Genomic DNA, 57,671 nt, shown 5'->3' with positions numbered 1-57,671 from the left:
AATCTTGAACGTCTCGAGCAGCGGCGTCCGCCGATCAATCGTCTGCAGTAGTCGATCGTTCGGGATGGTGATCAAGGTATCAACCTGGCGACCCAGATGAGTAATTGCCCAGTCTGCATTCACCCGACGCTTCTCGCCTTCAAAACTAAACGGCCGCGTCGCCACGCCAACCACCAGGATGTCCATCTCGCGAGCAATCTCCGCCACGATATGCCCAGCGCCCGATCCAGTGCCGCCACCAGCACCAATCGTCACAAACACCATGTCCGCACCCTCAAGTGCCTGGCGAATCTCCTCGCGCGACTCATTAGCCGCCGCCTCACCCACCATCGGATCAGCACCGGCGCCCAGCCCATTGGTCGTAGTGTGCCCGAGATGAATCTTGACATCTGCCTTGGAATTGTGCAGCGCCTGAGCATCAGTGTTCATGGCGATAAACTGCACGCCAGCGAGCCCCGCATCTTTCATCCGATTGATGGCCGAACCACCAGCTCCACCGACACCGACAACTTTGATACTGGCAAACGTTTGAACTTCACTTGGTGTAATCTGCGGCATTTTCCTCTCCCTATCTTTCTCTTATCAAGTATACCATCTTTGTCTACTAGCTCCTACTTAAACCTCGCTAGCAATCGACTAATCATTCCGCCGGCTTTCTTTGTCACCGAACCCACTTTGCTCTGCGCGTGCTCGGCCCGCTCGGCCCCTGCCCCGTCAATGAGCATCAGACCAATTGCCGCTGCAAACTCCGGCCCATTAGCCTCGTCGCTCACGCCCGCATATCCTGCCGGCACGCCTAGTTTAGCCGCCACGCCGAGGCTATTTTTCGCAAATTCGACCAGATCCTTAACCTTGGCGCCACCACCAACCAGCACCACACCACTTGGCAGCCGTCCGATACCGCCGGCCCGCTTCAATTCTTTGGCGACTAGCTCGAAAATCTCCTCGTAGCGCGCCTCGACAATCTCGTCAATCTCGCTTTGTTCAAACGTATACACCTGTTTGTCGTGCTTGGTATCAACGCGACCAGCCTTACCGCCGCCCAGCCGGGCGTGCGCCAATTTGACCGCCTCAGCGATCTCCGGGTCGGTCTTTAGTCCAATCGCCACATCATTTGTCACATTCTGCGCTCCCATCGGGATCACCGCTACGTGCTGTAAATCACCCTCTTCAAACACGGCCACACCGGTCGTGCTACCGCCAATGTCGATAACTGCCACGCCGTTCTCAATCTGCGACTCACTGAGCACCGCTCGCGCCGCTGCCAACACGCTCGGTGTCAGGCTCGAGGCAGTGACATTCGCCATCTCGGCCGACCGGCGTAAATTCGCCACATACGGCGTCAAGCCCGAGACCACATTTGCTCGCAGCTCCAGACGCGTGCCACTCATCCCCACCGGATCCTTGATGTTGTCCTGTCCATCCAACCGATAGGCATGCGGCACAATCTCCAAAATCTCTCGATTCGCCGGCACCTTCCCGGTCGTCGCCACTTCCTCAATCCGCAGCACATCCTCGTCCGTCACTTCACCGCCACTCATCCCCACCGCGATCATACCATCAGCCTTGGTGCTCAAGATATGCGACCCATTCACACTCAATGCTGCTGCATTGATATGATGGCCGCTCATGCGTTCAGCCGCCTCGAGCGCCTTGTCAATTGCTGCCGCCGGCCCCGTCAAGTTCGATACCGCACCTTTACGCATGCCGCTATTCTCACTAACGCCGACACCAACAATGTTTGGCAGCCCCGACTCCCCGATATGTCCAACCACGCAGCGCACGGTCTTCGTACCAACATCAATTCCTACCACATATCGAGATTGTTCTTGCATATGCTTAGTATACCAGATAGCCTAGAGCGTCGTCAAAATCTCCGCGCCCGTCTCAGTAATCAACACAGTATGTTCAAAATGCGCGCCCAAGCTGCCGTCTTTCAGGCTAATCGTCCAGCCGTCGTCCTCGGTCACAATTTTCTCACTGCCGAGGCTAGCCATCGGCTCAATAGCAATCGTGTCGCCCGCGTGCAATACTGGACCGGTACCACGACGGCCATAGTTTGGAATCTCTGGACTCATGTGCATCTGTAGCCCCACGCCGTGACCAACCAGTTCGCGAATGATACCTAGTTTGGCTTTTTTCAGCACCGCTTCCACGGCTGCCGAGATATCGCCAACGCGCGTCCCGCCACCGGAAATCGCATCAATTCCCGCATACAAACTCTGTTCCGTCGCGTGCAGTAAATGCTTCTTAGCGCCGCGCGGCTCTTCGTCAATCACCATCGTAAAGGCGCTATCGGTTTTCATACCACGGTAGCCGATCACCAGATCAAAGCTCACCACGTCGCCCTTCTCGAACACATATTCTGTCGGAAATGAGTGCACCAATTGCTCATTGGTCGACACGCAAATCACCCCTGGAAATTTCACCTCATCCGTCAAATACGTCGCTTCCGCGCCGAAATCCTTAATTCGCCCAGCCACAAACTCATTAACATCCAGCTCGCTCATTCCAGCCGTCACCTGCTGGCGCAATTCATCATAAATTGTCGCCAACATCCGCCCGCATTCGCGCATATCCTTCATCTGCTGCGGCGTTTTTTCGCCAGTAATTAAAGTTGGCATGCGTACGCCGCCTCTTCATAAATCCGGTCATGCACTTCGCCAGCCGTACCGACGCCATCCAAATGGACAATCCTAACCCCTGCCTCGGCAAAAATACCTAACACCGGATACATTTTTTGCCGATAAATCGTCATCCGCCGGGCAATTGCCTCTGGCGTATCCTCCAACCGGCCACGCTTTTCTAGTCGCCGCATAATCTCCGCCTCCGGCACTTCCAACGAAATCACCGTATCAATCTTCTCATTCATCTGCGCCATATACTCATCCAGCCACGCCGCCTGCTCCTTCGTCCGCGGAAAGCCGTCGACAATAATATTTGGATAGTTTCTATCGCGCGCATCCTGCACCGCCTGCTCAAACACTTGGTAAATCAATTCATCGCTTACCAACTCCCCCGAGCGTAAAATATCGATCACCGCCGGATCATTACTTCGGCGCAACATCTCGCCGGTCGATAGCCATTTCCAACCCTGACGCGCCGCCAACATCTGCCCCTGCATACTTTTACCGGCCCCTGGCGGCCCAAATAATAAGATCATTCTTTACTCCTTTTTCTGTGTTGTTATTGTTTTGCTAACGTTTCTTTGGTAATTTTCGCAATCAAGGCGCCATCAGCCGCATTGCCGGCTTTAGTCTTCACCGCGCCAATCACCTGACCCATTTGTTGCATCGTCGCATCCAAATCAGCAACCGCTGCCTCGACCATTGCCCGAATCTCGTCTTCGCTCAGCTGTTTAGGCAAAAATTCCTGTAAAATTGCCGCCTCCTTCTCCTCTGGTTCAGCTAGTTCCGCTCGGCCATTCGCCCAGTATAACGCGGCACTTTCTTTGCGTTTTTTAACTTCACGGGCAATAACCTTCTCCACTTCTGCATCGTTTAGGCCCTCGTCGCGCCTACCGAGCGACACCTCCTCATTAAGAATTGCCGCCTTCAAACTACGCAGGACATCACCCCGAAAACGATGCCGCCCTAGAAGAGCGGCTTTCATTTCATCAGCAATACGCGCTTTTAGCGCCGACATTAACGCGTTGCCCCCATACGCATTCTGGCTGTTTTCTCGGCTCGGCGCTCGCGGCGAATAATCGCTTTCTTACGGCGCTCAACCTTGGAAATCGGCTTGGCAAATCGCATCACCGACTTTGCCCGCGCAAGGACACCGCTCTGCAGCACCCTGCGATTAAAGCGACGAATCACATTCTCGTTCGCTTCCTTCTGATCTTTACGTGTAACTTGAACCATACTTTTTGCATTATAACAGATGAGAAATATTTTTGCAAAATAAAACTTTCGCTCTGATTAGCCTCAGAGCGAGAGTTTTGTATGATGTCATTATCTCGGAGGGACATAGCCCGAGTATCTAGACACCGATCTCTTCAGGATTCTGCTGAGCTTCAAGCCAACCCTGCAGCACCCGCATCTGGTCAATATCCTTCTGCTGTTCATCGGCAGGAAGATCCGCATATGACTGTGCTAGCACAGAATTACCGTATTCTGGATCAAGAACCCACTGGTTGCGCTCCAACCAGTTAGCATGAATTAACGTACCATATTTTTCTTGCACCTCTGAGTCAGACAGATCCAAAGCACGGATATTATCGGCGCCCACCTCATCCACCAAGCTAATGAGGAATTCTGCGCCGCCACGGTTCTGCTTTTTCCAGTGATCTGGGAACTGATCATACGGCGTATTGGCAATGTCAACCACCATTGACTGCGCTAAAGCAAGCGCCGCCTCTGGAGAATATCCTTCACTTTCTAACTGCGCCGCCACATCTTCGGGAGACTTTCCTCGCAAATCTTTTTCGCCATTTGCCCCGCGCCATGCTGGTTCAAACGTACCATCTTCACGTTTTGGATAATTTTTTTCAGCATAATCCCGCGCCAATGGTATCGCTAGCGACTCAACACGTGGGTCTAGCCCTTGTTCTTTTTCAATTTTTTCATAATTTTGTGTCATGTTTGTTTCCTTCTTGTGTTTAGCAAGCTTTATATTATGGGCTCATATTACTCTCTCTCTCGCGATTTGTCAAGTCACCAACATTCCCTCAAAAACCACAAGCCCGCACAACATAACATCGTTGCGAATTTCACAACGAAAAAACCACTACACCCAAATAACTAGTGATCACCTTCAAACAAAAGTTGTAATTACCACATCAATCTAACAAAGCCACGTGAACGAGCCGCCCTTCAACCGTCCGCGCCCCCTGCCATTCGTTGATGGTCGGCTGAAACCACGCTACCACCTCGTCGCCTGGCTCGCGGAAAAATTCCTCTGGCGCGTTGAACGCCAGCATCTGCAACACTTTACTGTTTTTATCACGCAGCGCTAATTTAACGTGCTGCCCGTCCGCGCCCATCCGCCGCACGCTCAGTACGCTCGCTGTGGTAATTTTTAATACTGGCTCTGGATTACCATTGCCAAATGGCTCCATTTTCGCCAGATTTGCCACCAATTCCTCATCAATTTCCGAAAAATCATCGATTTCCACATCAGCTCGCGGCAGCAAATATCGCTCTTGGTTTGTGAGTTGCAGCGAATCATAAAACTCATTCACGCGACGACGAAAATCACCAATTTTTTCAGTCTCCAGCGTCACGCCAGCCGCCGCTCCATGCCCGCCGCCTTTGATGATAATGTCATCCGCCGCCCGCACTGCATCGGCCGCTGAAAAATCACCAAAACTGCGTGCCGAACCCGTTGCTTCCTCGCCGCGCTCGCCAATGATAAACACCGGCCTTTTATATTTCTCCACCAGTTTCGACGCCACGATACCGATGACACCGTGATTCCAACCGCCACTACTGACCACCAACACCCGGTCATCAGCCAACTCCTCAGCTTGCACGCACGCTTCCTCAAAAATCGCGTCCTGAATACCGCGCCGCCTACCATTCAATTCCTCCAGCTTTTCGCTCGCCTCTAGCGCCGCCAGCCCATCACGCGCCACCAGCATATCCAACGCGTGCTGCGCTGTTTCCAGCCGACCTGCTGCGTTCATGCGCGGCCCCAGACCGAACCCCAGATGCCTAGCATTAACCCGCTCTGGTTCAATACCCGCCACCGCCATCAAGGCTTTCAATCCTGGGCGTTGTTGTTTTTTCAACACCTCCAAACCCCAATACACATTTGCCCGATTTTCATCTGCCAGCGTCACGATGTCGCACACCGTCCCCAATGCCACCAAATCCAGCAGCCATTTTTCATAGCCATCAGGCAGTCCGTCCAGTTCAGTTTGCAGCGCCTGCACCAACTTGAACGCCACGCCCGCACCACACAAATCACGAAACGGATAAGTATGCCCTGGAAATTTCGGATTCACCGCTGCCACACTCGGCGGCGGCGTCTCGGCCACGTTATGATGATCTGTCACCACCGTATCAATCCCCAGGCTAGCGGCATACGCAATCTCTGCATGGCACAAACTGCCGGTATCCACTGTCACGATCAAATCCGCTCCCATATCGCGCACCTTGTCTACCGCGCCCATAGTCATGCCATAACCCTCAACAAACCGGTTTGGAATGAAAGCGTCGACACCCTCAAAACCAAACTTACCAAAGGCATCCAGCAGCAGCGCCGTAGCGCTCAGTCCGTCAATGTCATAATCGCCGTAAATAACAATTTTTTCGCCCTGCTCCCGCGCCTGTTTCAACCGCGCCACTGCCTTCTTCATGTCCGGCAGCAAAAACGGATCATATTTCACCGCCATATAATCTGGCTGCAAAAAAGCCTGGCGCACTGCCCGCGTCGTCAGACCGCGCGCCGTCAAAATCTGCTCGAATAAGGTCATCAATCTCTATCAACCGAGCCGCGCTTCGGCCGGGCCGCATGTTGCTGCGACTTAATCACCATACTCTGTAATTCCTTGAAAATCGGGAACTGCTTGTTCGTAAAGTATGCCCGCGAATTGCCTTGCTTCTCACTCCTCAGAAAACCAACTTTCTCTAGCCGCTTGAGCTCGCGCTGAATATTACCCGGATCTTCCTTGATCAGCTTGGCTAGCCCCCGAACATGCGTATGAAAATCAGGATACTTGGCATACACAACTACGATTTTGCGTCTCACTCGTGATGTAATAAAAATGTCAAGCATTCTCTCCCCATATTCCCTTTCGCTATCACTCAGTGTATCACAATTTTACAACACCCGACAAGCTTTTTTCGACAATTATACGCCCTACCCTTCAGCATACGTGCTTACACCCTAAAACGCTCATGATTATATTCAACCAGCCAGCGCGGTATAATAAAGCAAGAATGTACTACTATTTGGTATCACCGATCAAGATAATTCGTGCCGATGCGCATTCGTTTACCTATTCACACCCCGAGCGGCTGCCAGTCGGAGCGCTGGTCGTTATAGAAGTTGGCTCGGCTCATTGCGTTGGTATCATCATGTCAGCAGTCGTTAAGCCTGAGTTTACGGTTAAAGAAATTGTCCAGATTTTAGATGACGCTCCCGTGCCGCTACCGCTCATCCAAACGGCTCTGTGGATGAGCAGTTATTATCATACGCATCTCGCGACCGTCTGGCAAACCATTCTGCCACGCGGTTTGACGAAAAAGCGCCGCCACACGTCCTCACGCGCCACCAGTCCGCAGGCCTCACAGCCACCGACGACAGCGCTCACGCCCGACCAAAGAGCCGCCATCACCGCCATTGACGACATGCTCCCTGGTAGCGCCCTGCTACATGGCGTGACCGGATCTGGCAAGACGCGTGTCTATATCGAGCTCGCCCGGCGGTTGATGGACGAGGGCTTATCGTCAATTATTCTGGTGCCAGAAATTGCCCTCACCTCACAACTCGTTAGCGAATTTGCGAGGTATTTCGACAATATTATCCTCACCCACTCGCGTCAGACCGAAGCCGAGCGGCACGTGACTTGGCAACATGTTATCAATTCACGCGACCCGCTCATCGTCATCGGCCCTCGATCGGCCCTATTCATGCCCGTCCAGCAGCTGGGCCTCGTCGTCATTGATGAATGTCACGAACCCAGCTTCAAACAAGAACAATCGCCCCGCTACTCAGCGCCGCGCACTGCGGCCATTCTCGCTCGCCAGCATGAAGCCAAGCTCGTTCTCGGCAGTGCCACCCCTACGATCAGCGATTATTTTCTGGCGAAAACCGCTGGCCGGCCTATCATCGCTATGCCCACGCCCGCCCGTTCAGACGCCGTCAAGCCGCGCATCTCGCTGGTTGATATGACCAAGCGCACGAACTTTACTCAGCATTTCTTTCTCTCTGATCAACTACTCTCGGCTATCACCGGCTCGCTGAATGACGGTCGTCAAGCCCTCATCTTTCATAATCGCCGCGGCACTGCCGCTATCACCCTATGTGAACAATGCGGCTGGAATGCTGGCTGTCCGCGCTGCTTCGTGCCGCTCACACTACACGCCGACCAGCACCAGCTCCTCTGTCATATTTGTGGGTTTGCTGCACCCGTACCCACCAGCTGCCCCGAGTGTCGTCATGCCGATATCATTCATAAAGGCCTCGGCACCAAGCGCATCGAGGCAGAATTACGCAAGCTCTTTCCCGCAAGCACCATCGCCCGCTTCGATGCCGATACAAGTACCCACGACGCGGCCGATAAGCGCTACAACGAGCTCAAAAACGGCTCAATTGACATCATCATCGGCACCCAAGTGATCGCCAAGGGCCTCGATCTACCGCACCTACGCACTGTTGGTGTCGTCCAAGCCGACGCCGGGTTGACACTGCCTGACTTTTCCTCGAGCGAGCGCACCTTTCAGCTGCTGGCCCAAGTCGTTGGCCGCGTTGGCCGCTCCCATCACGCCACCGACGTCATCGTCCAGACCTTTCAGCCGGATCATCCCGCCATCCGAGATGGGCTTGCCCAAAACTATACTGATTTCTACGCCCGCACTATCGCCCAGCGACGCGCCACTGACTTTCCACCGTTCGTCTATCTACTTAAATTAACCTGCGTCTACAAAACCGAAGCTGCCGCCATCCGCAACGCCAAAAAGCTCGCCCAGACACTGCGGGCAGCTGCCCCGGCCGACGTACGCATCCTCGGCCCAACACCAGCATTTTATGAGCGAGTCCGCGACACGTACCGCTGGCAGCTCATTCTCAAAAGCCCCCGCCGCGGCGACCTCGTCAGTCTCCTTGACCTCGTGCCACCGACTCATTGGCAGGCTGAGCTCGATCCGACCAGCCTCCTCTAGCCACATATGCTATAATGATCACAATGACTAAAGACGATATCATTGCTCTACCAAATCCGCATCTCCGCCAAAAATCAGCTAAAATTCACGTCATCACCGACGAGGTGCGTCAGTTATCAGCCGATATGATCGCGGCCGCTCTTGACTGGGAAGATTCTCGCCCTCATGAAATCAGCGCTGCCCTAGCTGCCATCCAGGTTGATCGCCTCGAGCGCGTCATCATCGTCCGCAGCGACTTTGACGACAAAGCAACTCGCGAATTCACCACCTTGATCAATCCTGAAATTGTCAAATACGAGGGAGAAATTGTCGCCGATTTCGAAGGCTGCCTCAGCGTTAAGCAAGTCTACGGCAAAGTCCCCCGCCATTCTAAAATCCGTGTCAAGGCTCTTGACCTTGATGGCAACGAGATTCGCCTTAAGGCCGAAGGTTTCCTCGCCCGTGTCATCCAGCACGAGATCGATCACACCAACGGCGTCGTCTTTATCGACCATATCCGTGACCAGCACGATGCTTTTTACACGCTTGATGATTCTGGTGAATTGCAGCCGCTTGATTACGAAGCCGACATCAAAGATAATGCTCAGCTGTGGGACTAACATGCCGCCAATCATCTTTTTCGGCACCGAAGCGTACAGTCTGATTACCCTTAAAGCACTCTACGAGGCAGGATTTCCCATTTGCGCCGTCATCACCAAACCCGATATGCGTAGCGGCCGCGGCCATAAGCTTACCGAACCACCAGTCAAGACCTTTGCCCGCCAACATGGCATCCTCGTCTGGCAGCCCAACAAGCTCCGCGACATTATCCCCGATATCACCGCCCTTCAGCCCGTCGCCGGCGTCCTCGTCGCTTATGGCAAAATTATCCCCCAGTCAATCATTGACCTCTTCACTCCTGGTATTATTAATCTCCATCCCTCGCTACTGCCAACATGGCGCGGCCCTTCACCAATCGAGGCCGCTATTGCACACCAAGACTCAGAAACCGGCATCTCCATTATGCAACTTGACGCCCAGATGGACGCTGGCCCAATTTACACCCAACACCGTCACCCGCTCACTGGCACTGAAACCAAACCGCAGCTATATGATGAACTGTTTGCTGCCGGCAGCGACCTGCTCGTGCGCACGCTGCCAAGTATCCTCGCCGGTACGCTCCAGCCGACCCCACAAAACGACACCGATGCCACGTATTGCCAGCTGCTTTCCAAGGATATGTCACTCATTGACCCGACGGCAATGACCGCAGCCGCCGCCGATGCCCATGTGCGGGCGTATCTCGGCTTTCCACGTAGTCGTCTGCGCATTCATGACCGTGAACTCATTATCACCAAAACTCGCGCCTCAAACGCCCCAGAATCGCCGCTGAGCGTTAAGTGCTGTGATGGACGATATCTTGCCGTCCTCGAGCTGATTGCCCCGAGCGGCAAACAAATGACCGCAGAGGCGTTTCTCCGCGGCCATCAAGGCTAAGTTCATGAGCTAAGGCAGCTAAAGGCTCGCTCTAAGCTTGTCCCGGCGCCGAGGATGCACCCATACCGCCTAAAATAGCCTCGCGGTTAGTTATAATCTCCTTCTTCAGCTCGTCCATTGTTGCCGCCACCACGTCGCGATAATCAGGCCGATTTACCTCCAGCCACTTCGTCGCCGCAAACTCATCTTTTAGACCCGGATTATTCGGATCAGCCTTGGTCGCCTGCACCAGCCGCTGAAACATTGGCTCCTGCTGGTAATTTGGTGCGTGTTTGGCGAGAAACTCATCTACCGCGCCCGGCGCCTTGTCGATAATGTTCGCAAACTCATCCAGCTGCGCGTCGCTCATCCCCTGACTCAGCCGCTCGCCGACCCGTAGCTCCAACTCGCTATAAATATGCTGCAAAAACGGCTTCTTCTGCTCATCTGGCAGTTGGTCTAGTCCTAATTCTTTCAAAAAATTATCATCTAGTTGGAACATATCGTCTCCTCGTTTATGGTTCCCGTTCTCTCTATACTAGTATAGCAGCATCCTGATCAGAATGCTACTATACCTTCATGAGAGCTATTCGACGACCTATGTGTCCAACCGACTTTTTAGACGAACAATCTCATCCTCCAGTATTGCCTGGTATAGCTGTCCAGCCTCTGGTATATGAGTTTTTAGCCACTCACCGACAACGCTAGGATCACCATCATGTGCGTCAACGAGCTTATTTAATTCCTCATCTTGTTCTTCCGTTAATAGCTCATCACTAACGCTAGCAAATTGGACCTCAACCGCACCAACGAGGTTGTGGAGAGTGCTCTGCTTAACCTCATCACTCGCACCAGTAATGCCTAACTGCTCAAATATTTGTTCATGTGTCATTGTTTGTGTTCTCCTATTGTTTTAATTTCTAAACCTTAGTAACATCTTTCATAGCCTCAATGGCTCGCACCGCTTCATCACTAAAGCGCACACTCGTGTTAACATTCCAAGCCCCAAACTGCTGGTCGCCAGCTTTTCCCGTAAACATATCTACTGGGTTATTGTTAGCGTCGGCAAAAACCTTATCTTGACCAACGTTGTCTGCAAGCTTCTTCAGAAACTCCGTCGAGTCGCCCTCAAGCTTATAGCCAAGATGCTGCAACTGATCGCCAACCACGCTCTCTGGCGCACCGTTCGTGTTAACCTCGGTAAGGTGAGGCTGAGCGGGCGGGGTCTCTGATGAAACTGTTGGTGGAACATTTCCAGCACTATCACCGCCTCCAGTTTCTGACTTTGGATTTTCAACGTTGCCACTCCCGCCGGCACTTCCTGATCCCATCAAATCCGTAGAAAATTTAATGGCTGCAGCTAGCGCCACCGCACCCAACACTGGCCTGGTAAGACGCTCGGTACTCTTGCCAGCCTCAATTGATGTCTCATATAGATGCGTACCGACGATATCACGAGCACCCGGCTCCCAATCAGAACCCTCTTTTTGCGCCTCCTCAGTCCGAGCCTGCATAGACTCCAAGAACTGTTGATGATATACGTCTGCCACAGCTTCGGCTTTATATTCTTTATTCAACGGATTTTTATCTTCTGGACTAACTTTCATGTTGGCATTTCGCTTGTTGGCCAAGCCGCGAAATACACCGGCACCAGCCCCAGCAACGGCAATACCAAGCGGTATATTAAACATCGCCGTTACGCCACCAATCGCACCAGCAGTCAGATAGCCCAGACGTCGCAACCACTTGCTCATTGGACGACGACGGTTGCCGTCCTCATCTTTGCCGCGATCCATCTGCAGACGCGCAATTTCTTGGACATTACCGTAATGCTCTGCTGTAAAGAACTGGCTACGCAAACCGCGTACTTCCTCTTTTGTTAGATTACCATGATCAATCTCCTGACCGAGGAAGTTGTGCCGGTCAACGTCAACCTGCGTCAAGGCTGCTTCGTAGGCTGCCGCTGCCTCCTGCTCTTCTTTAGACGGGCGTGTTAGACGATCAGCGAGCTTAGCGCCCAATCGACCACAACCTAGCAAGCGTTCCATAAGCTTACCGTTTGGATTGATGCGTAGTCCACAGCTCTTTTGTTTAAGAGCCATAACTTCTTGGAAACGCTCACGTGCAGCTTCATAGCGCCTAATATGCTCAAGATATGTGTATCGTTTCTCACCAGTAGCAGGGTCTACCTCATACGTATTCTCAAAGAAATCGCTCATGCGAGTCATAGCATCGCTGATTCTCTCCTCGGCTGGGCGTGGATCATCCTCACCACTACCATCAATCTTCTCTATGATTGCCTGAATAGCTTTGCGTGCCTTTGCCTTATCCTCAGCAGAGGCGTCTGGATCACTGAGAACTCGCGAAGCCTCGCCCATTAGCTTAACGGCTTCATTTATGAGATCTTTTTTACCACCCTCACCGCTACTACCTTGGCCTTCTGGCCCCTTGTTGCCTGCTGAGCCCCCTTCCGGACTTTTCTTGGCTGGCGGCAAAGCAAGAGGGGACTTATTATTCTGATCTCCCTTTTGCTTATCAGCCTTATAATCCTCATAATTCTTAGCAAAAGCGTCCTGTGCCTGACGTAGTGCCCGCTCGGTAATCACGGCTTCTGCCGACCAGGTACCACGGGCCCTGCCACCGGTGCGGTCTTGCAGTTCTTGTTTAAGGCTATCAATCTTATCACCACCAAGCTCGCCATACAACTCAGTAAGCGCACGATACTCATTCTGTAAACCAGCAATTTGCTGATTGTATCCGACAACCTTGTCACGGTAGACGTCATGACCGCCATATTTCTCGACGAGCTGAGGAGAAAGTTGCTTGTTGGCTTTATATTCTTTCGTGGTTGCCCGCTTTGAGGCAACGACCTCATTCATTTGCTCAGAGATAGAAGAAAACTTGCCAGCAAACTCCTGCATTGCTGCATTAGGGGCTGGAATCTGTTCTGGCGAGTTGGCGACCCGTTCCGTAGATGGCATAGTGTTGCCGCGGTGAGGGATATTTCTTTCTGACATGTGGTGGTTTCCTTTCAGAGATAAGTGACTAATTTAAATTTAAACAGTTCGACTATCTCATAAAATATATGTTTATAGCTTAGACTTTAGCAGATTTATAGAAAAAAGTCAATAGAAAACCCTCCGGTATACTAAAATTACCCACAGTGACAAGTTGTTACAACGTCTTCTTCACCAGCTCCCGTGTAAAGAACTCCAGTGTGTCGCCCTCCTCGACAACGACTTTTCGCGTAGTTTTGAGGCTGAGACCACACATTTCACCCTCAAACACTTCTTTGGCTTCCTGATGTTGACGCTGAACAGACGACACTTCAACCTCGGCGATGTACTCATCGCCACGCTTCAGACGCGCTAGCAAACCCTTATAAACCTTACCCTTCATCATCTCACCGCCAGCGATCACCTCTTCGCGCACCGTTCGGAACACGCCCTTAACGCTCAGCTGGCCGACCTCGGTCTCGACGACCTCTGGGGCCAGTAACGCTTCCATGGATTGCTTGGCGTTATCAAGTAGTTCATAAATCACTCGATACAGCCGCACCTCAACATGCTCACGTGCTGCCAGGCGCTTCACTGCTGGCGGCAGATCAACATTAAAACCATAAATGACCGTGTTCTCGCCAACTGCCAGATGAATGTCATTTTCTGAAATATTACCAACCCCACTACCGATGACATGTAGATCCACCAAGCCACCTGTATCAATCAATTTCAGGCTATCAATCACCGACGTGAGCGACCCCTGAACATCAGCCTTGACGAGAACATTGAACGACTCAGCGTCATGCTGCTGACTCATCATTTTCAAAATATCCGAGCTGGTGACATTGGTGCTGGCAGCCATTTTTTCCTGCTCTAGGCGCGCTGCCTGCGCCAAATGCCGCGCCTCTTTCTCATTTTTAGCCAACCGAAAGCTATCACCAAACTGCGGCAGCTCCTTAAATCCAGTTACGTTAACAGGTGTACTCGGGCCGGCCATTTTCATTGTCTGACCACGAAAGTCCGACATTGTTCGTACTCGACCGTACGCCGTGCCGGCCACCAGATAATGCGCTGGTTTTAGCTGACCGTGCTCGACGAGTAGCCCAACCACCGCGCCGCGCCCAGTTTCCATATGTGCCTCAATCACCAAGCCTTCCGCCGGCACGTCCTCATCCGCCCGCAAATCTTCCATATCTGCTACGAGTAGCACCATGTCCAGCAGCTTATCCAAATTCTGACCAGTCTTGGCGCTGACTTCCACCATCACCGTATCGCCACCCCACTCCTCAGGATTAAGGCCATGCTCAGATGCCAGTTGCGTTTTTACCAGCTGTGGGTTGGCGGTATCTTTGTCAATTTTATTGATCGCCACCACGATTTTCGCGTTAGCCGAACGGGCAAATCGAATCGCCTCGACCGTCTGCGGCTTGACGCCATCGTCAGCCGCTACCACAATAATCACCACATCAGTCAGCACCGCACCATGTTGCCGCAGCGCTGCAAATGCCTCATGCCCTGGAGTGTCGAGCAGTGTAATCATCCGCCCATTACGCCTCGTTTGGTAGGCACTAATGTGTTGCGTAATACCACCGGCCTCGCCTGCAGCAGTCTTGTTACCCAAAATCGCATCCAGCAAGCTCGTCTTGCCGTGATCAACATGCCCCATCACCGCCACAATCGGTGGGCGCGGTACTGCCCTTTCCGACAGTGTATGTTCCACGCGGGCGCGGCCAACAGCCGCCTCCTTTTTCTTAAGCGTTACCTCAAGGCCCAGCTCTTCAACGATGATCGACGCCGTCTCAAAGTCCAGTCGCTGATTAATCGTCGCCGCGATACCATTCTTAAACAGCTCGCCAATGAGCGTCGTGACCGGTAGATTCAAGGTGGTAGCGAGCTCTCCGACGGTTACTGAATCTGCGATTGCGACAATCTTTTCTGTCATCTGCTCGTGCTCCTTTCATCGCCCGTGTGACACTCCCGGCGAACTGTTTACGTTACTCTTTTTCTATAGGCTATTTTTTCTTGCCGCCAGCCAGCGACAGCGAAATTTTGCGATTATCTTTATCAATTTCGAGCACCGTAAAGGTCTTGCGCTCATTTAATGTAAAGACTTTCTCCGGGTCAGTCCCATCGCCACCCAGCTCCGAAACGTGAACGAGAGCCTCGACGGCCGGACTCAACTGCACAAACGCACCAAACGGTGTAATCCGTGTGACTGTGCCTTCGACGTCCTCGCCTGACTTGAACTGCTCCACTTCATCCAGCCATGGGTCCTTCGTCAGTTGCTTCATGCTCAAGCTGAGGCGCTCCTTATCAATAGCGATAATCTTTGCCTCCACAGTCTGGCCAACCTTGACGTAATCACTCGGATTGTTGACCCGCTCCCAGCTAATTTCTGAGATGTGAATCAGTCCCTCAATTCCCTCAACGTTCACAAATACGCCAAAGTCTACCACGCCAGTCACGATACCCTTGACGGTATCGCCGACTGACAATTTCTCAAACCGCTCCGCCAGGCCCTCTTTGATGGCTTCTTTTTCAGAAAAGATGAGCTTGTTCGCCTTGCGATCAGCATCCAAAATCCGAACGCGAATCTCTTTGTTGACCAGTACGTTAAGCCGCTGCAAGATCTCGTCCTTGTCATTTGAACCAACTCGCGGATAATGCTCAGCCGATAGCTGCGATACCGGCAAGAAACCGCGCACCCCTTCATATTCAGCCAACAGACCACCACGATTGGCGTCGTACGGTGTCACCGTTACAATTTCACCGCTCTCCAATTTGGCGGCGACCTCGTCCCAGCCACGATCGCGCGCCGCTTTACGCATGCTCAAAAGTGAATAACCGTTGTCCAGCTCAACCTCGACAACACTCGCAGTTACCTCGTCACCTTCTGCGTAATTGTTCGACATACTCACCTCACGGCGCGGCACCAAGCCAACGCCCAAAGGCCCCAGATCAATCAGAACTTCGTGTTTCTTTATTGATAAAATAGTTCCGTGCACAACCTCGCCCGCGGTCAGCTGTTTCACGGAGTCGCTCGCCTGAGCAAGCAGATCGTCCATGGTCAATGGATTTGCCATACGTCCAAATAGACTCCCATATTACGTTAATATTCTTATCCAAGCGGCCTGCCAAAACAGTCACCTCTTGGAGGTCTCGTTTTATTATATCGTAGATAACGCCTCGAGTAAAGAGAAGGAAGCTAAACTACCAACATTGACCGGCGATAAGCAAAGCCCGCGGCTACAATCAGCCCCAACACGAAGCCAACTGCCAACGAGTCAGCCGGCCCAGTTGCTGGTAAGCGGGATGACCCTCGGCTATTGCTTTGAGCTGGCGGCGTTGGTTGATTCTGCGAGGGTTGTTGAGGCTGCTGCTGCACGGACTTATTTGACTCAGCCGAAGAAGTGTCTTTTTTCTCATCGCTCTTCTCGTTCTTCTTTTTGTCGGCCAATTTATCGTCAGGCTTCGTGTTGTTCGTCTCTTTTTGCTGCTCACTCGTCGCAGCATTTTCCGTCGATGAGGCGGTCTGGTTCTGTGCTGATAATTGTCGCAACCCGTATAACGTTGCCAAAGCGATCGCCGCCAAAATAACCCCTACAATCACGTAGATTACAACATATCCTCGCTGGCGGTTCTGCTTCATACTATTATCTCCCTGATGTTACTAATACTTACTGTACCATATTGTCGGCGCTCTCGTAAAGGGGTATACTAGCTTCATGATTATTGCGATTGATACTGGAGGCACAAAAACATTAGTCGGACGATTTACCGACAACGGCACACTAGAGACAACAACTCGGTTTGCCACCCCAACAGACATTACGGCGTATATCAAACAGGTCGTTGACACTATCACCGTGATCGCCGAGGGCACACCTGTTACAGATATCTCGATCGGTCTACCCGGCACCGTCACTGACGGTGTCGCTACATATTGCATTAACCTCGGCTGGTGCGAGGTGCCCATCCGCGACCTCCTAGCCGAGCACTTTCCCGACGCCCAAATCATCCTCGAAAATGACGCCAACCTCGCCGGCCTCGCCAGCATACGTCGCCTTGAACCACAACCAGCCTGCGGCCTCTACGTCACTATCGGCACAGGCATCGGCACCAGTATTATCCTCAACGGCACCCTCCACCCCAGCCTACGTAGCAGTGAAGCCGGTCATATGCAAGTTGCGTATCAGTCAACCATCGATTCGTGGGAAAACCTCGCTTCCGGACGAGCGCTCAGTCAACAGTTTGGTGAATTATCGGACGCAACACCGCCCGAAGCTTGGTTTGAGGCTGCCAAGAGACTCAGCTTAGGACTGCAGGCACTGATCGCTACTATTCAGCCAAACGTTATCGTTATCGGCGGCGGTGTCGGCCGCTACACCGACAAATTCTCTGCATCACTAGCTGGACTTATCACCGAGAAGCTGCCATCATTTATCACCTACCCGCACATCGTTGGTGCAGCACATCCCGAGGAGTCTGTACTCTATGGTTGCTACGATAACGCTATCGCCCATCGTTAAGCAGCTGACCAGCGATTACCCAGAGTATCAGTTCCAGGCTGGCGATGTTTTTTCGTGGTCACACCATTCACGGACTATCACTTATATTAACGAGGCGTCACCAGCTGCTACCGCCCAGCTGCTCCACGAAACCGCCCACGCCATCCTGGGTCATCATCACTATACTCGTGACATCGACCTCATCGCCATGGAACGCCAAGCCTGGGAATTAGCCGTCCGTCAATTAGCCCCGCGATATCACATTACTCTGGCCATGAGTGACGACGTCGTTCAGGATGCGCTTGATAGCTACCGCAAGTGGCTACACGCCCGCAGCACGTGCCCGACATGCAGCGCTGTCGGTATAGAAATCGCCAAGCACCACTATCGCTGTCTCCACTGCGCTAGCAACTGGCGCGTCAACGAAGCTCGATCCTGCGAACTCCGCCGCTACCGCAAATAGCCCTCTATGGAAAGAGGGCTTACCGCATCATTTTAAGCAGTGTGGCTACGCGGCCAGTGTCACGTCGTCTTGAGCCGTTGCCTGCACTGTTGATACTGTCGTTGTCGGATTAACGGTTGTCGTGGCCGTCGTCGTTACCTTACGCCGACGAGAAATGCGACCACCTTTAGCACCAGCGATCCGTGCCAGAGCTGGGTTTGCCGCAAAGCCACCGGTCCGTCCGTTCCGACCGCCCTTCGCGCCGATCTTGGCATAAAAGTCTGGGTCACGCGCTAAGTTTTTCGCTGCCGCTTTCATACCGCCAATTTTTGTACCTGCCATGTGAGTTTTCCTCCCTAATTAAAAAGATTTCCACATCATCTACTATGGAAACCCTCGCCTTTATATATCACACATGATATGTGTTATATATACATCTTATCATACTGCTCATACTTTGTCAACATTTACATAAGCTACTTTTATTGTGAATAAAATATTGCAATCAGCGGTTTACTTCGCTATAATGAGACCTGTCACACCGTGTGACGGCACCTGTTGGAGCTTAGAAATGATGAGTTCCACCACTCAAAAACCACCCTTTCTGCGAGATGGGTGGTTTTTGATTGTGAAAGGAATTTCACTAATAGCTAAAATTGCCTAAATCGAAAATTACCCCGACGACGAGAAAAATACGTATACTCATCTTCAACTTTCCGACTACAAAGCCCGCGTCCATAGAGCTAGCTCAATAACAAAGACGCGGGGCCCCTGACTATACCGTCCTCACTTCAGTACCGATTAATGCACCGCCAACAGCTGCGCCGCCGGTCCAGCACCAGCTGTCATCGCCACAAACTGCGCTCTCGTCCAATAGAGTCGTCCTGCAATCGGGTCATTAACATAGAACCCGAGCGGATCGTGCGGCTCACCGCGAACCCCAACAATGAGGCGTACATGCATCGGTATTGGCCCGCTGACCGTCCGACCTGACGGCGTCCTCCAACTATCAATTTTTGCGCCAATCCGCCATACGCCCCACGCAATGACTGGATTACCGTTATGAATTTGCTGTGCTACGAAATTCGCATTGGCACCATATGCCACTGACGTCCTGCGACCATACTGCCCAGCCGCCCGTGCCACCGGACCAGCATATACACCCCAGCCCGTTCCCGTACCTTGGTTGCCGTTTACGTCGCCCACAAACTGCGCATTCGGATCGTCCCACTCATTTGTCGCCTTGTCTCGTGGTCGTGGACGGTACCCAAAACGCTGCAAAATGTTCCAATCATTATCATGTACACCACGATATGCCAAGGCCATACGCAGCGAGGCCGCTTCGCAGCTTTGGGCGTACGCCTGACGATAGAATGGTACGTTATTGAGTTTGACGACCCGTGAATTAGTTGTGAACGATGTCGCAATTCGCTCTATACTCGGCAGTCCAAATACTGGCTGCACGCCTGGCTCTACCCAAACCTGGACTTGCCGCTGAAAGCCCATATTGACCACCCGAGCAACCATCGTATTACCACGCCAGGAAATACTCTGAACTGTACCAGATGAAACCCTAAGGCGATCCTGGGCGCTCTTGTGGTCAACTGCCTGATCAAAGGTTATCCATACATCCTGCGCCGCTTGATCAACAGTGGTTCGCCACGGGGACGCCCCCACACCACGCACATGCCCATTAGTGGTAAATATCTTTTTTACTTCCTCGACGAGAACACCTCCACGAGCTGTCCGTAGGCCTTTAGGAATGGTGTATGTGTATGTCTTGCCCGGCTCCAATTTATCTGCCTTGAATACGTACTCGGTATCGCTCCGCCACGAACCATTACCAGCCGTGTCAACCGCTATATTTGGCCGATCCTTTGCATCAATTGCTTCCTGAAACGTCAACTTCAATTCATCTGATGGCGTTACTGAATGCTCTTTAATCGGTGACCTAATCGCCGGTAGTGGCGCACTCTTCACCGTAAAACGTTTTAACTCTTCCTTCTGGGCTTTATCGTATAACTTGAAGGTGTACTGCGTGTCAGGTGCTAGTAGGCCAGCATATTTCCATGAAAATGTTTGATCATCAGACGACTCACGCTTCAGCCCAAGCGCTGGCTCAGTCGTCAATTCTAGATCGCGCAATTTACTCGCCCGCGACCCCAAACGCACCGTCAACGCCTGGTCCATCGCGATCACCTCTTTGCCGTCCAGCGATGTCGTATCCACTCGTGGTGCTTTTTGCGTCTTGAACGATACATCATGGATTGTCGCATTACCAAACAGCGAACGTCTCGCCCCCGGGAACGCCACGGTGTAATTTGTATCAGCTGCCAGTGGCTGGTCGGGCGTAAACTCCATCTCAAAAACGCCGAACAACTGTCGCTTTTCGCGCCACGTACCACGCACTTCTGGCTTAATCTCTGGCCTCACCTCGCCAAGCTGTTGATTAAACTTCAGGCGAATCGGCCGGTCAATCGCCTGCAAATCCTCGTCGGACACGCGCTCAGCGCCGACATTGCCACGCGTTGTGATAACAAACAGCACTCCAACTACTACCACCGTCAATGCAACAATACCGCCACCAATAATAACCCACGATTTTGGCCGCCTTAACCAAGACGCGCACATCACCACAAACCCCCCACGCTCCGACCTCAGGGACTCTGGCTGTTCTGTTTGTTTTTTATCCATTTCCTCATCATTATATCATACTTATGCTACTCGCAAGCGCCTCTGGCAAAAACGAAAAAAGACTCCCTATTCGGAAGTCTTTTTTATAATTCGGCACCGTGCTAGTTTCCCACTTTCGCAGTATAATCGCCGCTGAGGAGCTTAACTTCTGTGTTCGGGATGAGAACAGGTGTTTCCTCCTCGCCATGGGCACCGAAGGAGGGGGTTTAAAGCGCTTGGTTCCACATATACTCGCGTGGTGGGCCAAACCCCTTTCTTCGATGTCCAATCAAATCAGCACGAAATTGAATTGTTAATTGGCTGGTACTTGTTGAAAAGCACCAATTACTAGTCAAGTCTACCTTATCCGCGAGCGTTATGCAAGCATAAACGCTAGCAGACAAGGACATAAAAAGGCAATGGGACTATTAGTACGCTTTAGCTCCATGCATTGCTGCACTTCCACCTTGCGCCTATCAAACAGATAGTCTTTCTGTGTCCTCATAGGGAAACCTTATCTTGAGGTTAGTTTCGCGCTTAATATGCTTTCAGCGCTTATCTAGTCCGCACATAGCTACTCGACAATGCAGCAGGTGGCCACAATCGATACACCAGAGGTGCGTCCGCCCCGGTCCTCTCGTACTAGGGGTAGATCCTCTCAAGTTTCCTATCGTCCATACCGGATATAAACCGAACTGTCTCACGACGTTCTGAACCCAGCTCGCGTACCACTTTAATCGGCGAACAGCCGAACCCTTGGAAGGTGCTCCCCCTCCAGGATGTGATGAGCCGACATCGAGGTGCCAAACAGCGCCGTCTATGTGAACTATTGGGCGCTATAAGCCTGTTATCCCCAGGGTAACTTTTATCCGTTTGCGCTGTCGATCCCACATTCATGTACAAATGTACGTACAGCGGATCACTTGCTCCGACTTTCGTCTCTGATTGGAATGTACTCCTCACAGTCAAGCTGGCTTATGCGCATACACTATCACTTCGATTTCCATCCGAAGTTAGCCAACCTTTGAACGCCTCCGCTACTCTTTAGGAGGCAACCGCCCCAGTTAAACTACCCACCATACACGGTCCGCTAACCGGATAACGGTCAGCGTGAGAACACAATCACAACAAGGGTGGTATTTCACTTGGTGACTCCACAAATACTGGCGTATCTGCTTCAACGTCTCCCACCTATGCTACACATGTTGAAACCGTATTCAATGTAAAGCTGTAGTAAAGCTCCATGGGGTCTTTTCGTCCTGGTACGGACAGACGGCATCTTTACCGCCAATGCACTTTCACCGAGTCCTTCGCTGAGACAGTGCCCACATGATTACTCCATTCGTGCGGGTCAGAACTTACCTGACAAGGAATTTCGCTACCTTAGGACGGTTATAGTTACCGCCGCCATTGACTAGGGCTTCAGTTCGCACCGTGAAGCGCTCCCCTTAACCTTCCAGCATTGGGCAGGAGTCAGCCCCTATACATCCACTTTCGTGTTAGCAGAGACCTGTGTTTTTGATAAACAGTTCCGTGGGCTCTTTTGCTGCGACCCCCACATCGTTAGATGTCAGAGATTCGCGTTCAAAAGAACAATTCATTGCTCTATCTCAGAAAATTCGTTTTGTGATTAAAAATGTACTCTTTAACCTATTATTCACTGAGTGAACGCGGCTGATATCCACCGAAGTGGGGGCAGACCTTATCCCGAAGTTACGGTCGCTGTGTTGCCGAGTTCCTTAGCGAAGGTTCGCTCGTAAGCCTGAGTCTACTCGACTCGAGCACCTGTGTTGGTTTGCGGTACGGGCGGCTAAGTCCACTAGGTACACCTGCTTTTCTAGCCAGGGCTTTCACCAAAATCGCGACTCCGAAGAGTCACTTTCACTCCCTTTGCGTTCCCGCTCGGTTGGACGGATAAACCATGAATCCGCTTCGATTACTTCCCCGTGAACAGTGTACAAAACTTAACCGGTTCAGGAATATTAACCTGATGTCCATCGCCTACGCTCTGCGCCTCGGCTTAGGCCCGACTAACCCTGAGATGATTACCATGGCTCAGGAAACCTTGCTCTTACGGCCGAGAGGATTCTCACCTCTCTTATGGTTACTCATTCCAGCATTCTCACTTCCTACCGCTCCACCGAACCTTCCGATTCGACTTCACTGCTGATAGGAACGCTCCTCTACCGCCCATACTAATGTATAGACCCATATCTTCGGTATAACGTTTTAGCCCCGTTACATTTTCCACGCAAGATCTCTTGACTAGTGAGCTGTTACGCACTCTTTAAATGAATGGCTGCTTCTAAGCCAACATCCTAGCTGTTTAAGAAATCTCACCTTGTTTCCCACTGAACGTTAATTTAGGGACCTTAGATGATGGTCTGGGCTGTTTCCCTTTCGAGCGACGAACTTAGCTCCGCCGTTCTAACTGCCGTGATTCCGCATACGGTATTCGTAGTTTGTTAAGGGTGGGTACAGTTGCCCGCCCCAGTCCTTTACAGAGCTCTACCCCCGTATGTTACGACACGACGCCAGTCCTAAAACTGTTTCGAGGAGAACCAGCTATCTCCGAGTTCGATTGGCATTTCACCGCTAACCACAAGTCATCCAAACACTTTGCTGCGTATCCTGGTTCGGTCCTCCACCACCTGTTACAGTGGCTTCAACCTGCTCATGGTTAGGTCACCCGGTTTCGGGTCTAATCCTTACAACTAAACGCCCTATTCAGGCTCGCTTTCACTGTGGCTCCGTCAATTGACTTAACCTCGCTGTAAAAATTAACTCGCTGGATCGTTCTACAAAAAGCACGCCGTCACCGGACAAGCCGGCTCCGACTCCTTGTAGGCACTAAATTTCAGGATCTATTTCACTCCCCTCCCGGGGTTCTTTTCACCTTTCCATCACTGTACTAGTTCACTATCGATCGTATATTATATTTAGCCTTGGCTGGTGGTCCAGCCAGATTCAAACAGGGTTTCTCGTGCCCCGTCCTACTCGATAAAACATACATAAGGTCAGCGTCGTTTTCGCGTACACGGCTTTCACGTTCTTTGGCTAGTCATTCAAACTATTCTGCTAACCACGCAATTTTCTTACCTTACTACCAGTTGATAGCCTGGCATCGCAAATCAGATACCTTCAAATTGCTCTGAAGTTCTCTGACTTGGTCATATGTAATATCACAACCCCTTATTAAGTATTCGTCTATCAACTTATTTGCCTAAATAAATAGGCAAAAACTTAAAAGGTTTGGGCTGTTGCGATTTCGCTCGCCACTACTTTCGCAATCGTTATTTACTTTCTCTTCCTCATCCTACTAAGATGTTTCAGTTCAGATGGTTCCCGCTCGCTTGCCTATGTGTTCAGCAAGTGGCAACATGACATGACTCATGCTGGGTTTCCCCATTCGGAAATCCCCGGATCAAAGCTTGTTGACAGCTTCCCGAGGCTTATCGCAGTCTTCCACGTCCTTCATCGGTAATATACGTCTAGGCATCCATTTAGCGCCCTTGAGTACCTTTTTATGCATTGACTTAACTAGTAATTGCTACTTTGCAATCACTATTACCGTCAATTAAAAACTCAATTTCTTTTACTCTCAAATTGTTAATGATCATGCCTCGCATTTTGAGTGCACAATAGATTTGTTAAAAACTTAACACATCTGTCTGCATTCAACTAATCATGCTTCACTGCCCTCGCACGTTTTTGCAGTGTGTTGCCAGAGGTTCTCCTGAACATTCGCGTAACTAGTAATCAACTATACAGCAGCTGTAGTTGTTTTGCAAGAGTTTTTTCAAAGTTTTTTCGCCTTTTTTGGCTCGCTGCGAAAATCCGCGCCAACTGCCTCGGAGATATGAGAAAAACCGTCCTTTTTCAATAGCTCCACTAACCCGCGATTGATTTGTCCAATTAGCTGCGGCCCTTCAAAAAACAGCCCAGTAATCAAACCAACCAGACTAGCACCAGCCTTAATTTTGGCATACGCATCCTCAGCCGAAAACACTCCGCCGACGCCAATAATCGTCAATCTATCGCCGTATTTCTTATATGTATGGCGAATTAGATCTAGGCTATGCTCGCGCGTTGGCGCACCACTCAGCCCACCGCGAATTTCATCAGTCAGTGGATCTTTGATGTCAATTTTACTACGGTCTTTTACCAAATTAGCCACCGTCACACCCTGGACGTTATGCTGAACGATAACTTTTAGTAGCGAATCGAATTGTTCTACATCGTACAAATGCGGCATTTTCACCCAAAACGGCACGTCACGCGGTACACTATCAAGTGTTGTCAACAATGCATCAAGCGGCTCTGCCTCAATAAACGGCTCTTTGCCAGCATTAGGACAGGAGATATTAATTTCTACAACACTCGCCAATTTGTTATTATTAATATATTCTGTTGCTTTTTTTACATCATTAATAATTGCCTGCTTGGCTGGACGACCGCCAGCCCGTTCAATCGTTGTTTTATTTGCCACAACTGCTACTGACATAACCGTCGGCATGTCATTTAGCCGCCACCGATTACGGCGGACATAGCGGCTAATCTTTTTTAGACCATAATTTGGCATACCAGCATACACCACCACCGACTTTGTCTTCGGCAAACGATGAAACCATGGCCGCCGATTCCCTTTCCTCGGCTCTAGCGTCACCGACCCACCCGAAGCAAACCCAAAACCAACGTCCTCCATGAGCGGTGACAGCTGGACATTTTTATCAAACCCTGCCGATAAGCCAATTGGATTAGAAAAAGTGACACTATTAATCTCCTGTCGGAGCGACTTATCCTGAAAACTCCATGACTTACGAATAGCCCACCGAACAGGCGGCAATACCTGTGTCACACGACCGCAAAAAACAATCAGCTTATGCGTAAAGTCTGGCGTTAATAAAAATAAAACCGGTTTAACAAAGCGTTTATACATACTTTTATTGTACTAAACCGCACTAAAAAATAAAAAACCTGCCCACAGACCATACGGATCCGACTATTAATCATATACAGTCCACTAGCCACACGCCGACTCTTATGACTAGACATTAAAGGCTATATTATCTGGATTGATGTGGTTGTCTCGCAAATACCGCCTCAGCTCTTGATCAGACAAGCCTACTGGCATTTTCTCAAAAACGTTTTTCCGATGAGTTGTTAGAGACTCTTTCAGGCCCATATCATCATAGGATGTGACATTATCACCCACAGCTAAACCTGGAGCCAGCGGCACAGGTATTGAACCAGTTTCACGCCCCTTAAAGCTATTGATGTGTTTGCTATAGACGTCCTCAACAATGGCCAACATTTCATCTTCGCTCTCTTTAAAGGGATAAAATACGATCGGGTCCCTTCTGACAGATTTTGTCGGCTGAACATCTTCGACCGTTTGTCCAATATTTCTATAGCCATACCAACTTGGGTCCACAATCTTCGCCTGAAACCTCAAGCCCCGTCGATTTGCTTCTAAAAATATCTCTTGATAAATAGAAAAGCTATCCTGCAATTTAGGATTAAGATATATTCTTGTCGAAGCTTCATCGGATATTACTTTCTGCCGCGCTAACGCAAGTGACCAATGCTCCACCCACAACCCACTGTTGTTTCTAGCTGCAAGTCTCCTTTCCATCACAGAATTTCCCCGAGCATATTGCCTGTACTTATTGGATAAATTATGCAATCGCTCCATATGCTCCCGTAGCGCCGCGCCTGATTGATAGAATGCCATATCATCGAGATTACCTTCCGAATAGTCTGATCTACGCTTCGCGTCATCATACGTGTGCTTCAAGGTGCGCGCAGATTCGAATGTTCTTGGAATATCTGAAACCTTCTCTATAGAAGCATCAGGGACCCCAACAGCACGATTAACCGCCAAATTGCCTATTTCCTTTTTTCGCCCAGAGGCTTCGGCAAGCTCATCGGCCGCCACCTGGTTGAAATCAAGCCAGCTTAAATTCTTATCATAAGCAAGATGGCCAATGAGTGCCTGCGATGCCTCATTAAGTCCAGCATAACCGGGAAGTCCCTTGATAGCGTCAAGTCGAGCTTGATACTTATTTATTTTTATTGGGTCACGCGATTCTTCGCTCATTTTTCATCCTATTTTACCATCTAGACTAGCACGTTTTATATACTTTGTCAACAAAATGCCTTTGCACCTTACCATATCTCGTATTTATACAAAATAATGACGTCACCCCCCTCCACCTCATTACACTACCTCCAAAAAATATCTCAAACTCCTATGGGGCTGTAAATAAAAAACACCCCAAACGGGATGACTGTTTATTTGGTGGGCGACAAGGGACTCGAACCCCTGACCCTCTCGGTGTAAACGAGATGCTCTAGCCAACTGAGCTAGTCGCCCTTGTCAAAAAGTACGATAGGAAGGACTACCTTCTAGACGATCATTATATCTCACGCTGCTCAATATAATGACGTTATGGTGGGCGATGAGGGACTTGAACCTCCGACCTCGTCATTATCAGTGACGCGCTCTAACCAGCTGAGCTAATCGCCCTCATTGCAGTCTTGGTGGAGTGTCGTAGACGTAAGCCTACTTCACCCCATATGGTGGAGGCACAGGGACTCGAACCCTGGACCCCCTGCTTGCAAAGCAGGTGCTCTAGCCAACTGAGCTATGCCCCCATCTCGCCAAGACTTTATTCATTGTACCGTATCTTTTTTATTCTGGCAAGTGTATAATGGAGATATGTATTATAAATTTACCTTTGGATCTTTTTTTGTCGGCCTCATCGTTCTGATTATCGGAGCCGTCATGACCATATATCACCAAAAGCTAGCAGATAACCTCGCGAGCGGTATCAGCAGCTACGAGCGCTTTAAGTTCTGGGGTCTGGTCGTCTGTGGAGTTGGCTTTGGAATTATGCTCTGTCTCCACACTATTCCGCTGGGCTGGCTGGCAGAATCGCTATTCGGTCGCCGATAGTTCCGCAGCCATCGCCATATCGCGTTCTGCCTATGCTCAGCCACACTGAAAGGAAAGGCCCCGTCATTAGTCATAGACGACAAAACGCCCTCCAAACAGGAGGGCGTTTTTATATTAACAACTTGATTGTGCAATTCATCAATCGGCTCATCGTAGAGAAGGTTTTGAACTTTGTCTCGTCCTCGAGAGGACTATTGTAAATATGTAAGCTCAGCATATTTACGAGACCGACCTAGCTCAACTTGTGATTGCTCGACAAGCTGGCATCTATTCTCCCTAGAAAGGAGGTAATCCATCCGCACCTTCCGGTACGGATACCTTGTTACGACTTAACCCCAATCATGCCCCCCACCTTAGGCCGACGAATCGGACTTCGGGTGTTGGTCACTTTCATGGTTTGACGGGCGGTGTGTACAAGACCCGGGAACGTATTCACCGCAACTTGCTGATTTGCGATTACTAGCGATTCCGACTTCATGGAGGCGAGTTTCAGCCTCCAATCCGAACTGGGACTAGCTTTGATGCGATTTGCTTCACCTCGCGGCTTCGCTGCGCATTGTACTAGCCATTGTATTACGTTTCTAGCCCAGGACGTAAGGGAAATACTGACCTGACATCATCCCCTCCTTCCTCCCCGTTACCGGGGCAGTCCAAGTAGAAAAATACAACTACTTGCAAGGGTTGCGCTCGTTGAAGGACTTAACCTAACATCTCACGACACGAGCTGACGACGGCCATGCATCACCTGTCACAGGGTTCCAAAAGGCACAGTCTACTTTCATAGACCTTCCCTGGATGTCAAGCCCTGGTAAGGTTCTTCGGTTATCATCGAATTAAAGAACATAATCCACCGCTTGTGCGGGTCCCCGTCAATTCCTTTATGTTTTAGCCTTGCGGCCGTACTCCACAGGCGGGATACTTAACGCGTTAGCTTCGCTACTGAAGGGGTCGATACCTCCAACAGCTAGTATCCATCGTTTACGGCGTGGACTACCCGGGTATCTAATCCGGTTCGCTCCCCACGCTTTCGTGCCTTAGCGTCAGAAATGGTCCAGTCACCTGCCTACGCCATCGGTGTTCCTTCTTATATCTACGGATTTCACTCCTACACAAGAAATTCCAGTGACCTCTACCACTCTCGAGTAAGCCAGTTTGAATAATAGTCTGTATGGTTGAGCCACCAGGTTTCACTATTCACTTGACTTACCGCCTACGCAACTCTTTACGCCCAGTCACTCCGGATAATGCTTGCACCCTACGTATGACCGCGGCTGCTGGCACGTAGTTAGCCGGTGCTTATTCATGAGTTACCGTCATATTCTTCACTCATAAAAGAAGTTTACAACCCGAAGGCCTTCATCCTTCACGCGGCGTTGCTCCATCAGGCTTTCGCCCATTGTGGAAGATTCCTCACTGCTGCCTCCCGTAGGAGTCTGGACCGTGTCTCAGTTCCAGTCTGGCTGATCATCCTCTCAGACCAGCTATGGATCGTCGGCTTGGTAGGCCATTACCCTACCAACAACCTAATCCAACGCAGGCTTCTCCCAAAGCGGATAAATCCTTTAATCCGAAGACCATATGCGGTATTAGCTACCCTTTCGGGCAGTTATTCCTCACTTTGGGGCAAATTCCTACGCGTTACTCAGCCGTTCGCCGCTCGCCGACATTCTGCACCATCAATTCGAAATCACCCTAGACACTCACTACTTTCGGAATGATACGGCTGATCTCCTTCGGAAATCCCCGCGTCCAGGCTTCAAGTTGATAGTGCAGAACTCGCTGCCGCTCGACTTGCATGTGTTAGGCACGCCGCCAGCATTCATCCTGAGCCAGGATCAAACTCTCCGTTAAAAATCTACTTTGTATCAAAGTATTAAGGCTCTACAAAAATATAAACTGACGATGATATTGCACAATCAAATTGTTAAAGACCATAGTCGGGTTTGCGTACCGCTTTCGCTTCACCTAACAAATTAGCGTGATTGTCGCTTGGCTCGCACTCCAGCAACCAGACTGATATTCATCTTACCTGATATTAGTGGTCAGGTCAAGGGTTATTAGCAATTATCTTGTAGCGAAAATTACAACAAAGGTTACAACCGTGCCCACGGCCGCCCCGACAAGCATTTCTGGCAGTGTATGACCATGCGCCACCCTAATCGTTGACAGTTTTGGATAATCTTTTTGCACCACTCTATTGAGCAAGTCACCTTGCTGTCCAGAGGAGAACCGCACCATCACCGCATCATACAATACGATCGCCGCGAACCACGCAGCCAGGCCAAACAGCGGACTCTCCCATCCCTGGTAGTAGCCGATAGTCAGCGCAAGCGACACCACCGTTGCACTGTGAGCGCTCGGCATACCACCCGAAAATAATACCGGCGAACGGGGGTTCGACTGTGTAACTCGACGATTACGGCCAAACAGCCGGGCCAGATGCTTTGATGACTGCGCTACAAACCACGCGATGCCCGGTATCAGGATGTATTGCATCGGCACTTGGCTAATCCTCCTCGTCTGGACGCTTCTCCATTAGGCCAATCGACGACACCGCGTCACCATCACTCAACCGCATAATCGTTACGCCCTGGGTTGTTCGACCGAGCAACTTGATGTCACTCAAGCCCAGACGAATTGTTTGACCATTTTGCGATACCAACAGTGCTTCGTTCATCGTCGGATCAATCGTCTGTACTGAAATGATTGGGCCAGTCTTTGCTGTCACGATTGCCGCCTTTATCCCGACACCACCGCGCTTATGACTTGGGAAGTTAGTCACTTTCGTGCGCTTACCAAAGCCCTTTTCGCTAATGACCAGTAGTGTCTGCTCATCGCTGGTAACGATATCCATGCCAACAACGCAATCGTTCGGACGTAGACGCACCCCGCGTACGCCACGAGCCGCTCGACCCATCGGCCGAGCATCCTGCTCGTTGAAACGAATCGCTTGACCAGCTGATGTTGAAATAATTACATCACTTTTGCCATCTGTTTTCTTGATCCAACGTAGCTCGTCACCCTCGTCTAACTTAATAGCAATGAGCCCGTTCGTCCGGATATTGGCATAGTCGCCAAGCGGAGTCTTCTTCACCGTACCATGCTTAGTTGCCATAAATAGGTAGCCCTGGTCACCAGCGTTCTTCTCGTGTTTAATGATAGCGGTGATCTTCTCTTCTGGCTGTAGCTGGAGCAGGTTCACCGCCGCCACACCTTTAGCACTGAGACTGGCAGCTGGTACTTCATACGCTTTCAGACGGAAAATCCGACCTCGATTCGTAAAGAACAACAAATAGTCATGGGTATTTGCTGGCACCACCTGGTCAATGATATCCTCCTCTTTGGTGGTCATGCCGCGCTTGCCCTTGCCGCCACGGTTTTGCTTGCGATAGTCACTGAGCAGGGTCCGCTTGATGTAATTCTCGCCGGTTAGCAAAATGACCGCTTCCTCATCTGGAATTAGCTCCTCATCAGAGAACTTACCCAGCTCATGGTTGATAATTTTACTACGCCGCTCGTCGCCATACTTTTCCTTCATCTCTAGAAGCTCGGTCTTGATGATGTTCAAAATCTCTTGCTCGTCGGCCAAGATAGCCTCTAACCTTGCGATCAGCTTCAGAAGTTCGCGAAGTTCATTCTCGACCGCTTCACGCTCAAGTCCAGTCAGGCGTCGCAACTGCATTGCCAAAATAGCCTTGGCCTGGATCTCGCTGAGTCCAAACTTAGCGCGCAGATTCTTTTCCGCTTCATCCTGGGTTTTTGAGGCACGAATCGTCTTGATCACCTCGTCAATATGATCCAGCGCAATCTTATAGCCCTCCAGAATATGTGCTCTTGCCTTGGCTTTTTTCAGCTCAAACTCAGTACGACGGCGCACCACAGTCTGGCGGTGTTTCACAAATTCGCTCAAAATATCGTGCAAGCCTAAAATCCGTGGCTGCATGGTATTAACCAATGCCAACATGTTGTAATTAAAACTCGTCTGGAGCGCTGTCAGCTTGTATAGCTGGTTCAATACTTTCTTTGGATACGCATCCTTTTTCAACTCAATGACAATGCGGACCTTACCTCGAGAACTTTCATCGCGCAAGTCAGCCAGCTGCACTCTCTTTTCCTTGTGAAGTTCACCAATTTTTTCGATTAGTGTTGCTTTATTTACACCATATGGGATTTCCGTGACAACGATCTGATGCCGCCCCTTCTTGGTCTCCTGAATCTCCGCCACTGCCCGCATCATTACACTACCGCGACCGGTCGCATATGCCTGACGCATCGGCGCGCCCCCATAGACAATCGCCCCCGTCGGAAAATCCGGACCCTTAACGTGCTTCAGTAAATCATCAACCGTCGCTTCAGGATTATTGATCAGCTCAACCGTCGCATCCACCAACTCGCCCAGGTTATGCGTCGGGATACTCGTCGCCATACCAACAGCAATACCAATCTGACCGTTCAGTAGCAGGTTTGGTAATTTTGCCGGCAGCACGATTGGCTCACGCTCTGAACCATCAAAGTTATCCTTGAAATCAACCGTTTCTTTCTCGATGTCAGTTAGTAGTTCTTCAGCTGGCTTGTCGAGTCGCGCCTCAGTATAACGGTGAGCGGCTGGTGGATCTCCGTCCATTGAGCCAAAATTTCCTTGGCCCTGCACCAAGGTATAGCGCATCGCCCAATCTTGCGCCAGACGCACCATCGAATCATAAATCGCTGAGTCACCGTGCGGGTGATATTTACCCATTACATCACCAATGATGCGCGCTGACTTGACGAATTTTGCAGTACTACGGTTACCGTTTTGGTTCATTGAATACAAAATACGGCGATGCACCGGCTTCAGACCGTCACGCACATCTGGCAGTGCACGATCAACGATAACGCTCATTGAATAGCGGAAGAAATTATCCTGCATCACATGTTCGAGTCGACGTCGCTCTAAGCCTGCTGATGCCTCGGCTATCATGTCTGGTGTTGCCTCAATTGACTCGTGGTCACTGGTTGATTGTATCTGTTTGTCCTGATCACTCATGATTAAATATCCAAATCCTCCAAGTTAGCATTTTTTGCCCAGCTTTGAATAAAGTTTTTGCGCAAACTCACGTCATCGCCCATCAACCGCGTAAAGATCGCATCCGCCTCTTCGGCGTCTTCCACACTGACCTGAATCAATACACGATTTTCTGGATTCATCGTTGTCTCCCACAGCTGGTCGGCATCCATCTCACCAAGACCCTTAAATCGTGAAATTGTCACGCCAGCCTGCTTGGTGACATCCTGCTCATCGTCAATGACCGTACCGCGTTCCTTCTTTTCAGCGATAAGACCTGCCAATACTTTGTCTTTCTCCGCCTCGTCATATGCGTAGATTTTCTTCTGCCCACGGTTGATGGAGTACAACGGCGGCTTGGCGAGGTACACATAGCCACCCTCAACCACCTCTTTCATATAGCGAAACAGGAATGTCAAAAGCAACGTCGCGATATGACTACCGTCAACATCAGCATCGGTCATGATGATAATTTTGTGGTAACGCAGACCATTGATGTCAAACTGATCACCGATACCAACACCAAATGCCTGAATCATCGCCACAATCTCTTTATTAGCGAACATTTTATCAAGTCGCGCTCGTTCAGTATTCAGCACCTTACCACGAAGTGGCAAAATCGCCTGGGTTTTACTGTCACGGCCCTCTTTGGCTGAACCCGCTGCTGAGTTACCCTCAACAATATAAATCTCGCTATCACTCGGGCTTTTGCTTGAACAATCCCACAGTTTACCCGGCAGCCCCATACCATCAAGTGCGCCCTTACGGATCACATTGTCACGGGCTGCTCGCGCCGCCTTACGCGCCCGGGCCGCCAAGGTCGCCTTGCCGACAATTTTCTTAGCAATACTCGGGTTCTCCTCGAGATAATACGCAAAATACTCGTTCATCACCTGCTCGACATAGCGGCGCATTTCTGGATTACCAAGTTTGTTCTTGGTCTGACCTTCAAACTGCGGATCGGGCAGCTTGACTAAGATAATTGCCGTCAGACCCTCACGAATGTCGTCACCGGTCAGGTTATCTTCCTTTTCTTTCAGTAGGCCATTCTTACGCGCGTAGTCGTTGATAACCCTGGTTAATGCTGAGCGAAAACCGATCAAGTGTGTGCCGCCATCTGGTGTTAGCACGTTATTGGCGAACGGCTTTACTGTCTCAATGTAAGTATCATTATACTGTACGGCAATCTCGACCATGCAATCTTCAACCTGTTTCTCAACATAAAAGACATCGTTTGATAAAACATCTTTGCCAATGTTGAGGTGCTTCACGTAGCTCTGAATACCGCCCTCAAAGTAAAATGACTGTCGCTCACCTGTTCGATTGTCGATAACCGAGGTGTGCACGCCTTTGGTGAGGTATGCCTGGTGGCGCAGATAACTAACCACCCACTTATAGTCAAACTCCACCGTCTCCTTAAAAATCGTTGGATCTGGGTAGAATATTATGCGCGTTCCGGTTGACCGATCGGTTTTACCAACCTTCTTCAGTGGTTCAGCGATACCACCAGTTGCAAACACCACGCGGTACAGCTGACCATTACGCACTACTTCAGCGATCATTTTGGTTGAAAGCGCGTTTACCACGCTTGAGCCTACGCCGTGAAGTCCAGAAGACACTTTGTAGCCACCGCCGCCAAACTTACCGCCAGCATGCAGTACTGTCAGCACCGTTTCTAGAGTAGACAAACCAGTTTTTGGATGTTTATCAACCGGAATACCGCGCCCATCATCAGTCACCTGCACACCACCGTCTTCTAACAGCACCACCTCTACTCTCGTCGCATGGCCCGCGATTGCCTCGTCAATTGAGTTATCAGCGATCTCCTTGATCAAATGGTGAATACCATCATATCCCGTGCTACCAATGTACATTCCTGGCCGCTTACGCACCGGTTCGAGACCCTCCAAAACCTGGATTTGCGAGCCATCGTAGGCTTGCTTATCTGTTTGTTTAGCCATGCTTCCCTCACTATTTCTGATTTGTCAGCTATTTACAACTCCCCCATTATACCGCAAAAAAAGTGTTCACTCAAGCTATTTGCGTAAAAGCGATCACTGTGCTATAGTGGAGACGGAATTTTTACGAAAACATAAAACTAATGGAAAATAAGGAACGACATGTTTAAGAAAATCGTCTCCCACCTCGCGTTTAGCCCAAGCCTCATCCAAGAGCTCGGCTTTTACGCGAAACGCCTCCACAAAGAGGAAATCACTCGCAAAACCGGTCTCATTCTGACCGCCCTAGCGCTCATCGTGCAGTCATTTGCCGTTTTCCAACCACCTGAATCTGCCAATGCCGCCAATGCTTCAGACCTTGTTTATGGCGGTATTCATACGAAATCACAGCTGCTCGCCGCGTGGGACAATAACTCGCAAAATTATCGTGACATGCTGCAGCACGCTGGCATCACACGCGAGAACTTGGCGAGTGCTCGCGACTCTGAGATCAGTACTCGCAGCAGCGGCCGCGATAACGGCTGGCAGTCCTGGAGCCGTGTCTCACGCTTCGGCCTTCAGCGCGGAGAGGTTCAGTTTCAGGTTGGTAGCCTGACGCTATATTCGCGACCAATGGCTGAATTTGACACCGGGCGCAACCGCAGCGGCTCAGGTTCATGGTATAAATCATTTGTCGGTACGACCAGTGAAGGTAAACCGTTTGCCATCATGAAGGCCTGCGCTAACATCATGCTCAAAGAGTTGCCAAAACAAAAACCGAAACCAACCGCCGCTTGTAAATTACTTGAGCGACCCGTCGTCACCGACCGTACCAAAGTCTCGATGACAGCGTATGGCGATGTCCAAAACGGTGCGACTATCGCTGGCTATACCTTTATCATTAAAAACTCAGCCGGCACCGAGGTGCTCCGCAAACGTGTCAATACCACTGCTACGAGCACGTCATTACAGCACACACTCGACAAGGACGGCACGTATACCGTGTCCGTTATCGTCCACACCAGCCTCGGTGACCAGACGAATAGTGCCTGTGCTTCAACCGTTACGATCAGTCCAAAACCACGCTGTCCACTTAACCCAAGCCTGCCGATAGACCATCCCGACTGCCAGCCGTGCCCAGGCGACGCCACAATTTGGGTCAAAGACACAACCTGTAAAGCCCAGGTTACCCGCACCAAGGCAGCGCATAACCTAACCTCCGGCGGTGATGCCACCAAGAAAAAAGCCAATGCCAGCGACCGCATTGAGTATAAGCTAACCGCTAAAAACGAAGGCAAAGCTCCAGCAACAGTTGATCTAAAAGACGAACTATCCGACGTGCTAGAATATGCCGATATCTATGACAATGGTGGTGGCACCTTTGATAAGGAAAAGCGCACTCTTTCTTGGCCACGAGTCACCCTCAAACCAGGCGAGCAAAAGGTTATGACCTACGTCGTCCAGCTCAAGGGTCAGCTTTCGGCTAAACCACGCGGCACCAGCGACCCGTCATCGTATGACTGCCGTATGACAAACGTCTTTGGTACCAGTGTCGAAATTGTTGTCAACTGCCCAACGCCAAAGGTCGTCGAGCAGACCGTCGCTACCCTGCCGCGAACCGGCCCTGGAGAAAACATGTTATTTGCCGGTATCATTGCGGCTGTTATTACATTCTTCTATTGCCGCTCGCGACAACTGAGTAAAGAGGTCCACATCATTCGCCGCGATATTACGGCGGGAACGTTATAACATAGGGAGGGTAAATATGTCAGAAAAAATTCATGGGGCTAATCCAGAGCTAGCAAAAAACGCTGGCGAACTTGAACAGTCAGCCGGCGAAGTAGAACGATCAGCAGCTGAAAAGTTAGAGGAGCGGGCCGAGCGGGCCGTCGAACAGCAACACGAAGGTATCGACGAAGCTCACCGTGAAGCATTAGAGCAAGCTGAGGCAAGCCAAACCGCTGAAACGGAGAAGCCAGCAGCTCCAGAAACACCTCGCCAGATCACCAAAGCCGACCGTACCGATAGCTACCGGAAAACCATGAAAAAAATGCAAAGCGAACTACCGCCAGCTTCACGCACCTTTAGCAAGGTCATCCACAACCCAGCCGTTGAAAAAGCCAGCGAAGCTATCGGTAGCACCGTCGCACGCCCGAACCTCATTATTGCCGGCGCACTCGGTGCGATTTCCTCAGTCGTCATCTACTTTGTCGCCCGCCACTACGGCTACGTTCTCTCTGGATCAGAAACCATCATTCTCTTTGGTTGTGGTTGGATTATCGGCGCCATTATTGAGTACGCTCGCGTTGGCTTCCTCAACAAAAGATAGCTTGGCCCACGCCTAGCGTAGCTTGATTGATACTTCACCATTATCGTTATTATCGCCACGCAAGTCGAGGCGATTTTGCGGTTGTGCCTGCTGCAGCTCCGCTGCCATTCTATCAGCGATTGATAGCGGCGCGGTCTGCGCAGCCCCATCCGAACCAGCCACTGTTGGCGCGGATGCCGGATGTCGATCTAGCGATCGTGAATCATCATCATGATGAGACATGTCTATTGGCCGCCCCGATAGCCCGTTCAACGAAGTACCAACTCCCTGCGGCGTCTGGCCAGCTGGCGGGGCTGGCATAGCAATACCTTGTGGCGCAGCGCCTTGTCCAATCTGTGGCGGCCGCGTAGAAGCTAATTGCGGCTTCGCACTCACCAAGCCCGGGGTCGGCGATGCTAATCGCGATGTAGCTGGCTGCCCCGGCTGGGGAGCTAGCGGCGATGGCGCACCCAGTCGAGGCTGACCAGCACTCGGACCGGTACCCATAGCCCCTGGCTTACCACCACCCAGTTGTTGACGTTTTGATAACCACTCATCAAGGAAAGATGAGCCTCCCTTTGCAGTCGGCCGATTGAGTGATGGTCCAGTCGATGGAGCTGCTGGCTTTTTATTACGACCAAGCCGCTCAAATATCTCCTTCTCAACCACCGCACGTGGTTTGCCGTACTTCGCTGCCGATAGTCGTACCAACGCATCGCGAAGCTGATTGTTAACCTGCCCCATCGGTGGCACCCAGTTCATACTAAACGGCGCCGACGGCACATTATTGATCATCACCGAAGCGATCGACTGGAAATTTGGTAGCTTTGATAAATCATCAATGTCAAACACTGGCTGAAACTTCTTGACCATCAATTCCGCGTCGGTGATACCAATACGCCCCGAGATAACCGTACCAATGTTACCAATAATAGCCTCACGAATCTTCTCCGTTAGCTGTGTCATAAACTGGTTACCCATTATCAGGCTCAGCTTATATTTTCGCGCCTCAGACAAAATTGATTCAAAACTATCAGTTGCAAAGTTCTGCACCTCGTCAACATATAGTGAAAAGTCTTCACGCTGCTCTTCCGGGATATCAGCCCGCGACATAGCTGCCGCCTGGAACTTCATGATAAAGATAATTCCTAGTAGCTTGGCATTGAGCTCACCAAGCTTACCTTTCGACAGATTAACCAGCAGAATCTTCTTATTATCCATAATCTCGCGGATGTTAAATCCTGATTTTGTCTGACCGATGATATTACGCATTGAATCGTTAGAGATAAATGGGCCAAACTTCGAGACCACCCACGATATCACTTCACCGGCCTCATTTGATCGCTGTGAGGCCGGAAATTCCTTCGTCCAGAAATCAATCACCTGCGGATCAGTGACGTACTTCAGCTTGCTCTTCACAAATTCTGGGTCAATGAGACACTTCGGCACATCAATAAATGTTCCACCCGCCGGATCCGCCATTAACAGCAGCGCACAGTTACGAAAAATATGCTCAAGCCGTGGCCCCACAATACCGGTATGCCCCGGATCGTACAGCCCATACAGCATGTTAATCGCTTCCTGCACCAGAAAGTCCTTTTGATCCGGACTGTCGAATTCAAACATATTGAGACCAATCGGGTTTTCCATATCGGCGGGGTTGAAATAGATAATATCTTCCACTCGCTCTTTCGGCACCTTCCCCATGAGCGACTCGACCAAATCACCGTGCGGATCAATCAGCGCAAATCCTCGGCCATCCATCATGTCTTGATACGCCATATTTTCCTGCAATACCGACTTACCAACACCAGTCTGACCAATGATGTAAACGTGGCGGCGGCGGTCCTTCGTACCGATACGAATTGGCTTTTTCGTACCACGAAATTCGTTGTAGCCAATCAATAGTCCCTCGTCCAAGACATCAGTCGGCCCATCAACCTGCTTGGACATCTGCCGCTTAACCTGTGAAGTTGGAATGGCAGTTGCGCTCGGCAAGTGAAACAGAGTCGCCATCTCGACACTATTAAGGATATTACTGCGAATATGCTGCGGGAAAAACCGCATAATATACGCCGTAGTCATTTCCTCAATATTATTTGTCAACGAAAAACGAAAACCGTTATTGCGTGGCGAGTCAAACATCGCAAACGCAGCGATAATATTTTTAAGCAGCACCTGTGAACGAGCGGCAGTATTTGATGAAATTACCACCCGCACCAATACCTCATACGCCGGATAACGCGTCTTCTCGCTAACGGCATCAACCTCTGCCTGCTCTAGTGACGATAGCTGTTTATCCTCGGGCTTGATCTCGCCTTCTTTTTCTTTTGCCGACTGTGGCGGTTTCCACAACGCCTCAAAAATGTCCCCGACCATTGAGATATCAACGCCCGCCACCTTCGTTGATTTCTTGCCCTTATTCTTCTTCATTTTCTCAACATGCTCTTCTGAGGCACGCGACCAACCCTCCCGCGCCGGCCGAACCAAGAACTGCAAGCCGATACCATCGTCTTTTGTCGCCGCCGACATGGCATTCAGTAGCGCCCGCGACGCATCTCGCTTTGACTCCTGATATGTTGCGATAGGATAGACGAACGACTTACGAAGCGAGAATTCGCCGCCAATTGTCCCGCTCATCTTGCCAATTTTACTAAACACATTCGTATCAGCCACTTCTTCCAACCGCGCCGCCGGATAAGCTGCCGCAATCGCTTGGCGAATTACATCAACCAGTACCGTCGGTACGACAGCATAATAATGCACCAAACCGCCACGCGCAATAATCTCAAACGACAAATGGCGCTGCCCATAGAGTCGACTCTTAAATCCTTTCGTTGCCGTACTTGATATAATGTTATACATCACTTGCGCCTGGCTCAGAATCTCTTCCGTTAGATCACGCTGGTCACGGCTCGCCCCGTCAATATCTTCACTTGATGGCGGCAAATGAATTAGCAGTGGCACCATTTTTAGCCCACGCTCATAATTCTTTGCCTCTCGCAGCATCTTGCGATACTGCAGTGTAACAATCATCACACCGATCGCTAGCACCACGACGACAATAAAACCAGTAATTAACGGTCCGCTATCCATATTCCTACCCGTTCGATTGGCCCATCTCCCTGTTGTACCTCTTTTTGAGGTAGTCGGCCTGTAGTTGCGCAATTACCCGCGCTCGCTCGTACGGATCATCCCTTGTCAAAGTAATAATCCGCTTCAATTTGTCAACCCACTCCTTCTCAATCAAATCATCGTCACTAGCTATCAGCGGCGTATCGTCAGTTGACGTCGTCGATGCAGGAGCCTGTACCACTGGAGGCGCTGGCACCGGAACAGTCGGTAGTACTGTTGCTGGCATCTGTGAGTTCGCCACATTCACCGCTGGGCGTTCGGCGGAGCGTCTCTCAGTCTCTACCTGATTTGTATCACCATCAAGCCGAACCTCACCGCTTGAAGTAGATGGTAAATTCTCAACTGGTGGACGCACTTGAGGCAACTCTGGATTCATATCTATATTGTACCACGTTACTAATGGAGTGCCTACGCTCTAAAATCGTTTGTGTATATAAAAACAACCAAGGCTCAAAAAAAGTGCCAAAAGCAAAATATCCCACGCCGTAACACCGCCAAGCGACTGCATGCCAAGTAAGATAATTGGTATGAGACCGACAATACTCGCATAATCATATAATTTCAACGGCGTTACCGAGGCCAAGCCACGATACATATTATGTCGAACAACACGCATTGCCACACGCCTCGCCGCGACCATCACTAAATAACAGCACGACGCAGTTGCTACATACAGACATACGAAAAACACTAGGATGCCCAACGGACCGACGCTCATTGGCGTCACCGTGTGCACCAATACGACATCCGCTGTCACAGCCAGCGCCGCGACTATAGCAACATACCGACACTTCATACTCACACTATATCATAGACCAAGGGAGCCCAGGCGACGAACCATTGTATGATCAGGTGAACCATCCGCCGCATTCAATAACTATTAGGGCGCGGTCACCTGTTCAAAGTCCGCCGCTCAGGGCAACTGACCGCTCCGAATTTCGGAGCATGTCCTTGCGCAACGTTCCTCATCCTGCACATCCAGTAGTCTCATTGCTAATCACCTACCAAGGATTAACTGGAGTGCAGTGGTACTAATTATACGCGCGCTCAACGCGTTACATCGCAACTATTAACTATACACGTTAATAATCACAAGTTCGGCGGAGCATCGGCAACACTATGGCGGAATAATCTTTTGTTATTCCGGCTTCATACTGCTGCCGACTATACACCAAACGACATGCGTTACTGTGAATTCGGTCACGTAAATTGTTAATGTTGTTATTATTGTACTGATTTTTGCTTTTTATTTTCTTAAAAGCTTGTACTAATACTATCATGTATATGTTTATCGGTCAATACTTCACATAAAAAATATGTTGTATTTATAACATTTTTGTAATAATCTTTATATATTTTCATCTGTTATATTCTATAAAATGTTTTATACACAACATTGTAATATAAACATATGCTTGCTGTACCGCCCGCTAATTCATAGTTCTTGTATAGTCACCCCATACGACATCATGAATCCAACAAATAATCTAGTAATTGATACAGCTCGCTGAACGTTTATACAAATAAAACACCAAAACAACCAGGCCCTCAGCGTATCCCGTTTCGCCATCTCGCGGGTAGGACACTGGCTGTGTGGGGCACCAACTAGGAACCATTTGGGTTCAACCGTCTCGTCCGGCAACAACCTATATTTTTCATCAAACTGCTTCACTAACCCTCTAAATTATGTGGTATTTTTTACCTAGATTTTTTCTCAAAAATTATTGACATAACCATTTTTATCATTTACTATAGGGGTAGCTTCTGAATAAAAAAGTTATACACAACTTATCAGGGGCCAAAAATAAACAGCACACGTAAAACTCCACTTTTTGAAAACAACCACTACTCGCAGGTGGTTGTTTTCGTCTCCTGGCAACACGCTCGAGCTGCATTCTCACTGATTACGATAAAAAATAATCGACCACCCTGGGTCGATATATCACTATATGGTGGAGCTGCCGGGTACCGCCCCCGGGTCCAACTGGTATCATGATATTCGTCTACGAGCATAGGCTCATCTAAAAATTTTATAACGTCACCTGGCTAAAAAATGAGTCGAAAAAACCAAGCTTCGTTACGCGGAGAAAGTCCCGCATGTCCGCCGCTTCCGAACATGCAGCCAGCAACATACATATGACACCCTAGGCTTTGCCTGTTGCCGCAAAGCAAGGGCGGTCGCTTAAATTAAGCAGCGACTGGTGCAGCAGCCATCGGAGTGAAAACGCTCTTTAAGCTAGCAAATACACCTGCAAGTTTAGACTTTGCAACTAAAACATACGTTACGCGTATCGTCGGCTCGCAGAACATCCTGATAAAGTCCAATTGTCGAAAGCTATATCAGCCCCATCAATCTGCCTTGAATTATAGCAACCTTCCCTTTTCAAGTCTAGTCATCTATGCTTTACTATGTATATGGTTAGCAAGGTAGTTTCAGCGACACCATATGGCTTTCACGGTCAGCTTATTGAAATTGAAGGCGACATATCACGAGGACTACCTGGACTACAAATCGTCGGACTTGGCAACAAAGCAATCGATGAATCACGCGATCGCGTTCGCAGCGCCATCAAGAACTCGCTACTTGATTTTCCAAAAGGTAAAATTACCATCAATCTCGCTCCAGCAGAACTACCAAAAGACGGTACGCAATTCGACCTACCAATAGCCCTCGCAATTCTCTGCCTTGGCAAACAACTTCCTCAAACCGCCCTAGAGGGAGCGCTATTTGCTGGTGAATTGGCACTCAATGGTAGTCTTCGCCCCATTCGCTCGGCCATCACCATCGCCGAAACCGCCAAACAACACGGTATCTCAACCATATACCTACCAGCCTCCAACAGCAAACAAGCCCTGCTCATCCCCGACATTACTATTATCCCCATCAATAATCTAACGGAATTATTCCTCCACCTCAAACAAGAAAAACTCATCCAACCCGCAGTAAAAACAAAGCAGCAATATCGCCAAAAGAAACGCGGCATCATCATTGATGACATCCGCGGACAAGAGCAGGCCAAGCGAGCCGTCGCCATTGCCGTCGCGGGTAGGCACAATATTTTGCTGTCCGGACCACCGGGATCCGGCAAAACCATGTTAGCACGCGCACTCAATTCGCTCCTACCGCCGCTATCTGACACTGAGATTATCGAGGTGACAAAACTCCACAATCTTGACGGCAATCAAGTTAGTCATGATATCGTTATCGACCGACCATTTCGCACACCACACCACACCGCAAGCCGCATATCAATGATTGGTGGTGGTGCAAAGGCCACGCCCGGCGAAATTAGTCTCGCGCACCACGGCACACTTTTCTTAGACGAATTATTAGAATATCCACGAACTACATTGGAGTCGCTTCGTCAGCCGCTTGAGGATAAGCAGATCATAATTTCCCGCGCCCAAGGTAAATACTACTACCCCGCCAATTTTATGTTAGTTGCCACGATGAACTCTTGTCCATGTGGTTATCTGGGCGATCCAGAAAAAAGTTGCCGTTGCTCATCGACACAAATCTTGAACTATCAGAAACGATTATCTGGCCCGCTCCTTGATCGTATTGATCTAACAATCAATGTTTCCCGCGTCGCACATGAAGATTTGTTGTCCCGTAAGTCATCGTCGGATTCACAACAAAAACAGTTTGAAAATATGATTAAGGTAGCCCGTACACTACAAACTAACAGATACAGTAATAGTAATAAATACAACGCTGATATAGATAGTAGTAGCGTTGATAAAATAGCTGCACTAACGGCTGAGGCCAAGCAATTTCTCCTTGCAGCCGCCAAAAAGCTTGACCTAAGCGCTCGTGGCTATTTCAAAGTTATCAAGGTCGCTCGCACTATCGCTGATCTTGAGTCATCACTAGAAATAACCATTCCTCATGTCGCCGAAAGCCTACAATACCGGCAGATTATCCCGACCTAGCGCTTGAAATCCACCCTTATACCTGATACAATGACTGATGAAATTAATCTAAAATTGCTTCAAAAGGAGAGCTAGGAGATTAATAAATCAATTCGTATCAACGGAGCGATCCGTGCTCGGGAACTGCGCGTTGTTGGTTCTGATGGTGAACAGTTGGGGATAATGCCCCTGCGCGACGCCCTTCAAGCGGCGGAGGATGCGGGACTTGATCTCGTTGAAATATCACCAAATGCCAATCCACCAGTCGCCAAAATTATTGACTGGGGCAAGTTCCAATATCAGAAGATCAAAGACCAGCAGCGCAACAAGCGCGCGGCAAAAGTCGGCGATCTCAAGCAAATGCGCTTTGGCCTGAAGATTGGCGCTGGCGACCTCGAAGTCAAGCTGCGCAAAATACGAGACTTTCTCGCCAATGGGCACAAGGTCCGTATCCAAGTCGTCTATAAAGGTCGCGAGATGGCGCATAAAGAAATCGGTTACGAATTGATCCAAAAAATCACTGATCAGCTTGAGGAAGAGGCAATTCTAGAACAAAAACCTCAGATGGCTGGTCGCAATCTGAGTGTGGTAATAAGGAGTAAATAATGCCAAAACTAAAGACCCACAAAGGTACCGCAAAGCGCATTAAGTTAACGAGCTCTGGCAAGTTAACTCGTCAACGTGCATTTGGCGGTCACTTCTTAGCCAAGAAATCAAAAAGCCGTAAGCGGGCAATTAATACAACAGCAAAAGTAACAGGCTCAATGGCAAAAAATGCCCGACGAGCGATGGGAGTTTAATCTATGAGGGTAAAACGAGGCGTCCCTGGACACGCAAAGCACAAGAAAATTCTAAAAGCCGCTAAAGGCATGCAGCACAATCGAACTCGTAGCTTTCGCTTAGCAAAGCAGGGGTAATTAGAGCTCTGCAATATGCCTATCGTGATCGACGCAACAGAAAACGAGACCTCCGCAGCCTGTGGATTACCCGGATTAACGCAGCCGCTCGCCAAGAGGGCACAACGTACGGCAGGCTCATGGCTGCTCTCAAGGCAAAGAATATTGAGCTTGATCGAAAAGTGTTGGCAGAGTTAGCCGTTAACGAACCTACGGCCTTTACCGCAATTGTTAAAGCAGCACTATAAGAAAGTGCTTTCAGTAAACTAAAACCTTCTCCGCTGAGAGAAGGTTTTAGTTTACAGCCTACCGATAAGCCGGGTTCTGTCGCGAGCGATCATCTATCTAGTTTACCTGTTGCCAGGTAAATCAAGCGGTTATCGGCCTACGAGCGGACAACTCATTTGTAGGCCTCCTTGCAGTCGACAGGGTTTACCTCTCCTCTATGTCACCACCGAGGACTGTAAGCTCTTACCTTACTCGTTTCACCTTTTCCTTTGTGTCTATTGCCACAAAGGTAGTTTTGTTTCTGTGGCACTTTCCCTAGGGTTACCCCCGGTCGCCGTTAGCGACTGTCGGTGTCCTTTACTGCCCGGACTTTCCTCTTGGCTTCACTGCCAAGCGATCGCTTAGTAGGCTGCCCTATTATTATACATCATAAAAGCCCCAAGCAGTGCAAGCGCGTGATATTCCCCCGCATAAATGCAAGGTGGGTATCCGCAACCAGTCACCACGATGACTGACCATTAGGACTCCCTATCATATGATGTTAGGAAAATCATATGCGCCCGCTTACCTGAGGCTATCTCTATTATACACCAAAAATCACGCAAAAGAATTGGATAATACCGTTCGTAGCGAACGTCATAATTCGCCCAATTGCCGCCTGTCCAATCATAACAATGATAAACACCACCATTACCCCGTAGCGCTCAATCCACTCCATGCCACGGCGCACACCCTCTGGAGCAAGCGCGTACAGCACCCGCGACCCATCAAGTGGTGGCAGCGGCAACATATTAAACACGAAAAAACCTAAATTAACCAACACGACGAGGCTAATGATTTGCCCCACTAATGTATTTTGAATCAGCCCGCCGCTAGTAATAACCCCGCTGATGACACCCACGCCAAACGCTAAAAACGCTAAAAACAAATTAGTCAGTGGCCCAGCAAACGCTACAAACGCTGCGCCCCATTCACCGTGTCGCACGCGCTGAGGATTAAATGGCACCGGCCGAGCACCACCAAAAATTGGCAGTCCCAACACAGCCAGCAATAGTGGCAATAAAAGCGTCATGAACGGATCAATATGCTTCAGCGGGTTTAATGTCAGCCGCCCCTCTGCCTTGGCTGTGTCGTCTCCAAGGAAATAGCCCATAAACGCATGCATCGCCTCGTGTAGCGTCATTGAGACGAGAATAACCACCAAGACCATACCTAAATATGCCAAATCCATGATTACCATTATAACACCTTGACTAATTATAGAAATACCGCTACAATACGATAGATTGTTTAGTTAATATAAAGCGAGGTTGGAAATGGCATCACGATGCGAACTAACCGGCAAGGGCAAGCAATACGGTCACAACGTTAGCTTTTCCCTTCGCCGTACCAAGCGCACTTTTAAGCCAAACCTACAGAAGAAAACTCTTGTAGTAGATGGTCAAAAAGTCACGTTGGTTCTGAGTACTCAAGCAATTCGTACTCTTAAAAAGAAAGGGCTGTTACGCCCGATACAGACAAAAACCGCCTAAGCTCGAACCCCCTCCAAATAAGGAGGGGGTTTATTAGTGCAACGTATCGACCAGCCTAGCTCCGCGCGACAGTAATGATTGAGAGTTGTTCGGGTAAAGATGTCACTCCCTTCACCTTCCACTTTGGCCCAGCGTCAACAGTCTCCACGCCCATTTCGCTAACAAACACTGACAGGTCGTCTTGCGGCACTTCATAGTGTAGCGCGCCATCAGCATAATGCACTGGGATAACTACTTTCGGCTCCAGCTGGCGTACCATATGAGCCGCAGATGTCGCGTCAAGCGTGTAACCACCACCGCCAACCGGTATCACAACAACATCAACGACACCAATCTCCTCTAGCTGAGACTCTGACAATTTTGGGGCAACGTTACCTATAATCACAACACGCACACCACCAATTGCTAAACGGTAAATCGTTGATTTTTTAACATCAGTTTCCGTATCAATGTGTCGCCAGGCTGCCACCCCTTTCAGAGATACGTCGCCGACCTCATATTCACCCGGACCGCTGAAGAGTAACCGTGGTGTTACATTACTTACGGCAAATCTATCCTCTGACAATATCTCAACATCCTGTGCCCCAAGGCTATCCTTAAGTCCAACCAGCGATAACGCTGGATCAAACGCAATTTTTACCATTTTCGTTGTAAAAATAACATTATTTGCACCTTTGTATTCCACTTCAAACATATACGTCTCCTTATCCTAGTATGCTCTCTGCATCTACCACAACCGAGTGCTTACTATTCATTATTTCCATCACAAACTTATCTCTAACACTCAGACGATAGTAAAAATCATCATAGCTCATTACAGCATAATTCAGCTCTCTCCTCTCGGCTTTTTCAATTTTCTTAATAGCGACACCAACTCTCGACTCCGATAGTCGACCAACTAACAGTATATCAACCCGACTCGTCGATCCACGCACTAACGCACCGGCAACTATAGCGATCTTCAGTCCGGACAGCCGAGCAATATCGCTCACCCATGGTATACTGTTCTTTTTGTTATGGTCAGCCTGCTCACTCGGTCGTTCATCGGCAAAAATCATCTTTAGTGGCGTAAAGTATGCGTACTGCTGATTCGCAGCGTAATACAATTTATTGTCATAATTATTCGAAACAATGACTCCGACTCTGAGCATATTTGATAGTTCACGCCGTACCGAGTTAATTTGCTCGCCGATCAATCGCGTAATCTCTCTAACATAAAACGATTTTTCAGGGTTCGCTAAAAACAGGTGTAGTAACTTCACCCTCGTTTTTGAGCCGAACAGCGCATCAATCATGTATTTAAAATTGTACCATAAATTTTACGCCTGAGCCAAAAGTTGTGACAAATAGTGTTCAGCAGAGTCAAGCGTCGCCCACATGATAAACGGGTTACGCCGTAGCCATGTCATCTGTCTCTTCGCCAACTGCCAATCAGCTACAACAAATTGCCGCTTTAATTCACTTTCGGTAATATTTTTATTCAAAAACTCTCGGACCAACGGATAGATATTACCTGTCATAGCCTCATTATCCCAGCCATATTTTCGGGCCAATAGCATTGCTTCGCTTACAACATTATTTAAAAATAATTGTTCAGATCTGAGCACAATTCTTGTTCGTAATATTTCCTTATTTGTTGCTATACCTACAACGATATTATTATCTCTAATCATAAATTCATATCTGTTATTTTTATTTTTTGTTCAATAGCACGTATAAGATGGCGTTTATTTTTGTCATTTTCTGGTAATTTTATGTTGTGTATACTACAATAATATTGTAACTCGGCTACTGTCCTTTTTTCTAGCTCATGCCGTAAAGTAGGATCAGGAGGAGCTCCAAATTGAAAATCAAAAATTACTGCATCGATATAGAGGCCCGTGCCGCCAACAAGAAATGGTAAACGCCCCCGAGAGCGAATTTCACTTATTTTTTGCAGAGCATACTCCTTAAACTGTGCGGCGCTAAATGTCTCGCCCGGGCTGACCAAATCAAGGCCCCAATGGGGCACGGCTTCTCGCTCAGCCATAGTCGGCTTTGCTGTACCAATATCCATGTCTCGATATATTGTTCTGCTATCGGCACAAATTATTTCGCCATTATACTGTTTTGCCAGGCGAATCGCTAGCGAGGTCTTACCACTAGCAGTCGGCCCCGCGATAACAACTAGGGGTAATTTTGCTTTTATAGTTTCGGCCGCCATCGTCGTTCCTCAAAATCAATTATCCGCCACCTCTCATCGCAATAAATACCATCTTGTTCAAGTAGCTGCCTTTGCACACCTTGCCCACCCGGAAAACCTACCGCCAAGCCACCTTTCGCGTTCACTAGGCGATGCCACGGCAAATTCTCTGGGCCACCATGCGCTATCCCGCCCACAGTTCGCGCTGCGTATGGGTGTCCAGACAGTGCTGCCAAGTCACCGTACGTCGTCACCTTGTCGTCAGGTAGCTGCGCCATGAGAATATAGATCCGGTCTCGCAAGCTAGCTATTGGCAATTCGCTCAATTTCCACCTCCACTTCTGACCACGAATGGCATCGCACCACCCTATCCGGCAAGCTATCTGCCCTATTCCAAGTATAATCACCAAATAAGATGGCGTTACGACCAGTCTCGGAAACAGCTAAACAATGTTTCAACTGATCATCAATTAAAACATCAGCATTAATTTGCGTGATTAACTCTGTTTTTGTCAGTTTATGAGAGTCCTCGTGCACCGTATCCCATAGGCCAGAGAAGTAGACCGCAGAACTGGCGAAAACCCCTGGAAAATGCTCCTCGATCCAAAGCAGTGTATCGCTTTGCACCTGCAAGCGACGCGAAGTAGCCACCATGAGATGATGCACCTGCGACATGTTTCTAAGCACCTCCTCCGCCCCCCCTATATGAGCATATCCCTTTATCGCACCAGAGTCGTGAAAGACATGAGCACGCCGTTCTGCCTCCTCGCTATCAACATGCCACATCTCTGACCAATGTTCGCTATAGTCATCAACTCTCAATCGTGTGCCCCACCGTTCATTACTAAATGCCACAAACCCGATTGCATTTTCTGCTAGAACATCGTCGATATCAATTGCAATTCTTAGCCTACGCACAAGATTACAGCCCCCGTACATACTCAGCTAGCTGTTCAAGCGGAATTTGCTCTTCACCCGCATGCGTCCTGATGCTTACGACACGTGCTATCTGATCCTTTGGCCCAACAATAATCTGTATTGGTATTTTTACAACAGTCGCTTCACGAATCTTTTTCCCGAGGGATTCATTACGACTATCTATTGTAAATCTTACATCGTTGTATTTTATTGGTTTCATTAATGTTACCTCTGATAAAATCGATGTAATTTCATCAACATAGTCTGAGACAGTGTCATTAATCGTTAGAATGCGTACTTGTTCTGGCGCCACCCAAAACGGGAACCAGCCACCCGTGTGTTCAATGAAGACGCTCAAGAATCGTTCAATCGACCCGAGCAGCGCACAGTGAATCATCACAGGTGTTGTAAAATTACCATCACTCTCGGTATACTCTAAGCCGAACCGTTGCGGCTGCACGAAGTCCAGTTGCACCGTCGCAACTTGGTGCTCACGGCCAATAGCGTCAGTCGCCATAAAGTCAATCTTTGGACCATAAAAGGCGGCCTCGCCTTCCTGCTCAAAATAGTCCAAACCAACTTTTTCAACTGCTGATTTCAACTGATTTTGTGCAGAAGCCCACAGCTCACGTTCGCCCAAGTACGCATCAGAGCCATCACGATAACTCAGTCGAACCCGCAGTTTCATATCAATAGTATTGTACAGTTCCTGGGCGGCAGACAATAAATTATTGATCTCTTGCTCAATTTGATCTGGACGACAGAAAACATGACTATCGTCCTGGGTTAATGAGCGCACGCGATTCAGACCACCAAGCTCACCGGTTTTCTCGTCACGATAATCAGTGGTCGTCTCCAAGTAGCGCACCGGCATATCGCGGTAGCTACGAGGTTGTGAAGCAAAAATCTGCGTATGGTGCGGGCAGTTCATCGGCTTTAACGCCATTTCATCACTGGTTTCCTGACTTTTAACCAAAAACAGCTCTTCGCCAAATTTGGCCCAGTGGCCTGACGTTTCATACAGATCCTTTTTGGTAATATGCGGCGTCCAGACTTTTTCAAAACCAAACCTCTGACGCAGCTGATTTGAGTATTGGGCCACGATATCACGCAGAACAGTTCCACGAGGTGTAAATAACGGCAAACCGACACCCACTAACGGTGAGGTTGTATATAGATCAAGTTCCCTGCCTAGCTTTCGGTGATCACGTTGTTTGGCTAGCTCTAATTTCTCCAAATATTTATCCAGCTCTTCCTGCGTGGCAAAAGCCACACCGTACAGCCGTTGCACCTGAGGGTTTTTTTCATTACCACGCCAATAGGCGCCTGCAACCCGCATCAGCTTAAACGCGCCAACCTGACTGGTATTTGCAACATGTGGTCCACGACACAAGTCCTTAAATGATCCGTTGGTATAAAATGAAACTTCATCAAGCACACTATCACCTTCAGCAATTGTACCCATTTCTGCAGCGTCCAGATCTTTTGCTACCGTTGTCCCGGCACGTTTTAGATCATTAAGAAGTTCTTCTTTATACGGCTGATGGCTATCTTTGGCCCATTGAATTGCTTCATCAATCGGGCATTTTGTGCACACAAAATCTTGCTTTTCGGCAATGATTTGTCGCATTACCTTTTCAATTTTATTGAACTGCTGCTCACTGATCTTCGTTTCACCAAGATCAATATCATAATAAAACCCATGCTCAACAACCGGACCAACTCCGAATTTCGCATCTGGCCATAATCGCTGTACGGCTGCTGCCATGATATGCGCCAGGCTGTGTCGCATTGCATAAAGTTTATCTTCACTCATAAAACCTCCTTTTAAGTAATTATAAAAGCACGCCCAACGCATATAGCGTGCGTGCCTCGGTCCTGGGGACGAGCCAGGAGGTTCCACCTTGGCGATGACTCTTGCTCCGGCTGGTTTCGTGCGCCGCAACCGCTTTCACGTTGCTCGAGAGGTGGTTAGTCTCTGTCCTCGCTACTCTCTCACCGTAGCATAGTTAAAAGTTCCGGGCAACCCTTACGACGCATAGACTAGGTAGTGGATCCGTAATGCTACACCAAGAAACGACGTGCCAGCCAACCCCCACACTCTCCACAAGAGATAATTGCATTCACCATTGATTCCTGCTATTATTGGGAATAGACGGGCGATTAGCTCATTTGGCTAGAGCGCTTCATTGACGTTGAAGAGGTGAGAGGTTCGAATCCTCTATTGCCCACCATTATTGCATACAACCCTCGCAGTGCGGGGGTTTTAGTTTTTTCTATTTTACACATTTTCATATACTTTTCCACTAGTATTTTTTATAGCGATATGTCAATATATTGATATGATTTGTATAAATTGTTTTCACGATAAAACTACTACCAAAAACTCCCGCAAGCACACGAAACACCCCAGTGTCTGGCGACGACGGGCCTGTCCAGAATGTGGTGCGGTCTTTACGACATACGAACGGGCTACACTAGACGGGCGCATGGTGCTAACACACGACGGGTCAACCACCCCTTTCAATCTAGGAAAGCTCATCATAAGCATTAGCCGTAGCTTTCAACATAATAAGCATGCTGCAGCACATGACAGCTACTTCCTTGCACAAACTGTGCAGGAACAGATTATCAAGCAAGGTAAGCCGCTATCTACGCAAATCATCGCTCAAATAACACACATGATTCTCCAACGCTACGACCCGGTAGCGGCACTCCAGTACGCCGCCCAGCACCGACTCATCACTTCTCGGCGACGCGGGAGGCCTTCGACCATTTACGTGTAGTCGCCTTCTGGCGAGCATTAATCGCCGCTGTGGCTTTTTCGGTGACGTCAAACTTATCAAGATATCGCCCAACTAACAGACGGGTCTGTGCAGTGAATGCTGCGGCGGAGCTATAGACAATGGCCGTCACTGGCATCAGCACCCACTGCAAGAGCATCCAGATATTCCGGCGGCGCGTGTAGCGAATTGGACGTGACGGTAAAAGCTTGAAGGCACTAAAAATCGCTATCGCCATACCAATTAGCGCAATTTGCTGCAGCGTGCTCACCGTATCAGGCAATTGGTGCGCGGCGACACTACGGGCGGCCTCGGCATTAACGATAAGTGGTACCCAGCCACCAAAAGCGATCAGAATTGAAACACAGGCTAACGTCACGTGTCCATCAAGCAACCTGACAAATCGCGAAAAGCCAGCCCAAAATGGTACATTACGCTGCTTGGTAAAGACCCGTTCGCCGACATACGCGACATCAGATGCGCCATACGCCCAGCGACGAAGCTGAATAAACTGCGCTTTGAGCGTTTTCATATACGTGGCTGACAATACTGCGTCTTGATAAATCGGTACATGGAGTGGTACGACCCCGTAGTTACCACCAAAATAGAAATAACTGCGCCAATATTGGTGGCCATCTTCGACGATCGTTCGAACACTCCAGAAGTCCATCTCAACGAGCGCATCCATCGGTTGAGCATGTGAAGCAAAATTACGTAGCGAATGAGGGCGCATTGAGCTAATAATATTCCAAAATGAGTTACCCGTCGCGACCACACGCATCGGCGCCGGCACGTCCCAAATATTACTAGTGAATAGGCAAACTGGTTGATATGAGTAGTGCTTACGGTCCTCACGGACGATATATTCGTATGTCAGGTAGTCAAAGTAGGTTTCATGTGGCTTGTTGTCACAATCCATCGTCGTAACAATAACGTTACTATACGGAATATGCTGCTCCTTGAGCCACCCCTTCAGCCAGCGCCCAGCATGCGTAATATTGCCACCCTTGCCGATCACTTCATTTGGAATGTCTTTTGGATGCTTGACAATGTGAAAGGCGTGAAAATACTTGCCATAGCGTTTTTGTAGTGTCTTGGCGGTCGTGTCGATATCCTTACCGCCCCGTTCCTCATACGCAAATACCATAATCATACGCTTTTTATCATACGTAGTAGCAATTACTGATTGAATGGCTGGCTCAATCACCTCAATACTCTCATTATAGGCAGGCATGATAACTGCGTTATAAATTTCTGACGGCTTCGGGAAAAACCCTGGCTGCGCGGAAGCGATGAGGCGTACGTTTTCTTTATGCTGCGCAAAACCAACCTCCTTATGTCGCTGGTCGCGAATATGTGCATATACCGCCTGTGCGTCTTCGAGATCTTCAAGACGCGCATGCCAATTGATCAGACACGCCTTATCCATCTTGGCACGGCCAGCGACCATATGATAGGTAATGCCAACCACGCGCACCATCATCGACAGAATAATGAGGAGCAGATAGAGCGACGCGACCAGCGGGCTAAATATCGACAGCACGACAAGAAGAATAACTGCGCCATAGCTCAACAGACCCGGCAGAACCTCCAAGAATCGATAGAATGGCTTTCGTTTACCAAGTGGTATCTCTATATCCATAACCCTACACCACCGACGCAATTACGATTATTGAGTAAGCAAACAGTGCTAGCATAACTGATATAGCAATTGTGAACCAAAGGAACGCCAACGCTAAATCACGACGCTGGACCGCAGCAAGCTTGGCACTCAACATAATGTGCCCAACCGTAATCATAAGCTGCAGCACGCCGTACGCCCAGAGTGAGTACCAGTGACCGCGATACAGCCCCGTCACACTAAACGCACTGTGCTGAACAATCACCTGAGTTTCCTTGGGTTTAATAGTAATAGCAAAGGAGATAATGATTACTAACGCCAACAAGACATTAGCAACGACGAGACCAAACAGCCAGCGATCTTTCATCATCTGTCGTAATGTGCTTGTGATATGCTTCTTCATATTACTCTGGAGCCGCTGACCGGATTCGAACCGGTGACCTACGCTTTACGAAAGCGCCGCTCTACCAACTGAGCTACAGCGGCATGTCTCCCCAAGGATTATAGCAGATGGACGAGGCTTTCGCAAAGATGACGATGGATAACGGAAGGCTATTTTTGCTCACTTGATTTTTGTTCGGCCGGCTGATCAAGGTGGACATAATAAGTGACTTTTTTACCATTGATCAACTTATCAAAATTAGTTTTGAACGTCGTCAGTGGAATCTTGAGATATGAATAAGTGACCGAACTATCGTCTCGCGAGCGTGGCTGAACAAAGTAGTAGCCATCGCCACCGAGCGGCTTAATAACCCCAGAGATCGTGCCATCTGCGGTTCTAATCGCCGCCTCGGTCAAGCCACCATCTTTGTTGGTCTTCGGAACAACCGTCTCCGGCATTAATTGTACTCGTTCACCTAACGCCGCTGCGACATCGGTCAACGATTTACCGGCCTTGAGCTGCGCCTCGACTTCCTTAACAAGATTGGCCGCCGCTTCATCAACAGCAAACGATACTTCCCAGCGCAGCAGCGATGCCCTGATACCATCACGCGCCTCATCAAGCGACCAGCCAATCATATCTTTTACTGCCGAACGGTAGGCTTCTTTTGACAGGCCGGCATCCTTTTGCTGGCGGTCCATCTCTTCATCAACTCTTCGATCATCAACCGATATGCCCCTTTCTCTCGCTAGCTTACGCACATATGCATCCTGCACCGCTTGGTTCATGGCTCGCTGCCGCTGAAAAGCAACTTTATCACCAGCCTGATCTTGACCCTGAGTCTTAAGCACCGCCATATTACCGCGATTATATAGTAAATAATCGCTATAGCGTACAAATTCCCCTTCAACTGAACCGGCCGGTAACGGCAAAATTTTGGTAATACGATATGCTAAATCGCTTGTGTCCTTCCAAACATAGAGCTGAAGATATAATAGAACAATCACCGTCACAAGCCCGGCTATGCTAATAAAAATCGTGTTCCAGACTAGTTTATGCTTGGAGTACTGTATCGGATATTTGTGTTTACGCCCACCAGCCAGCACCTTTTCGCGATGCTCCGCGACCGTGTCATTGGTAATCCGTGACGGCAGTGAACGCTTGTCCTTTTTTTTACCCTTCGTTGTTTTCTTGAGCACGATCACTCCTTTCAGCGGCGAGATCCACCGCATCTTGCAGCTTATTATAAATCTTATCTGGATGTTCAACGTTTTTGATGACAAGATCACCAACAAACGTCTGAATAACTATTGTACCAAATTTGAACATTTCGCCCGTAAAACCGGGCACAACGTAGCTGATATTCTGGACTTTCGCTAGCTTAAGTTCAATTACATCCTTACCAAAAAAACCATGCTGCGTTATCTGGCGAAGTCGCTGATTTGTCACAATGTAATACGTATAAAACCACATCAAAAAATGATAACCAAACAGAACGAGTCCAAAAACAAAGCTACCAAGAAATACCCATAAAAGATTGAGATTATCCTGCCAGATAAGATACGGCAGTGCGCCAATCGTCATCGGAACGAGCAGCAAGTAAAAACCCTTGCGCATGGCAATAATATGTCGACGAAACACAAACAACAGCTCCTCGCCATCGCGCTGACCATCAAATGCTTTGGTTGATTTGGCTTTCTTCGTCATAATGCTTTGGTACCCCGGGCAGGAGTCGAACCTGCAACCTTATCCTTAGGACGGATCTGCTCTATCCAGTTGAGCTACCGAGGCATACACAAAAACTACCCGTGTCAATTATAGCACGGGTAGTTTTGAGTGACGAGAATGCTATCGAGTAAACTTTTCGTTTAATGTGACATAGTCCATCAATTCTTCGGGCTTAAACCAGTGAGCAACTTCTTGCTCTGCCTCGTCAGGATCACCCGACGCATGAATCAGGTTTGGCACACCCTTCCGACATTCGTTGGCATAGCCAAAGCTAACATGCGAATAGTCACCACGAATCGTACCCATGTCGGCAGATTTCGGCTCGGTTGGGCCGACAATTTTACGCACCACAGCGACCGCCTCAACCCCCTCAAGGACCATAGCGATAACTGGCCCGTCCATCATCATATCAAGCGTCATACCAAAGATTTCTTCACCACGGCGCGTTACCATCTTGCCAATCGTTTCGTAGTGCGCAAAGTAGTGCTCACGACCCGGGGCCACCATCTTGACACCGATAATCTTGAGGCCAACGCGCTCAAATCGCTGCAAGATTTCACCGACGATTCCCCGCTGTACTGCATCAGGCTTGAACACAATCAGTGTTCGCTCAATGCCACACATATTCTTCTTTTTTGACTCAGCCATACGCCTCCTTCGTGTATTATTTTCTTCATCATAGCAAAAAGTATTCATTTGATAAACGATATAGATGTTGTTAAAATTAAACTATGTATTTCTCCGAAGCATTAGCAGATTTCCTGGAGCACCTAGAAGTTGAGGGTGGCCGTAGTCCTCGCACCATTGAGAACTACAAATTATACCTTGAACGCTTCATTGATTTTGCTGGTGATATTGATGTTGCAAAAATAACATCAGAGACAATTCGTAAGTATCGCCTCTGGTTAAACCGTTATAAAAATAGCAACACCGGTGAAGAATTGTTGTTAATTACACAAAATTATCACTTGATCGCCCTACGTGGATTATTGACGTATTTATCACAACGGGATATCTCATCACTGGCAGCCGACAAGATTACCCTACCAAAAACCGTTCGCAAACAAGTCACATTTCTTCACTACGACGAGGTGGTACGACTAATCGAGCAGATTCCTCTGGACAATGAACCGGGCCTTCGCGACCGAGCAATCATTGAGCTTTTGTTTTCGAGCGGACTGCGCGTGTCGGAGCTTGTTAAC

Annotated in this window: 50 protein-coding genes, 6 tRNA genes, 3 rRNA genes, 2 other RNA genes and 2 pseudogenes (2 of these 63 cut by a window edge); 15 read left to right on the top strand and 48 right to left on the bottom strand. The window is 49.4% G+C overall.

The annotated features are described in order from the left end of the window. The 9 genes from ftsZ to GWK77_00860 all read right to left on the bottom strand — a co-directional run. On the bottom strand, positions 1-558 hold the 5' end (the start) of the coding sequence (gene ftsZ, locus GWK77_00900; protein ID QHU92734.1) for a cell division protein FtsZ. Its footprint begins 633 nt before the window's first position; 558 of the gene's 1,191 nt are visible here — the first part of the coding sequence; its start codon is at positions 556-558; its stop codon lies beyond the left edge, outside the window. 53 nt (positions 559-611) lie between these two features. Beyond that, positions 612-1,835, bottom strand: a complete 1,224-nt coding sequence (ftsA, locus tag GWK77_00895; GenBank protein QHU92733.1) for a cell division protein FtsA — start codon at positions 1,833-1,835, stop codon at positions 612-614. Positions 1,836-1,856: 21 nt separating this feature from the next. After that, positions 1,857-2,624 carry a type I methionyl aminopeptidase gene (gene map, locus GWK77_00890; protein ID QHU92732.1) on the bottom strand — a complete coding sequence of 256 codons (768 nt, stop codon included), beginning with the start codon at positions 2,622-2,624 and terminating at the stop codon, positions 1,857-1,859. Further along, positions 2,612-3,163, bottom strand: a complete 552-nt coding sequence (locus tag GWK77_00885) for an AAA family ATPase (protein ID QHU92731.1) — start codon at positions 3,161-3,163, stop codon at positions 2,612-2,614. The genes map and GWK77_00885 overlap by 13 nt, the downstream gene beginning before the upstream one ends. Positions 3,164-3,186: 23 nt before the next feature. Further along, a complete protein-coding gene (locus GWK77_00880; GenBank protein ID QHU92730.1) occupies positions 3,187-3,645 on the bottom strand; it encodes a GatB/YqeY domain-containing protein in 459 nt (152 codons plus the stop codon). Further along, positions 3,645-3,863: a hypothetical protein gene (locus tag GWK77_00875; GenBank protein QHU92729.1), complete on the bottom strand. Its 219-nt coding sequence runs from the start codon at positions 3,861-3,863 to the stop codon at positions 3,645-3,647. The genes GWK77_00880 and GWK77_00875 overlap by 1 nt, the downstream gene beginning before the upstream one ends. 118 nt (positions 3,864-3,981) lie before the next feature. Continuing rightward, positions 3,982-4,581 carry a hypothetical protein gene (locus GWK77_00870; protein ID QHU92728.1) on the bottom strand — a complete coding sequence of 200 codons (600 nt, stop codon included), beginning with the start codon at positions 4,579-4,581 and terminating at the stop codon, positions 3,982-3,984. A gap of 199 nt (positions 4,582-4,780) precedes the next feature. After that, positions 4,781-6,418, bottom strand: a complete 1,638-nt coding sequence (recJ, locus tag GWK77_00865; protein ID QHU92727.1) for a single-stranded-DNA-specific exonuclease RecJ — start codon at positions 6,416-6,418, stop codon at positions 4,781-4,783. Then, on the bottom strand, positions 6,418-6,720 hold the full coding sequence (locus tag GWK77_00860) for an ArsR family transcriptional regulator (protein ID QHU92726.1): 303 nt from the start codon (positions 6,718-6,720) through the stop codon (positions 6,418-6,420). Before GWK77_00860 ends, recJ begins: the two co-directional genes overlap by 1 nt. 164 nt (positions 6,721-6,884) lie before the next feature. Between GWK77_00860 and priA the strand changes: the two genes are divergently transcribed. Genes priA through fmt form a run of 3 tightly spaced genes read left to right on the top strand, consistent with a single transcriptional unit; the run spans position 6,885 to position 10,304 of the window. Next, entirely contained in the window at positions 6,885-8,828 is a 1,944-nt protein-coding gene (priA, locus tag GWK77_00855; protein QHU92725.1) for a primosomal protein N', read from the top strand. A gap of 23 nt (positions 8,829-8,851) precedes the next feature. Beyond that, positions 8,852-9,427 (top strand): peptide deformylase, encoded by a 576-nt coding sequence (gene def, locus GWK77_00850; GenBank protein ID QHU92724.1) that lies wholly within the window; start codon positions 8,852-8,854, stop codon positions 9,425-9,427. A 1-nt stretch (position 9,428) separates the two neighbouring features. Beyond that, complete coding sequence (gene fmt / locus GWK77_00845) at positions 9,429-10,304, top strand: methionyl-tRNA formyltransferase (GenBank protein ID QHU92723.1); 876 nt, start codon at positions 9,429-9,431, stop codon at positions 10,302-10,304. A gap of 31 nt (positions 10,305-10,335) precedes the next feature. Here the strand turns inward: fmt and GWK77_00840 are convergent, their stop codons facing one another. The 6 genes from GWK77_00840 to GWK77_00815 form a co-directional block, all read right to left on the bottom strand. Beyond that, positions 10,336-10,785, bottom strand: a complete 450-nt coding sequence (locus tag GWK77_00840; GenBank protein QHU92722.1) for a hypothetical protein — start codon at positions 10,783-10,785, stop codon at positions 10,336-10,338. A 96-nt stretch (positions 10,786-10,881) separates the two neighbouring features. Then, entirely contained in the window at positions 10,882-11,175 is a 294-nt protein-coding gene (locus GWK77_00835; protein QHU92721.1) for a hypothetical protein, read from the bottom strand. 28 nt (positions 11,176-11,203) lie between these two features. After that, on the bottom strand, positions 11,204-13,300 hold the full coding sequence (locus GWK77_00830) for a hypothetical protein (GenBank protein QHU92720.1): 2,097 nt from the start codon (positions 13,298-13,300) through the stop codon (positions 11,204-11,206). Between the two features lie 157 nt (positions 13,301-13,457). Beyond that, the gene (locus GWK77_00825; protein ID QHU92719.1) at positions 13,458-15,224 is read right to left on the bottom strand and encodes a translation initiation factor IF-2; all 1,767 of its coding nucleotides are present in this window, start codon (positions 15,222-15,224) and stop codon (positions 13,458-13,460) included. Positions 15,225-15,294: 70 nt separating this feature from the next. Further along, positions 15,295-16,365: a S1 RNA-binding domain-containing protein gene (locus tag GWK77_00820; protein ID QHU92718.1), complete on the bottom strand. Its 1,071-nt coding sequence runs from the start codon at positions 16,363-16,365 to the stop codon at positions 15,295-15,297. A 122-nt stretch (positions 16,366-16,487) separates the two neighbouring features. Continuing rightward, the gene (locus GWK77_00815; protein QHU92717.1) at positions 16,488-16,931 is read right to left on the bottom strand and encodes a hypothetical protein; all 444 of its coding nucleotides are present in this window, start codon (positions 16,929-16,931) and stop codon (positions 16,488-16,490) included. 76 nt (positions 16,932-17,007) lie between these two features. Here GWK77_00815 and GWK77_00810 point away from each other — a divergent pair, with 76 nt between their 5' ends. Continuing rightward, positions 17,008-17,811, top strand: a complete 804-nt coding sequence (locus GWK77_00810; GenBank protein QHU92716.1) for an ROK family protein — start codon at positions 17,008-17,010, stop codon at positions 17,809-17,811. After that, on the top strand, positions 17,777-18,253 hold the full coding sequence (locus tag GWK77_00805) for a hypothetical protein (protein QHU92715.1): 477 nt from the start codon (positions 17,777-17,779) through the stop codon (positions 18,251-18,253). The genes GWK77_00810 and GWK77_00805 overlap by 35 nt, the downstream gene beginning before the upstream one ends. A 45-nt stretch (positions 18,254-18,298) precedes the next feature. On the opposite strand, the gene GWK77_00800 is transcribed toward GWK77_00805, so the two are convergent. From GWK77_00800 to GWK77_00760, 9 genes are all read right to left on the bottom strand, one after another. Continuing rightward, positions 18,299-18,574 carry a hypothetical protein gene (locus GWK77_00800; GenBank protein QHU92714.1) on the bottom strand — a complete coding sequence of 92 codons (276 nt, stop codon included), beginning with the start codon at positions 18,572-18,574 and terminating at the stop codon, positions 18,299-18,301. Between the two features lie 459 nt (positions 18,575-19,033). After that, positions 19,034-20,926 carry a hypothetical protein gene (locus GWK77_00795; GenBank protein QHU92713.1) on the bottom strand — a complete coding sequence of 631 codons (1,893 nt, stop codon included), beginning with the start codon at positions 20,924-20,926 and terminating at the stop codon, positions 19,034-19,036. A gap of 88 nt (positions 20,927-21,014) precedes the next feature. Continuing rightward, positions 21,015-21,123: ribosomal RNA gene (gene rrf, locus GWK77_00790) — 5S ribosomal RNA — on the bottom strand. Positions 21,124-21,313: 190 nt separating this feature from the next. Further along, positions 21,314-24,428, bottom strand: a 23S ribosomal RNA gene (locus tag GWK77_00785). 276 nt (positions 24,429-24,704) lie between these two features. Beyond that, a complete protein-coding gene (gene pyrD / locus GWK77_00780) occupies positions 24,705-25,844 on the bottom strand; it encodes a dihydroorotate dehydrogenase (quinone) (GenBank protein ID QHU92712.1) in 1,140 nt (379 codons plus the stop codon). A 108-nt stretch (positions 25,845-25,952) separates the two neighbouring features. Then, positions 25,953-27,005 (bottom strand): hypothetical protein, encoded by a 1,053-nt coding sequence (locus GWK77_00775; protein ID QHU92711.1) that lies wholly within the window; start codon positions 27,003-27,005, stop codon positions 25,953-25,955. 199 nt (positions 27,006-27,204) lie between these two features. After that, positions 27,205-27,281: transfer RNA gene (locus GWK77_00770), tRNA-Val, on the bottom strand. A 76-nt stretch (positions 27,282-27,357) separates the two neighbouring features. Then, positions 27,358-27,434: transfer RNA gene (locus GWK77_00765), tRNA-Ile, on the bottom strand. A gap of 51 nt (positions 27,435-27,485) precedes the next feature. Beyond that, positions 27,486-27,562 (bottom strand) — tRNA-Ala (locus GWK77_00760). A gap of 64 nt (positions 27,563-27,626) precedes the next feature. On the opposite strand from GWK77_00760, the gene GWK77_00755 reads away from it, so the two are divergent. Beyond that, a complete protein-coding gene (locus GWK77_00755) occupies positions 27,627-27,863 on the top strand; it encodes a hypothetical protein (GenBank protein QHU92710.1) in 237 nt (78 codons plus the stop codon). Positions 27,864-28,140: 277 nt separating this feature from the next. On the opposite strand, the gene GWK77_00750 is transcribed toward GWK77_00755, so the two are convergent. The 4 genes from GWK77_00750 to gyrB all read right to left on the bottom strand — a co-directional run bounded on the left by GWK77_00750 (position 28,141) and on the right by gyrB (position 34,868). Then, a 16S ribosomal RNA gene (locus tag GWK77_00750) occupies positions 28,141-29,717 on the bottom strand. Between the two features lie 210 nt (positions 29,718-29,927). Beyond that, on the bottom strand, positions 29,928-30,365 hold the full coding sequence (locus GWK77_00745) for a divergent PAP2 family protein (protein ID QHU92709.1): 438 nt from the start codon (positions 30,363-30,365) through the stop codon (positions 29,928-29,930). A 4-nt stretch (positions 30,366-30,369) separates the two neighbouring features. After that, a complete protein-coding gene (gene gyrA, locus GWK77_00740) occupies positions 30,370-32,889 on the bottom strand; it encodes a DNA gyrase subunit A (GenBank protein QHU92708.1) in 2,520 nt (839 codons plus the stop codon). 2 nt (positions 32,890-32,891) lie between these two features. Then, on the bottom strand, positions 32,892-34,868 hold the full coding sequence (gyrB, locus tag GWK77_00735) for a DNA topoisomerase (ATP-hydrolyzing) subunit B (GenBank protein ID QHU92707.1): 1,977 nt from the start codon (positions 34,866-34,868) through the stop codon (positions 32,892-32,894). A gap of 159 nt (positions 34,869-35,027) precedes the next feature. On the opposite strand from gyrB, the gene GWK77_00730 reads away from it, so the two are divergent. Continuing rightward, complete coding sequence (locus GWK77_00730) at positions 35,028-36,593, top strand: hypothetical protein (protein ID QHU92706.1); 1,566 nt, start codon at positions 35,028-35,030, stop codon at positions 36,591-36,593. 16 nt (positions 36,594-36,609) lie between these two features. After that, on the top strand, positions 36,610-37,173 hold the full coding sequence (locus GWK77_00725) for a hypothetical protein (protein ID QHU92705.1): 564 nt from the start codon (positions 36,610-36,612) through the stop codon (positions 37,171-37,173). A gap of 360 nt (positions 37,174-37,533) precedes the next feature. Here GWK77_00725 and GWK77_00720 read toward each other — a convergent pair. The 4 genes and pseudogenes from GWK77_00720 to ssrA form a co-directional block, all read right to left on the bottom strand. Beyond that, a pseudogene (locus tag GWK77_00720) lies at positions 37,534-40,248 on the bottom strand (TraM recognition domain-containing protein). 4 nt (positions 40,249-40,252) lie between these two features. Next, positions 40,253-40,663, bottom strand: coding sequence for a hypothetical protein (locus tag GWK77_00715; GenBank protein QHU92704.1), 411 nt, complete (start codon positions 40,661-40,663; stop codon positions 40,253-40,255). A gap of 39 nt (positions 40,664-40,702) precedes the next feature. Next, positions 40,703-41,083, bottom strand: coding sequence for a hypothetical protein (locus tag GWK77_00710; protein QHU92703.1), 381 nt, complete (start codon positions 41,081-41,083; stop codon positions 40,703-40,705). 1,154 nt (positions 41,084-42,237) lie between these two features. Further along, positions 42,238-42,635, bottom strand: a transfer-messenger RNA (tmRNA) gene (ssrA, locus tag GWK77_00705). A 67-nt stretch (positions 42,636-42,702) separates the two neighbouring features. Between ssrA and GWK77_00700 the strand changes: the two genes are divergently transcribed. The 4 genes and pseudogenes from GWK77_00700 (at position 42,703) to rplT (ending at position 45,343) form a co-directional block, all read left to right on the top strand. Beyond that, entirely contained in the window at positions 42,703-44,220 is a 1,518-nt protein-coding gene (locus GWK77_00700; GenBank protein QHU92702.1) for a YifB family Mg chelatase-like AAA ATPase, read from the top strand. Between the two features lie 90 nt (positions 44,221-44,310). Then, the gene (locus GWK77_00695) at positions 44,311-44,805 is read left to right on the top strand and encodes a translation initiation factor IF-3 (protein ID QHU93409.1); all 495 of its coding nucleotides are present in this window, start codon (positions 44,311-44,313) and stop codon (positions 44,803-44,805) included. Beyond that, on the top strand, positions 44,805-44,999 hold the full coding sequence (rpmI, locus tag GWK77_00690; protein ID QHU92701.1) for a 50S ribosomal protein L35: 195 nt from the start codon (positions 44,805-44,807) through the stop codon (positions 44,997-44,999). Before GWK77_00695 ends, rpmI begins: the two co-directional genes overlap by 1 nt. Before the next feature lie 3 nt (positions 45,000-45,002). Then, positions 45,003-45,343, top strand: a pseudogene (gene rplT, locus GWK77_00685) (50S ribosomal protein L20). Between the two features lie 49 nt (positions 45,344-45,392). Here rplT and rnpB read toward each other — a convergent pair. Then, positions 45,393-45,736, bottom strand: an RNA gene (gene rnpB / locus GWK77_00680) — RNase P RNA component class A. Positions 45,737-45,906: 170 nt separating this feature from the next. Continuing rightward, positions 45,907-46,563 (bottom strand): site-2 protease family protein, encoded by a 657-nt coding sequence (locus tag GWK77_00675; protein QHU92700.1) that lies wholly within the window; start codon positions 46,561-46,563, stop codon positions 45,907-45,909. 76 nt (positions 46,564-46,639) lie between these two features. Between GWK77_00675 and rpmB the strand changes: the two genes are divergently transcribed. Then, positions 46,640-46,855: a 50S ribosomal protein L28 gene (rpmB, locus tag GWK77_00670; GenBank protein QHU92699.1), complete on the top strand. Its 216-nt coding sequence runs from the start codon at positions 46,640-46,642 to the stop codon at positions 46,853-46,855. Positions 46,856-46,910: 55 nt separating this feature from the next. On the opposite strand, the gene GWK77_00665 is transcribed toward rpmB, so the two are convergent. From GWK77_00665 to GWK77_00635, 7 genes are read right to left on the bottom strand one after another with little or no spacing between them, the layout of a single operon-like run. Next, on the bottom strand, positions 46,911-47,549 hold the full coding sequence (locus tag GWK77_00665; protein ID QHU92698.1) for a Zn-dependent hydrolase: 639 nt from the start codon (positions 47,547-47,549) through the stop codon (positions 46,911-46,913). A gap of 10 nt (positions 47,550-47,559) precedes the next feature. Next, positions 47,560-48,150, bottom strand: a complete 591-nt coding sequence (locus GWK77_00660) for a transcriptional regulator (protein QHU92697.1) — start codon at positions 48,148-48,150, stop codon at positions 47,560-47,562. 24 nt (positions 48,151-48,174) lie between these two features. Continuing rightward, positions 48,175-48,528 carry a hypothetical protein gene (locus GWK77_00655; protein QHU92696.1) on the bottom strand — a complete coding sequence of 118 codons (354 nt, stop codon included), beginning with the start codon at positions 48,526-48,528 and terminating at the stop codon, positions 48,175-48,177. Next, positions 48,525-49,058 carry a hypothetical protein gene (locus tag GWK77_00650; GenBank protein QHU92695.1) on the bottom strand — a complete coding sequence of 178 codons (534 nt, stop codon included), beginning with the start codon at positions 49,056-49,058 and terminating at the stop codon, positions 48,525-48,527. Before GWK77_00650 ends, GWK77_00655 begins: the two co-directional genes overlap by 4 nt. Next, complete coding sequence (locus GWK77_00645; protein ID QHU92694.1) at positions 49,040-49,363, bottom strand: cysteine methyltransferase; 324 nt, start codon at positions 49,361-49,363, stop codon at positions 49,040-49,042. The genes GWK77_00650 and GWK77_00645 overlap by 19 nt, the downstream gene beginning before the upstream one ends. Then, a complete protein-coding gene (locus tag GWK77_00640; GenBank protein QHU92693.1) occupies positions 49,341-49,955 on the bottom strand; it encodes a hypothetical protein in 615 nt (204 codons plus the stop codon). Before GWK77_00640 ends, GWK77_00645 begins: the two co-directional genes overlap by 23 nt. 4 nt (positions 49,956-49,959) lie before the next feature. Next, positions 49,960-51,771, bottom strand: coding sequence for a threonine--tRNA ligase (locus GWK77_00635; protein ID QHU92692.1), 1,812 nt, complete (start codon positions 51,769-51,771; stop codon positions 49,960-49,962). 341 nt (positions 51,772-52,112) lie between these two features. Between GWK77_00635 and GWK77_00630 the strand changes: the two genes are divergently transcribed. Beyond that, positions 52,113-52,189 (top strand) — tRNA-Val (locus GWK77_00630). 508 nt (positions 52,190-52,697) lie between these two features. Here GWK77_00630 and GWK77_00625 read toward each other — a convergent pair. From GWK77_00625 to GWK77_00595, 7 genes are all read right to left on the bottom strand, one after another. After that, a complete protein-coding gene (locus GWK77_00625; GenBank protein QHU92691.1) occupies positions 52,698-54,380 on the bottom strand; it encodes a hypothetical protein in 1,683 nt (560 codons plus the stop codon). A 4-nt stretch (positions 54,381-54,384) separates the two neighbouring features. After that, positions 54,385-54,762, bottom strand: coding sequence for a hypothetical protein (locus tag GWK77_00620; GenBank protein ID QHU92690.1), 378 nt, complete (start codon positions 54,760-54,762; stop codon positions 54,385-54,387). Positions 54,763-54,769: 7 nt separating this feature from the next. After that, a tRNA-Thr gene (locus tag GWK77_00615) sits at positions 54,770-54,845 on the bottom strand. A gap of 66 nt (positions 54,846-54,911) precedes the next feature. Next, positions 54,912-55,940: a hypothetical protein gene (locus tag GWK77_00610; GenBank protein ID QHU92689.1), complete on the bottom strand. Its 1,029-nt coding sequence runs from the start codon at positions 55,938-55,940 to the stop codon at positions 54,912-54,914. Continuing rightward, positions 55,915-56,448: a PH domain-containing protein gene (locus GWK77_00605; protein ID QHU92688.1), complete on the bottom strand. Its 534-nt coding sequence runs from the start codon at positions 56,446-56,448 to the stop codon at positions 55,915-55,917. Before GWK77_00605 ends, GWK77_00610 begins: the two co-directional genes overlap by 26 nt. Before the next feature lie 7 nt (positions 56,449-56,455). Beyond that, positions 56,456-56,532 (bottom strand) — tRNA-Arg (locus tag GWK77_00600). A 57-nt stretch (positions 56,533-56,589) separates the two neighbouring features. Next, positions 56,590-57,093, bottom strand: coding sequence for a nucleoside-diphosphate kinase (locus tag GWK77_00595; protein ID QHU93408.1), 504 nt, complete (start codon positions 57,091-57,093; stop codon positions 56,590-56,592). Between the two features lie 107 nt (positions 57,094-57,200). Here GWK77_00595 and GWK77_00590 point away from each other — a divergent pair, with 107 nt between their 5' ends. Next, a protein-coding gene (locus GWK77_00590) for a tyrosine-type recombinase/integrase (GenBank protein QHU92687.1) crosses the window boundary here: on the top strand, positions 57,201-57,671 show its 5' portion. It continues 450 nt past the right edge of the window; only the first 471 of its 921 coding nucleotides appear in the window; its start codon is at positions 57,201-57,203; its stop codon lies beyond the right edge, outside the window.

This window comes from Candidatus Saccharibacteria bacterium oral taxon 488 (assembly GCA_010202645.1).
Classification (GTDB): Bacteria; Patescibacteriota; Saccharimonadia; order Saccharimonadales; family Saccharimonadaceae; genus Nanosynbacter.
Note: the sequence above shows the minus strand (reverse complement) of the source record. Positions and strands in the feature narration are given on the sequence as shown.

Bases quoted from the DNA above. Each gene is read 5' to 3' on its own strand.
- ftsA (QHU92733.1), bottom strand. From the start codon at position 1,835: ATGCAAGAACAATCTCGATATGTGGTAGGAATTGATGTTGGTACGAAG.
- map (QHU92732.1), bottom strand. From the start codon at position 2,624: ATGCCAACTTTAATTACTGGCGAAAAAACGCCGCAGCAGATGAAGGAT.
- GWK77_00885 (QHU92731.1), bottom strand. From the start codon at position 3,163: ATGATCTTATTATTTGGGCCGCCAGGGGCCGGTAAAAGTATGCAGGGG.
- GWK77_00880 (QHU92730.1), bottom strand. From the start codon at position 3,645: ATGTCGGCGCTAAAAGCGCGTATTGCTGATGAAATGAAAGCCGCTCTT.
- GWK77_00875 (QHU92729.1), bottom strand. From the start codon at position 3,863: ATGGTTCAAGTTACACGTAAAGATCAGAAGGAAGCGAACGAGAATGTG.
- GWK77_00870 (QHU92728.1), bottom strand. From the start codon at position 4,581: ATGACACAAAATTATGAAAAAATTGAAAAAGAACAAGGGCTAGACCCA.
- recJ (QHU92727.1), bottom strand. From the start codon at position 6,418: ATGACCTTATTCGAGCAGATTTTGACGGCGCGCGGTCTGACGACGCGG.
- GWK77_00860 (QHU92726.1), bottom strand. From the start codon at position 6,720: ATGCTTGACATTTTTATTACATCACGAGTGAGACGCAAAATCGTAGTT.
- priA (QHU92725.1), top strand. From the start codon at position 6,885: ATGTACTACTATTTGGTATCACCGATCAAGATAATTCGTGCCGATGCG.
- def (QHU92724.1), top strand. From the start codon at position 8,852: ATGACTAAAGACGATATCATTGCTCTACCAAATCCGCATCTCCGCCAA.
- fmt (QHU92723.1), top strand. From the start codon at position 9,429: ATGCCGCCAATCATCTTTTTCGGCACCGAAGCGTACAGTCTGATTACC.
- GWK77_00840 (QHU92722.1), bottom strand. From the start codon at position 10,785: ATGTTCCAACTAGATGATAATTTTTTGAAAGAATTAGGACTAGACCAA.
- GWK77_00835 (QHU92721.1), bottom strand. From the start codon at position 11,175: ATGACACATGAACAAATATTTGAGCAGTTAGGCATTACTGGTGCGAGT.
- GWK77_00830 (QHU92720.1), bottom strand. From the start codon at position 13,300: ATGTCAGAAAGAAATATCCCTCACCGCGGCAACACTATGCCATCTACG.
- GWK77_00825 (QHU92719.1), bottom strand. From the start codon at position 15,224: ATGACAGAAAAGATTGTCGCAATCGCAGATTCAGTAACCGTCGGAGAG.
- GWK77_00820 (QHU92718.1), bottom strand. From the start codon at position 16,365: ATGGCAAATCCATTGACCATGGACGATCTGCTTGCTCAGGCGAGCGAC.
- GWK77_00815 (QHU92717.1), bottom strand. From the start codon at position 16,931: ATGAAGCAGAACCGCCAGCGAGGATATGTTGTAATCTACGTGATTGTA.
- GWK77_00810 (QHU92716.1), top strand. From the start codon at position 17,008: ATGATTATTGCGATTGATACTGGAGGCACAAAAACATTAGTCGGACGA.
- GWK77_00805 (QHU92715.1), top strand. From the start codon at position 17,777: ATGGTTGCTACGATAACGCTATCGCCCATCGTTAAGCAGCTGACCAGC.
- GWK77_00800 (QHU92714.1), bottom strand. From the start codon at position 18,574: ATGGCAGGTACAAAAATTGGCGGTATGAAAGCGGCAGCGAAAAACTTA.
- GWK77_00795 (QHU92713.1), bottom strand. From the start codon at position 20,926: ATGGATAAAAAACAAACAGAACAGCCAGAGTCCCTGAGGTCGGAGCGT.
- pyrD (QHU92712.1), bottom strand. From the start codon at position 25,844: ATGTATAAACGCTTTGTTAAACCGGTTTTATTTTTATTAACGCCAGAC.
- GWK77_00775 (QHU92711.1), bottom strand. From the start codon at position 27,005: ATGAGCGAAGAATCGCGTGACCCAATAAAAATAAATAAGTATCAAGCT.
- GWK77_00755 (QHU92710.1), top strand. From the start codon at position 27,627: ATGTATTATAAATTTACCTTTGGATCTTTTTTTGTCGGCCTCATCGTT.
- gyrA (QHU92708.1), bottom strand. From the start codon at position 32,889: ATGAGTGATCAGGACAAACAGATACAATCAACCAGTGACCACGAGTCA.
- gyrB (QHU92707.1), bottom strand. From the start codon at position 34,868: ATGGCTAAACAAACAGATAAGCAAGCCTACGATGGCTCGCAAATCCAG.
- GWK77_00730 (QHU92706.1), top strand. From the start codon at position 35,028: ATGTTTAAGAAAATCGTCTCCCACCTCGCGTTTAGCCCAAGCCTCATC.
- GWK77_00725 (QHU92705.1), top strand. From the start codon at position 36,610: ATGTCAGAAAAAATTCATGGGGCTAATCCAGAGCTAGCAAAAAACGCT.
- GWK77_00715 (QHU92704.1), bottom strand. From the start codon at position 40,663: ATGAATCCAGAGTTGCCTCAAGTGCGTCCACCAGTTGAGAATTTACCA.
- GWK77_00710 (QHU92703.1), bottom strand. From the start codon at position 41,083: ATGAAGTGTCGGTATGTTGCTATAGTCGCGGCGCTGGCTGTGACAGCG.
- GWK77_00700 (QHU92702.1), top strand. From the start codon at position 42,703: ATGGTTAGCAAGGTAGTTTCAGCGACACCATATGGCTTTCACGGTCAG.
- rpmI (QHU92701.1), top strand. From the start codon at position 44,805: ATGCCAAAACTAAAGACCCACAAAGGTACCGCAAAGCGCATTAAGTTA.
- GWK77_00675 (QHU92700.1), bottom strand. From the start codon at position 46,563: ATGGTAATCATGGATTTGGCATATTTAGGTATGGTCTTGGTGGTTATT.
- rpmB (QHU92699.1), top strand. From the start codon at position 46,640: ATGGCATCACGATGCGAACTAACCGGCAAGGGCAAGCAATACGGTCAC.
- GWK77_00665 (QHU92698.1), bottom strand. From the start codon at position 47,549: ATGTTTGAAGTGGAATACAAAGGTGCAAATAATGTTATTTTTACAACG.
- GWK77_00660 (QHU92697.1), bottom strand. From the start codon at position 48,150: ATGATTGATGCGCTGTTCGGCTCAAAAACGAGGGTGAAGTTACTACAC.
- GWK77_00655 (QHU92696.1), bottom strand. From the start codon at position 48,528: ATGATTAGAGATAATAATATCGTTGTAGGTATAGCAACAAATAAGGAA.
- GWK77_00650 (QHU92695.1), bottom strand. From the start codon at position 49,058: ATGGCGGCCGAAACTATAAAAGCAAAATTACCCCTAGTTGTTATCGCG.
- GWK77_00635 (QHU92692.1), bottom strand. From the start codon at position 51,771: ATGAGTGAAGATAAACTTTATGCAATGCGACACAGCCTGGCGCATATC.
- GWK77_00625 (QHU92691.1), bottom strand. From the start codon at position 54,380: ATGGATATAGAGATACCACTTGGTAAACGAAAGCCATTCTATCGATTC.
- GWK77_00620 (QHU92690.1), bottom strand. From the start codon at position 54,762: ATGAAGAAGCATATCACAAGCACATTACGACAGATGATGAAAGATCGC.
- GWK77_00605 (QHU92688.1), bottom strand. From the start codon at position 56,448: ATGACGAAGAAAGCCAAATCAACCAAAGCATTTGATGGTCAGCGCGAT.
- GWK77_00595 (QHU93408.1), bottom strand. From the start codon at position 57,093: ATGTGTGGCATTGAGCGAACACTGATTGTGTTCAAGCCTGATGCAGTA.